52 protein-coding genes and 1 pseudogene (1 of these 53 running past the window's edge) are annotated in these 57671 nt (G+C 56.2%); 31 read left to right on the top strand and 22 right to left on the bottom strand.

The features are described from left to right. From lnt to M0Q23_06215, 3 genes are all read left to right on the top strand, one after another. Positions 1-238: the end of an apolipoprotein N-acyltransferase gene (gene lnt, locus M0Q23_06225; GenBank protein ID MCK9528232.1), read on the top strand. 1271 nt of this gene lie to the left of the window's left edge; the window shows 238 of its 1509 coding nt (coding positions 1272-1509); its start codon lies beyond the left edge, outside the window; the stop codon is at positions 236-238. Then, positions 235-1342 (top strand): peptide chain release factor 2 gene (prfB, locus tag M0Q23_06220; GenBank protein ID MCK9528231.1). Its coding sequence is split into 2 segments (ribosomal slippage): positions 235-303 and positions 305-1342, totalling 1107 coding nucleotides; the frame shifts between segments, so codons are not numbered across the junction. Before lnt ends, prfB begins: the two co-directional genes overlap by 4 nt. A gap of 115 nt (positions 1343-1457) precedes the next feature. Continuing rightward, the gene (locus M0Q23_06215; GenBank protein MCK9528230.1) at positions 1458-3440 is read left to right on the top strand and encodes a LysM peptidoglycan-binding domain-containing protein; all 1983 of its coding nucleotides are present in this window, start codon (positions 1458-1460) and stop codon (positions 3438-3440) included. A gap of 34 nt (positions 3441-3474) precedes the next feature. On the opposite strand, the gene ybeY is transcribed toward M0Q23_06215, so the two are convergent. The 8 genes from ybeY to M0Q23_06175 form a co-directional block, all read right to left on the bottom strand. Further along, entirely contained in the window at positions 3475-3942 is a 468-nt protein-coding gene (ybeY, locus tag M0Q23_06210) for an rRNA maturation RNase YbeY (protein ID MCK9528229.1), read from the bottom strand. Next, entirely contained in the window at positions 3839-6250 is a 2412-nt protein-coding gene (locus M0Q23_06205; protein MCK9528228.1) for an HDIG domain-containing protein, read from the bottom strand. The genes ybeY and M0Q23_06205 overlap by 104 nt, the downstream gene beginning before the upstream one ends. A 2-nt stretch (positions 6251-6252) precedes the next feature. After that, a complete protein-coding gene (locus M0Q23_06200; GenBank protein ID MCK9528227.1) occupies positions 6253-7227 on the bottom strand; it encodes a PhoH family protein in 975 nt (324 codons plus the stop codon). Between the two features lie 168 nt (positions 7228-7395). Beyond that, complete coding sequence (locus M0Q23_06195; protein MCK9528226.1) at positions 7396-8649, bottom strand: M20 family metallo-hydrolase; 1254 nt, start codon at positions 8647-8649, stop codon at positions 7396-7398. Beyond that, complete coding sequence (locus tag M0Q23_06190) at positions 8640-10136, bottom strand: insulinase family protein (GenBank protein ID MCK9528225.1); 1497 nt, start codon at positions 10134-10136, stop codon at positions 8640-8642. Before M0Q23_06190 ends, M0Q23_06195 begins: the two co-directional genes overlap by 10 nt. Then, a complete protein-coding gene (locus M0Q23_06185) occupies positions 10133-11671 on the bottom strand; it encodes an insulinase family protein (protein ID MCK9528224.1) in 1539 nt (512 codons plus the stop codon). The genes M0Q23_06190 and M0Q23_06185 overlap by 4 nt, the downstream gene beginning before the upstream one ends. Beyond that, entirely contained in the window at positions 11664-11921 is a 258-nt protein-coding gene (locus tag M0Q23_06180; protein ID MCK9528223.1) for a hypothetical protein, read from the bottom strand. Before M0Q23_06180 ends, M0Q23_06185 begins: the two co-directional genes overlap by 8 nt. 10 nt (positions 11922-11931) lie before the next feature. Then, the gene (locus M0Q23_06175; protein ID MCK9528222.1) at positions 11932-13380 is read right to left on the bottom strand and encodes a radical SAM protein; all 1449 of its coding nucleotides are present in this window, start codon (positions 13378-13380) and stop codon (positions 11932-11934) included. 193 nt (positions 13381-13573) lie between these two features. On the opposite strand from M0Q23_06175, the gene M0Q23_06170 reads away from it, so the two are divergent. From M0Q23_06170 to M0Q23_06160, 3 genes are all read left to right on the top strand, one after another. Then, positions 13574-15313 carry a GTPase domain-containing protein gene (locus tag M0Q23_06170; GenBank protein ID MCK9528221.1) on the top strand — a complete coding sequence of 580 codons (1740 nt, stop codon included), beginning with the start codon at positions 13574-13576 and terminating at the stop codon, positions 15311-15313. Further along, the gene (locus M0Q23_06165) at positions 15310-17058 is read left to right on the top strand and encodes a 50S ribosome-binding GTPase (protein ID MCK9528220.1); all 1749 of its coding nucleotides are present in this window, start codon (positions 15310-15312) and stop codon (positions 17056-17058) included. The genes M0Q23_06170 and M0Q23_06165 overlap by 4 nt, the downstream gene beginning before the upstream one ends. Positions 17059-17142: 84 nt before the next feature. After that, positions 17143-18483 carry a sigma-54 dependent transcriptional regulator gene (locus tag M0Q23_06160; protein MCK9528219.1) on the top strand — a complete coding sequence of 447 codons (1341 nt, stop codon included), beginning with the start codon at positions 17143-17145 and terminating at the stop codon, positions 18481-18483. Positions 18484-18640: 157 nt separating this feature from the next. On the opposite strand, the gene ald is transcribed toward M0Q23_06160, so the two are convergent. Continuing rightward, positions 18641-19756: an alanine dehydrogenase gene (ald, locus tag M0Q23_06155; protein ID MCK9528218.1), complete on the bottom strand. Its 1116-nt coding sequence runs from the start codon at positions 19754-19756 to the stop codon at positions 18641-18643. A 350-nt stretch (positions 19757-20106) separates the two neighbouring features. Between ald and rpsB the strand changes: the two genes are divergently transcribed. From rpsB to M0Q23_06080, 15 genes are all read left to right on the top strand, one after another. Continuing rightward, positions 20107-20946, top strand: coding sequence for a 30S ribosomal protein S2 (gene rpsB, locus M0Q23_06150; GenBank protein ID MCK9528217.1), 840 nt, complete (start codon positions 20107-20109; stop codon positions 20944-20946). Next, the gene (gene tsf / locus M0Q23_06145) at positions 20943-21545 is read left to right on the top strand and encodes a translation elongation factor Ts (protein ID MCK9528216.1); all 603 of its coding nucleotides are present in this window, start codon (positions 20943-20945) and stop codon (positions 21543-21545) included. The genes rpsB and tsf overlap by 4 nt, the downstream gene beginning before the upstream one ends. A gap of 77 nt (positions 21546-21622) precedes the next feature. Further along, positions 21623-22348 (top strand): UMP kinase, encoded by a 726-nt coding sequence (pyrH, locus tag M0Q23_06140; protein MCK9528215.1) that lies wholly within the window; start codon positions 21623-21625, stop codon positions 22346-22348. After that, entirely contained in the window at positions 22345-22902 is a 558-nt protein-coding gene (gene frr, locus M0Q23_06135; GenBank protein ID MCK9528214.1) for a ribosome recycling factor, read from the top strand. The genes pyrH and frr overlap by 4 nt, the downstream gene beginning before the upstream one ends. 146 nt (positions 22903-23048) lie before the next feature. After that, complete coding sequence (locus M0Q23_06130) at positions 23049-23786, top strand: isoprenyl transferase (GenBank protein MCK9528213.1); 738 nt, start codon at positions 23049-23051, stop codon at positions 23784-23786. Positions 23787-23793: 7 nt separating this feature from the next. Beyond that, positions 23794-24606 carry a phosphatidate cytidylyltransferase gene (locus M0Q23_06125; protein MCK9528212.1) on the top strand — a complete coding sequence of 271 codons (813 nt, stop codon included), beginning with the start codon at positions 23794-23796 and terminating at the stop codon, positions 24604-24606. Further along, positions 24603-25760, top strand: a complete 1158-nt coding sequence (locus M0Q23_06120; GenBank protein ID MCK9528211.1) for a 1-deoxy-D-xylulose-5-phosphate reductoisomerase — start codon at positions 24603-24605, stop codon at positions 25758-25760. Before M0Q23_06125 ends, M0Q23_06120 begins: the two co-directional genes overlap by 4 nt. Before the next feature lie 60 nt (positions 25761-25820). Continuing rightward, complete coding sequence (rseP, locus tag M0Q23_06115; protein ID MCK9528210.1) at positions 25821-26885, top strand: RIP metalloprotease RseP; 1065 nt, start codon at positions 25821-25823, stop codon at positions 26883-26885. A 2-nt stretch (positions 26886-26887) separates the two neighbouring features. Next, on the top strand, positions 26888-27571 hold the full coding sequence (tsaB, locus tag M0Q23_06110) for a tRNA (adenosine(37)-N6)-threonylcarbamoyltransferase complex dimerization subunit type 1 TsaB (protein MCK9528209.1): 684 nt from the start codon (positions 26888-26890) through the stop codon (positions 27569-27571). 24 nt (positions 27572-27595) lie between these two features. Beyond that, on the top strand, positions 27596-28246 hold the full coding sequence (locus tag M0Q23_06105) for a phosphatidylserine decarboxylase family protein (GenBank protein ID MCK9528208.1): 651 nt from the start codon (positions 27596-27598) through the stop codon (positions 28244-28246). Beyond that, positions 28243-29016, top strand: coding sequence for a CDP-diacylglycerol--serine O-phosphatidyltransferase (pssA, locus tag M0Q23_06100; GenBank protein ID MCK9528207.1), 774 nt, complete (start codon positions 28243-28245; stop codon positions 29014-29016). The genes M0Q23_06105 and pssA overlap by 4 nt, the downstream gene beginning before the upstream one ends. A gap of 96 nt (positions 29017-29112) precedes the next feature. Next, on the top strand, positions 29113-30141 hold the full coding sequence (locus tag M0Q23_06095) for an aspartate-semialdehyde dehydrogenase (protein ID MCK9528206.1): 1029 nt from the start codon (positions 29113-29115) through the stop codon (positions 30139-30141). Between the two features lie 38 nt (positions 30142-30179). Continuing rightward, entirely contained in the window at positions 30180-30704 is a 525-nt protein-coding gene (rsmD, locus tag M0Q23_06090; GenBank protein MCK9528205.1) for a 16S rRNA (guanine(966)-N(2))-methyltransferase RsmD, read from the top strand. Further along, on the top strand, positions 30697-31215 hold the full coding sequence (coaD, locus tag M0Q23_06085) for a pantetheine-phosphate adenylyltransferase (protein ID MCK9528204.1): 519 nt from the start codon (positions 30697-30699) through the stop codon (positions 31213-31215). The genes rsmD and coaD overlap by 8 nt, the downstream gene beginning before the upstream one ends. Beyond that, positions 31215-32414, top strand: coding sequence for a pyridoxal phosphate-dependent aminotransferase (locus tag M0Q23_06080; protein MCK9528203.1), 1200 nt, complete (start codon positions 31215-31217; stop codon positions 32412-32414). Before coaD ends, M0Q23_06080 begins: the two co-directional genes overlap by 1 nt. An 81-nt stretch (positions 32415-32495) precedes the next feature. On the opposite strand, the pseudogene der reads toward M0Q23_06080, so the two are convergent. From der to M0Q23_06040, 8 genes and pseudogenes are all read right to left on the bottom strand, one after another. After that, a pseudogene (gene der / locus M0Q23_06075) lies at positions 32496-33809 on the bottom strand (ribosome biogenesis GTPase Der). A gap of 19 nt (positions 33810-33828) precedes the next feature. Then, positions 33829-34692 (bottom strand): GTPase Era, encoded by an 864-nt coding sequence (gene era / locus M0Q23_06070; GenBank protein MCK9528202.1) that lies wholly within the window; start codon positions 34690-34692, stop codon positions 33829-33831. 96 nt (positions 34693-34788) lie between these two features. Beyond that, positions 34789-35880, bottom strand: a complete 1092-nt coding sequence (locus tag M0Q23_06065; GenBank protein MCK9528201.1) for a radical SAM protein — start codon at positions 35878-35880, stop codon at positions 34789-34791. Continuing rightward, entirely contained in the window at positions 35877-36605 is a 729-nt protein-coding gene (gene rnc, locus M0Q23_06060) for a ribonuclease III (GenBank protein MCK9528200.1), read from the bottom strand. Before rnc ends, M0Q23_06065 begins: the two co-directional genes overlap by 4 nt. Continuing rightward, entirely contained in the window at positions 36598-37920 is a 1323-nt protein-coding gene (gene mtaB / locus M0Q23_06055) for a tRNA (N(6)-L-threonylcarbamoyladenosine(37)-C(2))-methylthiotransferase MtaB (GenBank protein ID MCK9528199.1), read from the bottom strand. Before mtaB ends, rnc begins: the two co-directional genes overlap by 8 nt. A 338-nt stretch (positions 37921-38258) precedes the next feature. Next, a complete protein-coding gene (locus M0Q23_06050; GenBank protein ID MCK9528198.1) occupies positions 38259-38654 on the bottom strand; it encodes a YdbL family protein in 396 nt (131 codons plus the stop codon). A 38-nt stretch (positions 38655-38692) separates the two neighbouring features. After that, on the bottom strand, positions 38693-38920 hold the full coding sequence (locus M0Q23_06045; protein ID MCK9528197.1) for a hypothetical protein: 228 nt from the start codon (positions 38918-38920) through the stop codon (positions 38693-38695). A gap of 70 nt (positions 38921-38990) precedes the next feature. Next, on the bottom strand, positions 38991-41582 hold the full coding sequence (locus M0Q23_06040; GenBank protein MCK9528196.1) for a YdbH domain-containing protein: 2592 nt from the start codon (positions 41580-41582) through the stop codon (positions 38991-38993). Between the two features lie 319 nt (positions 41583-41901). Between M0Q23_06040 and M0Q23_06035 the strand changes: the two genes are divergently transcribed. After that, complete coding sequence (locus tag M0Q23_06035; GenBank protein MCK9528195.1) at positions 41902-42225, top strand: cupin domain-containing protein; 324 nt, start codon at positions 41902-41904, stop codon at positions 42223-42225. Between the two features lie 30 nt (positions 42226-42255). Here M0Q23_06035 and M0Q23_06030 read toward each other — a convergent pair whose 3' ends face one another. From M0Q23_06030 to M0Q23_06020, 3 genes are all read right to left on the bottom strand, one after another. Further along, complete coding sequence (locus tag M0Q23_06030) at positions 42256-43068, bottom strand: M48 family metallopeptidase (protein ID MCK9528194.1); 813 nt, start codon at positions 43066-43068, stop codon at positions 42256-42258. A gap of 92 nt (positions 43069-43160) precedes the next feature. Then, positions 43161-44327: a class II aldolase/adducin family protein gene (locus M0Q23_06025; GenBank protein ID MCK9528193.1), complete on the bottom strand. Its 1167-nt coding sequence runs from the start codon at positions 44325-44327 to the stop codon at positions 43161-43163. Further along, positions 44315-46066: an aldehyde ferredoxin oxidoreductase family protein gene (locus tag M0Q23_06020; GenBank protein MCK9528192.1), complete on the bottom strand. Its 1752-nt coding sequence runs from the start codon at positions 46064-46066 to the stop codon at positions 44315-44317. The genes M0Q23_06025 and M0Q23_06020 overlap by 13 nt, the downstream gene beginning before the upstream one ends. A 165-nt stretch (positions 46067-46231) precedes the next feature. Between M0Q23_06020 and M0Q23_06015 the strand changes: the two genes are divergently transcribed. Further along, positions 46232-46570 carry a hypothetical protein gene (locus M0Q23_06015; GenBank protein ID MCK9528191.1) on the top strand — a complete coding sequence of 113 codons (339 nt, stop codon included), beginning with the start codon at positions 46232-46234 and terminating at the stop codon, positions 46568-46570. 10 nt (positions 46571-46580) lie between these two features. Here M0Q23_06015 and M0Q23_06010 read toward each other — a convergent pair whose 3' ends face one another. Both M0Q23_06010 and M0Q23_06005 read right to left on the bottom strand, forming a co-directional pair. Continuing rightward, positions 46581-47030, bottom strand: a complete 450-nt coding sequence (locus M0Q23_06010; protein ID MCK9528190.1) for a 4Fe-4S binding protein — start codon at positions 47028-47030, stop codon at positions 46581-46583. A gap of 13 nt (positions 47031-47043) precedes the next feature. Continuing rightward, the gene (locus tag M0Q23_06005; GenBank protein MCK9528189.1) at positions 47044-47541 is read right to left on the bottom strand and encodes an alpha/beta hydrolase; all 498 of its coding nucleotides are present in this window, start codon (positions 47539-47541) and stop codon (positions 47044-47046) included. Between the two features lie 200 nt (positions 47542-47741). Here M0Q23_06005 and M0Q23_06000 point away from each other — a divergent pair, with 200 nt between their 5' ends. From M0Q23_06000 to M0Q23_05965, 8 genes are all read left to right on the top strand, one after another. Then, the gene (locus tag M0Q23_06000; protein ID MCK9528188.1) at positions 47742-48986 is read left to right on the top strand and encodes a DUF1015 family protein; all 1245 of its coding nucleotides are present in this window, start codon (positions 47742-47744) and stop codon (positions 48984-48986) included. A 46-nt stretch (positions 48987-49032) separates the two neighbouring features. Then, positions 49033-50004: a tRNA (adenosine(37)-N6)-dimethylallyltransferase MiaA gene (locus M0Q23_05995; protein ID MCK9528187.1), complete on the top strand. Its 972-nt coding sequence runs from the start codon at positions 49033-49035 to the stop codon at positions 50002-50004. Beyond that, entirely contained in the window at positions 49989-51386 is a 1398-nt protein-coding gene (locus M0Q23_05990; protein MCK9528186.1) for a glycosyltransferase family 2 protein, read from the top strand. The genes M0Q23_05995 and M0Q23_05990 overlap by 16 nt, the downstream gene beginning before the upstream one ends. Before the next feature lie 71 nt (positions 51387-51457). Next, on the top strand, positions 51458-52570 hold the full coding sequence (gene ispG / locus M0Q23_05985; protein MCK9528185.1) for a flavodoxin-dependent (E)-4-hydroxy-3-methylbut-2-enyl-diphosphate synthase: 1113 nt from the start codon (positions 51458-51460) through the stop codon (positions 52568-52570). Continuing rightward, a complete protein-coding gene (locus M0Q23_05980) occupies positions 52570-54306 on the top strand; it encodes a proline--tRNA ligase (protein MCK9528184.1) in 1737 nt (578 codons plus the stop codon). Before ispG ends, M0Q23_05980 begins: the two co-directional genes overlap by 1 nt. A gap of 8 nt (positions 54307-54314) precedes the next feature. Beyond that, positions 54315-56501: a bifunctional (p)ppGpp synthetase/guanosine-3',5'-bis(diphosphate) 3'-pyrophosphohydrolase gene (locus M0Q23_05975; GenBank protein MCK9528183.1), complete on the top strand. Its 2187-nt coding sequence runs from the start codon at positions 54315-54317 to the stop codon at positions 56499-56501. Positions 56502-56723: 222 nt separating this feature from the next. Then, entirely contained in the window at positions 56724-57431 is a 708-nt protein-coding gene (locus M0Q23_05970; GenBank protein ID MCK9528182.1) for an N-acetylmuramoyl-L-alanine amidase, read from the top strand. A 30-nt stretch (positions 57432-57461) separates the two neighbouring features. Further along, a partial coding sequence (locus tag M0Q23_05965) for a ribonuclease PH (GenBank protein ID MCK9528181.1) occupies positions 57462-57671 on the top strand: 210 nt, incomplete at its 3' end.

Here is a 57671-nt window from a genome sequence, read left to right as displayed (position 1 = left end):
GCGGGCCGTGGAGAACCGTCGTTCCATCGCGAGGGCCGCCAACACGGGAATCAGCGCCCTCGTTGATCCCCTTGGCCGGGTGACCGGAAAGACCGACCTGTTCGAGCCGGCCCTGCTGACGGGAACCCTGCAGGCACTATCCCTGCAAACGTTTTACACACGGCACGGAGACGTGTTTGCCCTGTGCTCAATTGTCATGTCCTGTGTAGTGTTGCTGTACAGAAGGAGACGATCATGATCGAGGACATCAAGGAATCTGTTGAAGACCTGAAAAAACGCGTAAATAATCTCAGGAGCTGCCTTTGACCTTGAAAAAATTACACTTCGAACAAAAGAACTTGAGTCACTTTTGATAAAGGAAGACTTTTGGAATGAGCAGGAACGGGCCAAGCGGGTTCTACAGGAAAAACGCAGGCTTGAGGACGTCATTTTCACCTGGAACAGCCTGAACACGTCTGTAGACGAACTGGCAGACTTGTTTGAAATGGCCCGCGAAGAGGACGATGAAATAACTCTCAGGGACATTCGAAACGACATTCGAGGTCTGGAAGAGCTGGTTCGTAAAGAGGAACTGACGCTCATGATGACCGGCGAGCATGACGGCGGGAATGCCATCATGACCATTCATGCCGGAGCGGGAGGGACAGAGGCCCAGGACTGGGCTGAAATGCTCCTGCGCATGTATCTTCGATGGGCGGAAGGCAGGGGCTACAGAACGCTCATCGTCGACTTTCAGCCCGGCGATGAAGCCGGCATCAAAAGTGCCACCCTGACTCTCGAAGGTCCCTATGCTTTCGGATATGCCCGGGCCGAGGCGGGAATTCACCGGCTCGTTCGCATATCCCCCTTCGACACCGGCAGGCGTCGACACACCTCTTTTGCTTCCGTATTCGTCTACCCCGAGCTCGAGGAAGACAATGACATCGAGATCGATGAGAACGATCTGCGGATTGACACCTACAGGTCAAGCGGCGCGGGAGGACAGCATGTCAACAAAACCGACTCGGCGGTGCGCATTACCCATCTTCCCACGGGGATCGTCGTCCAGTGCCAGAACGAGCGTTCTCAACACAAGAACAAGTCTACGGCCATGAAGATACTGGCGTCCCGGCTCTATGATCTGCAACGGCAGGAGCAGAACGAAAAAAATGAAGAGGTGAACAGGTCGAAAAAAGACATCTCCTGGGGAAGCCAGATACGATCCTATGTAGTGCACCCCTACCGCATGGTAAAAGACCATCGCACGAACATGGAAGTGGGTGACGTGGACAGTGTGCTCGATGGCTCCATCAATGAATTCATAGAAGCCTACCTTGCAAGCCAGGCGGTGGTTCAACCCTGATAACCGCGCTCCGTCTGTATCCGGGATGGAACAATGGCGCGGTTTTTCATTGCAATATAGGTAAAAAGACGTTACAGGAACAAAAATTTAACGTACAAGATGGGGATCTCACCGCATGCGGCATGCCTACAGGCTGGTCTGTCTGGCCGTTTTTGTACTCGTTGTCCTGACGTCCTGTGCCGGTTTACCCGGTGGTTATGAACGGCATTCCGGACAGGACCGGGACGGAGAGGAAACGACAAAAGCCGTCCGCCTCCAGAAGCCGTCGCCCCGGAGTCGGGCCGGCCTTTCTTCTTCGTACAGCACTGTTCGGGGGGATGCCGGCGATATCGGCGCTGATGAGTCTTCCGACCAGCGAAGATCTCCGGCTCAGGAGTGCATTGACGAGGCTCTGCTTCTTCTCAACCAGTCACAGGAATTCTGGGAACGGGGTGAGTTGGACTCGGCCCTGAACATCCTCGACCAGGCCTATTCCCTGACACTGGGTATCAACGATGACCCGGATATAACCTGGCAGAGAGATGATTTGCGGTTTCTCATCGCCAAACGGATCATCGAAATATACGCGTCACGGGGTACCGTGGCTGTCGGCCGGCAGAGCGAAATTCCCCTTTCGACAGCGGACGAGGTGGAACAGGAAATCCGGAGATTTCAGAACCAGGAGCGGAACTTTTTCCTTCAATCCTATCGGCGGTCCGGTGCCTATCGACCCATGATTGTTGAATATCTGAAAGAAGCGGGGCTTCCGGAAGAGCTTTCCTGGCTTCCCCTCGTGGAAAGCGGCTTCAGCGTAAAAGCCTTTTCTTCGGCCCGTGCCCTCGGACTCTGGCAGTTCATCCCCTCCACGGGCTATAAGTTCGGCTTGAAGCGGGATCAGTTCGTGGATGAACGGATGAATCCCGAGCGGTCAACCTGTGCGGCCATCGCCTACCTGGAGGAGCTTCACGGAATATTCGGCGACTGGCACACCGTTCTGGCGGCTTACAACTGCGGAGAGGGACGGGTTCTGCGGGTTATTTCAGGGCAGCAGATCAATTACCTCGACAATTTCTGGGATCTCTACCAGATGCTTCCTGGTGAGACCAAACGCTACGTGCCCCGTTTTCTCGCCACGCTCCGCATCATCAGCGATCCCGAGAGGTACGGCTTCGACCTCGAAAATGAATCGCTCGACGAACCCCGGCTGCATGAGACAGTGATCACCTCAAAAAACATGCTGTTGTCGGACATTGCAAAGCACATAAATGCCTCGGAAACCGAACTTGAGCTTCTCAATGCCGAACTGCGCCTCAAAATGACGCCCGCGGGGAGTTATGAATTCAGAGTTCCCCGAGGGCAGGGCGAGGTTCTTCGCGCAGGCCTTGAGGATATTCCCCGGGCTTCGGCCTCGGTGGCCCAGACAGCTTCCGTGATCAGGCACCAGGTTCGCCGTGGAGAATCACTGTCCTCTATTGCGGCTCGATACCGGAGTTCAGTCGCTGCCATCGCCCGCACCAACAGTATTTCCCAGGGGCATATCATACGTGTGGGTCAGTGGTTGCGGATTCCCGTGGCCGGAGGAGCACAGGCCGCGACGTCGTCCGTCTCCGCGGCGCCCGTCCGGCACAGGGTCAGTCGAGGCGAATCCCTGTCGACCATCGCCGCCCGCTACGGAAGTTCCGTGGACTCCATTGCCCGGGGAAACAACATCACCCGAACCCACCTCATCCGGGAGGGACAGTGGCTGACCATACCGGGCGCGGGGGCAAAAGAAGCCGCTCAGGGCGGTTCGGTCCCCGCCGGAACAACATCCTATACGGTCAAGAAGGGGGATTCTCTCTTCAACCTGGCCCGCAGGTTCGGTACGACTGTTACACACATCAGGGAAAGCAACAATCTTACAAGCAACCTGATTACCGTGGGCCAGGTCCTGAAGGTACCCGCGAAGGGACAACATGACGGTGCTTCCGGTATGAACTATATCGTACAGAGCGGGGACAGTCCTTACACCATAGCGAAAAAGTTCAACATCAGTCTGCATGAACTGCTGTCCTGCAATGACCTGCCGGCGGATGTAACCATCTACCCGGGGCAGATGCTGATTATCAGGCACGACTGATAGAGGACGGCTTTGTAAAAGTACCGGAAGACCGTTATCCCCGCTCCAGTTCATAGCCTTTCAGAGCGAAAAAAAGCTCGTTCTCCTTGTCCAGCATACGGGCCGCTTCCTCTGAAGGGCCTTCGTGGTCATATCCCAGCAGGTGCAGCAATCCGTGAATAATCAGGAAGAGAATCATGTCGTCCTGCGGCAGGTCTCCCGCCAGCGCGTCTCGTTGAGCTGTTTCAGCCGATACGATGATATCGCCCAGGAGATGGGGATGAATGTCACCGAAATCACCCTCACGCAGGGAAAAGGCAATCACGTTGGTTGGATGGTCCCGGCCGAGGTAGCGCCTGTTTATGGAGCGGATCTCTTCGTCGTCGACCAGTGTCAGAGACACCTGGTGGCCTTCGTGGTCAAGATGTTCCAGCAGGCGGCAGAGCGACTGTTTTATCGACTGAAGCTTTAGGGGGACTTTTTGCTGGTGATTTTCTACGAGGGCTTCCGTTTTTCTTGACATGGGGCACTTCCTTCCCATCGGATTCACTGTACTCTATCCTGTGGTGAAAAATGCCGATGAGAATCCTGGCGTAGCTTTCGGCTATTTTGTTCAGGTCGCTGAATGTCAGGCTTGATTCATCGAGTTGGTTGTCGTCGACGGTTTCCCGTATTCGCGCGTCAACAAGGGTCCGTATACGGGAAGGGGTCGGGTTCTTCAATATTCTCGACGAGGCTTCCACTATATCGGCCAGCAAGACAAGCGCGGCCTCCTTGGACTGCGGCTTCGGTCCGGGATAACGGAAATCGCTTTCCAGAATCGGGGGTTGTGAAGGGTCCCGTTCTTTTTTTGCCTTTTCGTAGAAAAAGGCGGCCAGGCGTGTCCCGTGATGCTGTCGTATGATATCGCGCAACTCTTCCCCCAGCTTTAAGGCGTTCGCCATGTCACAGCCGTCTTTCACGTGAGAGATGATGACGCGGGAACTCATGGACGGTTTCAGTTTGTCGTGTTTGTTTTCCCAGTTCTGCTGGTTTTCAACGTAGTAAAGCGGTTTTTTCATCTTTCCGATATCGTGATAGTAGGCACCCACCTTCGCCAGCAGTGAGTTCGCCCCGATTTCTTCAGCCGCCGCCTCCACCATAGATGCCACAATGATGGCGTGGTGATAGGTTCCCGGAGCCGTCATGATCATATCCTGAAAAATCGGCTGGTTCAGGTTTGCCAGCTCCAGCAGTCTGATGTCCGTGGTGTACCCGAAGAGATATTCGAAAAGCGGTACAGTCCCTGATACGACAATGCCGGCGATCAGGCCGCCCGACAGTGCCATGACAAGCGTCACCGCTGTTTTCGGAATAAGAAGGGTTCCGGAAAGCATGATAAGACCCAGGGCCACGAGAACATTGACTGCTCCCACGAGAAGTCCCGTTTTAAAAAAATCCGACCGTTTTTTGCAGTGCACGATAGCGTAGGAGGCCGCTACGGAACCGCTGAAGGAGTATATGAAAAAGGCCGCCTTGTCCTGAAAAAGGAACGTGGTCAGGAAAGAGAGAAATACGGCAAAGGTAAGGCCCGCTTCACGACTGCCGAGCAGAACGGAAACAAGCATGGCTCCTGCCGCGAAGGGGATGGCGAACACAAAAGGATTATTGAGACCGGGGAAGGAAAGGTCCACGGCTTCGCATACAAAGATGCCTGCTTTGAGGAGGGCCACCTGTAAAACCGCCACGAGGGCGAGAAAAAGGACATTCTTCGTCAACCCCGGGGTTCCCTGCAGGTGTTGAATCGAAAGCCTGAACAGGGCAAGGGCGAGAATGGCGATGAGCAGGACGGTTCCCATGAATATGGACAGCCTGCCCAGGGGATGCCCGTCTCGCATTGCCGAGAAAGCCCTGAGCTTATCCACATCACTGCCGGTTATCTTCTGACCTTCCCGGACGATCATTTCGTTTTTCTGAACCTTGTAGAAAGCAGGCTTGACGTCATCGACGATCTGTTTGCGCTTCTGTTCCGTGGCACTTCTCGAATAGACCAGGTTCGGGCGGATGATTTTTTCAGCCAGCGCGACAGAAGCATTCCGCAGAGCCGTGTCTTCCTCCTGGAGCATGTCGAACCCCGCTGTACTCATAAAATAACGGGCCTCTTCAAGGGTATTGATTTCTACCGGATCTATGGCAGTGAATTCCCCGTCCGAGGCGGCATCATATATAAGAACCGCCGTGTTGGGGGTGTCACCGTAGGAGGGTGTTTCTTCGCTGATGAGCCGGTTGTCGTAAAGGGACCGAACCAGCAGTGCCACGGCATCGGCGACGCGAAGATCAAACGCCTGTTCACTCAGTACGGCCAGATCCATGTCGCTCGGCGAGACACCAAGTCTCGATACAAAAAGATTTCTGAGTGCTTCCGGGCAGGGCGGGCCGGTGGTCGATTCTTCGTTCTCGTCGGCCGGTCCGGGACTCAGTTCAGCCGCGGCAATGAAGGTTTCCCTCAAGGCCGATGCTATCAGTCGGGGAAGTTCGCTGTCGTATTCATAAACGGCGGGAGTTTCCCGCGAGGCTTCCTGGCGTTTCTGTTCCGTGGCGGCCGTGTCCTGCACGAGGAGGTCACGGTCCGCCTTAATATCTTTTGCCGCTATTGAACCGACACTGTAGGACGGTATCCTCTGACTCGGATGGGGGGAAAGCGCCCAGCCGAAAAAAAGGCAGGCGGCAACGAGGATACCCGTCATGACCAGCTTGCCGTTGTCAGGAAAGAAAGGCATCGATGCTGCCGGCCAGAAGGGTGACGTCTTGGCGTTTGGGTTTTTTTGTTTTTTCCAGGGAACTGAAACCATGATCAATCGCCCCCACCGTTGTAGGCACGGATGATTTCCTGTACCAGGGGGTGTCGTACAACGTCGATATCCGAAAAATAGGCGAAACCGATGCCCGCGGTTTTTTTCAGCAATGATTCTGCGTGGACAAGTCCCGATATCTTGTCGGGGGGTAGATCGGTCTGAGTGACGTCTCCCGTAATGACCGCTCTGGAGTCGTAACCGAGCCTGGTGAGAAACATCTTCATCTGTTCCGGTGTCGTGTTCTGGGCCTCATCGAGGATTATGAAGGAATCGTTGAGGGTTCTTCCTCTCATGAAAGCCAGGGGGGCAACCTCGATGATGCCTTTCTCGATCATGGTCGTGGCCCGTTCAAAATCCATCATGTCGTAAAGGGCATCATAGACGGGCCGCAGGTAGGGATTCACCTTCTCGGCAAGATCCCCGGGAAGAAACCCCAGCTTTTCCCCTGCCTCGACGGCCGGTCGCGTGAGGACAATTCTGGCGACCCGCTTTTCAAAGAGCGCTGCCACGGCCATGGCCATGGCAAGGTAGGTTTTGCCCGTACCGGCCGGTCCGATGCCGAAAACAATATCATGGGTTCTCATGGTATCGATATAGTACTTCTGGGCGATGCTTTTCGGGGTGATGACCTTTTTCTTCGAGGAAATAAAAACGGTGTCGAGAAATATTTTTTCCAGGTTCACGCTCATATCGCCCGATAAGATCCGGTGGGCGTACTCGATATCCGGGGGATAGACAGCGTAACCCTTTTCAATGATCAGGTAGAGCTGATCGAGAAGGTTGCAGACAAAGTCAACTTCTTCACTTCCACCCGATACGGAAACCGCGTTTCCTCGGCTCCGGATCGTTACGTTTTCAAGTTTCTCGATATTGCCGGCGTTCCTGTCATGTTCGCCGAGTAGTGACTTGAGCGCCGCATTGTCAGGGAAAACGATTTTTCTGACAGAGACGTTCTGTGATGGTTCCGTATTCAATACAACTCACCCTTCGTGACGTCACCGTCCGGCACCAACCGATGCCGGAGCACACCGGTAAACCGGTACCGTGTCCGTAAGGTCCGTAATGTTTTTCTGTGGCGAGGTTGTATGCATGAAACAAAAATACTATCATTTCGGAAAATTGATTGCAAATCTTTTCCTTTTTCAGTCCTCCCGTTCCTGAAGAAACAGTCTGGCAAAGACTTTAGCGTTTCCCGTCATGGTTGCTATGTCGCAGTGCTCGTCAGGCTGGTGGGCTGTGCGGTTCACCTTTGACCAGGCGGCCACGGGGAGACCTTCTCTTCGGAGCAAGGCCGCCACCGTACCACCGCCGATACCGACAGGTACCGCGGATATTCCGTATACCTCGTCTACGGCTTCCTTCAGACGTCTTACAACGGGCGCGTCCACCGGCGTGGGCGCCGGGGCCTGCCCGCTCTGAATCACGGTGACCTCGACGGAGACCCCCCGCTCGTTCTCTATTTCTTCGGTGATCTCCCGGACTTTCTTCATAACATCCATGAGGTCGTAGCGGGGAAGAACGCGGCAGTCAAGGTAGAAGACATCTTCACCGGGTATGGTGTTGATATTGGGGACGGTGGCCTCTTTTTTCGTCGGCTCGAAGGTGCTGATGGGGTAATCATACAGGGGGTCGGCTTCCGCGAATACCGTCTTCAGGCGTTCGAGCCGTACCGTGAGGTGGGCCCCCGCTGCCATGGCATTGTTGCCCAGGGAGGGAACGCTGGCGTGGCACTGTTTCCCTGTGGTTCTGAAACGCAGCCAGAGCATGCTTTTTTCGGCGATCTCGATACCTGACCCATCGACATTGCCGAAATCAGGAACTACGATACAGTCACTGGCCTTGAAAAGCTGCCGGTGATGTTCCAGCAGGTAGCCCAGGCCTTTCGCGCTTGCAGTTTCCTCGTCGGCGACAAAGGCCAGGCCGATGTTCGACACAGGGGTAATGCCCGTATCGAGAAAGGCCCTGGCCGCCATGATCGAGGAAACCATGTCCTGCTGGTTGTCTTCAGTTCCACGGCCGAATATCTTGCCGTCTTTCACGACGGCCCGGTAGGGGTCCGCCGACCAGAGCGACAGCTCGCCCGGCGGGACTACGTCGAGATGGGTTATGATCCACACGGTGTGGTCACGGTCTCGTCCCTGAAGGGTGTACACGACGTTGGGTCTGACACCCGAAGATGTTCTTTCGTCGGGAGCGTCATAGGAGGTGAAGTCCCTGAAGCCCCAGCCCTGAAGGATACCCAGAAGTGCCCGGGCCTTTTCCTGTTCTCCGTTGCCGCCGTTTTCCGGCGCGATGGCGGGGATTGCGGTAAGCCTGGTCTGGAGTTGGATCATGTCGTCGGTGTAGGAATCAATCCGGTCACAGATCGATGCGTAGGCATTGGAGTTTATGGGCATGGCTTTTCATTCTTTCTTATCTGGTGAGGTTTTGTTTGTAAAACCCGCATTTCTTCCCCCGGATCCACGACAAGATCGCTATCCAGTTTCAGGGAGGTGCCGAAACGGGAAAGGGGCTGGTCAAAGCGGGAAGAGTCACCGAGAACCACTATGGTGCGGTAGCCGCCGTCAAGCCATGTGGCGGCTACCCGCTGCAGGTCATCGGCCGTAACGGCATTGATGCCTTCGGGATACCTTCGAAGGAAATCCGGGGGAAGTCCTTCAAATTCATCCATCATCTGTCCGAGGGCGATCTGGTGTGGCGAGAGGAACGAGAAGATATGACTGTTCGTCAGAGCATTCCGTGCCCAGCGGAGTGTTTCTTCATCCACCGGACGGACCTTCACCGTTTCGAGAATAGACAGAGTGGATTCGATCACGGAAGCTGTTGTGTCCGGGCCGGTCATGGCGTAGGCGGCAAGAACGCCGAAATCGCTTCGTGGATTGTACAAAGTGCCCGTGCTGTAGGCGAGCCCCTTCCGGGTCCTGATTTCGAGGAACATCAGTGATCGAAAGCCGCCGCCCACGATGAAATCGAGTACGGTCATGGCGTAGTAGTCGGCGCTTTTTTTTCCGGGGCCGATGTGGCCGATGACGATCACCGACTGGGGGACCTCTCTATGGATGTGCCGGAGAGGGCCTGACACGGAGGGGGAGGGGGCTTCGACGGGCGGCAGGGGAGCGGCCGCTCGCCATGATCCGAAGTGTTTCGAAAGTTTTGTCTTCGCCTCTTCCGCGGTCACAGCGCCGCTCACGGAGATCATGATCGTATCGGGAGAGAGGTGACGGCTCAGAAAATCCAGACAGTCGTCCCTGGTCAGGGCTTCCACTGAAGCTATCGACGGCGGCCTTCCCCAGGAGGAATCCCGGTAGAGAAGTTTCGTGAATTCTCGAAAAGCGAGAGCCTGGGGGTTGTCGGGAAGCCGCTTCAACTCCTCGATCTTGATGCGCCGGGCCAGTTCAAGGCGCTCCGGGTCGAAGAGCGGTGTCATCATCATGTTCCCCAGGAGCGCCAGGGCATCGTCAAAATAATCCTCCGCGACCGTAAGGGTTACCAGCAGCGTCTGCGCCGTTACCGACACATCGAGGTCGATTGCGCGATAATCCAGTTCGTCGTCGAACTCGTCGGGACTCATGGCCGGTGTTCCTCCGGTCCGCATGACTGACCCGGCAATCTCCGCCAGACCTTCACGGCCGGGGGGATCATAGACCGATCCGGCTCGTGCCGCCAGCGAAAGCCTGACGAGAGGAATTTCGCGATCTTCCAGGAAAAAGAGCGTCATCCCGTTGTCAAGCTCAAAACGCTCCGCCCGGGGCGGGTCAAAGCGGAGCGGAGGATAGAGAAGATTTTCAGGATCCTTCAAAAGAGGAGAAGAGGCCGGGGCGCAACCCACGAGCGGCAGGATCAACAGCAAAACCGTCACTAACCAGGGGAATTTTTTGTTCATGGAGTTTCGTCCTGTATAAGAACCGCAACGGTTCTGTTCGATGACGTTAGTCGGGACGACGCGGCATTCATTATGTCCTCGGCCGTGATGGATTCGACGGCTTCCAGATAGGTCGTCACCTCCCGGTAGTCTCCCGTGAGAGTTTCGACATATGACAGGAGCCTCGCGATGCCGTTGTTCGAATCGAAGCCGCGCAGAAAATCAGTTTTAATCCGGTTTTTGGCCTTTCGAAGTTCTCGTTCCGGGAGGGGCTCGTCTTTGAGACGATCCAGTTCACTGTACAGCGCGTCCTCGAGTTCCGCGAGACTCCTGCCCGTCATGGGTTCGGCGGCGATGATGAACAGGTTGTCATACCGCTCTCCGGGAAATCCGTTTGAAACCCGAACCGAAGCGGCGATACCCCGCTCAGTGACGAGGGACCGGTACAGGCGGGATGACCTTCCTCCCGCCAGAACGAGTTCAAGTACGTCGAAAACGGCGTCCTCATAGGCCGGGAAAGCCGGCTTGTGAAACCCCAGGAGAAGGCGGGGCGAGGCGCCGGATCGAAGGGTGGTACGCCGTTCACCTCTCTGTGGAGGCTCATCCGTTATGTTTCGAAGTGTCGATCCCGGCGGCACGCCGTTTCCCAGGGAACCGAAATACCGCCGTACCAGGCCGGCCGCCTCCTCGGTGCGGACATCACCCACGATGGTGATGACCGTGTTTTCAGGTCTGTAACGGGTCGCGAAGAAATGGAGGAGGTAGTCTCTGTCGATTCGGGGTATGTCAGCGGGCCATCCTATAACGGGGTGTCCGTAGGGGTGGGCGATGAAAGCCGCCGCCAGGAACAGTTCCATAAGTTGCCGTTCCGGCCGGGAGTCAACGACCTGCCGGCGCTCCTCGATGACGACATTTCGCTCCTGGACAAACTCTCTGAAAACAGGGTTCGACAGGCGGTCCGATTCGATACGGGCCCACAACTCGAGGCTGTTGGACGGCAGACTCACCATGTAGGATGTCATGTCATGCCCGGTGGCCGCGTTCAGGCCCACGCCTCCCCGCTCACGGTAGAGACGGTCGATTTCATTCGATCGTATGTAGCTTCTTTTCTCATCTTCCAGGCGTCTGATTTCCTCTTCCAGTGCCCGGGCGGCCTCTGAACCGGATCCCTCCGTCCTCACCGTGATTTCAAGACGCCTGACTCGTTCCTCTATCCGTTGTCTCAAGCGCGACTCCTCATCGTAGTCTGAGGTGCCGATGGTTCTGGTTCCCTTAAACATCATGTGTTCAAGCAAATGGGCGGCTCCGCTGTATCCGCTGTCTTCATCCACGGCGCCCGCGCGGTGCTGTATATAGATGGAAACCGTGGGGCTGACTGTACGCTCCATGACCAGGAGGGTGATACCGTTATTCATGACCGTTTTGTTCACCCGCTTTTCCAGGTCGATGGCGAAGGCCTGTGATGTTCCGAAGAACCAGAGAAAACAGAGAAAACACGAGACTCCGGCTCCCCCGAACAGGGAGGGGGCCGCAAAAATCCGGCGTCGTTTATTCATGGGAACTCTCCCCTGCATGTCCCTGTTCCTGTTTTTCTCCCCGGATCCTTCCATAGATCCTGAAGGCCGGATAGAGAAGGATGCTGGCGCTGACAAGGATGAGCAGGCATGACGAGAAAAAGTACATAATGAATTCAAAGGGGTTGTCAAGCTGGTAGGCACCCACAAGGACATGGATGCCCTTGATGAGGAACAGCACCGAAATAACAGCAACAGCGATCTGTTTTGTCCACCACAGAATACCATTCATAGGAATCACGTTATGCGTGCATACTAATGGTTTCCCCGCCTTGAATCAAGGTTTTTCGACAGGCCCGGGCCGCTGTCTTTACATCCTGCCGGGCAGTGGTGCTCATTGTAGCACCTCCGCAGGGAAGAATAGTGTTGTTGTGAAACAGGGGTTCCTTCTCAAGATCGAGGCTCGAGACGGCAACGGCATCGTGCCACAGAAAGGTCCCGGGGATCGGGGAGTATTCAGTTATAATGGGATATGCGCCAAGAGACGCCACAAAGGCTATGCCGGCCATGACGTTCGAAACCTCCTGCCCGGGCAGTCCGCAGAGGAGGTACATGCCGATGTCTTCTCCCCGGTATCCCGCCTCGATCAGGTAACGGACGGCCTGTTCAGCTTCTTCGTCAGATACCTTGACGTCGAATTCGATCTGCTCCCTGGCTCCGGCGGTCTCAAGGCCGAAACGAAGGGTTTTGAAGCCCGCCCGGTAAAGCAGCGATGCCGTTTGGCGATTGATTTCCCTGATATGGAGTCCGTTCGGGCAATGGAATGAACAGTCGAGCTTTCGCCGAATAATCTCTTCGAGCATGGGGACGGCCCGGTTTTTCGAATCGACGAGAAGCGCGTCGTCATAGAATGAGAAGTTCCTGATGCCCATCTGGCCATTCCAGAAGGCTATTTCATCGACAACGGCATGGGGATCACGGGTCTCGAAACTCTCATGCAAGTACGGCGAAGCACAGTAGGTGCAGGAATAAGGACAGCCCCTGGAGGTGACAAGCGCTACCACATCCGGGGCCGGAAGCAGGTCATAGGCAGGGTAGGGCAGAGCATCGAGACTGTCGTAACGGGAGTGCATATCCAAGGCACAACCGACAACTTCTTCAAGGATACCCTGAAGGTTCGACGGAGTCCGCATGCGCCCGCCGGCGGCGGATGAGAGGTGTACTCTCCCCGGAGCCGCGGGAAGAACATCACCGGTGACCACCAGGTCGGCGCCGGAGAACTTCAGGGCATGATCCGGGCAGAGGGTCGCGTAGATTCCTCCGAGAACCACCGGGACTCCCGGCAGGCATTTCTTTACGATGCCGATAGCTTCAAAAACGCCGGGGTACCAGTAGGTCATCATGGAAGTTATGAAAACGGCGTCGGGTTTTTCATGGCTCAGGAGATCCCTCCTGAAGTCAAGAGGATCCATGCCATACCGGCTGTATTTTCGTGGTATATGAGCGATGGACGCGGGTTTTGGAATCTCCGTTTTGCGAAAGTGTCCACTCCCGTTATCCAGCCTTTTCGGTCCGGGACGTGGTGAAGGGTGCCGCCAGTCAAGGCAGTCGATAATCCTGGCGGAAAAACCTTCAGCCCTCAGCACCGATGCAATATATAGCAGACCCAGGGGTTTCGACCAGGCATCGAAAGCCGCGAAGTCGTGAATCCAGGGGTTGACGAGCAGTATGGCGGGCGATACTTTCTTCATAATGTACAGTAGCTAGCCCGGGTTAGCGTCGAAAGTCAAGGGACGGTTTACAATGCGCGCTGAATCATTCGCGTTGATGTTTGGTGTGCTATCTGGTAGGCTTCATGAGCGTTTATGTGGAGTACCATGACCGGACGGCTTCGATCGTCCCGCCGAGTGCTTCCTAGTACGGTATCAAGGAATCGAATACTCTATGATCCCCACGGCCGATTTCGGCTCGACGAATGCGCTCGCCCTGCTCAGAGGGATTTCCTGGCACAGTATACAGTTTCCCGGCTTGACCCGATCGGCAGGAGAGCTCTTGGGGACGGCACGGGAACTCGAACAGGAGTATGCCGTCTATTTTTACCGGGCGCGTCTTCCATGCCTGTGGGTTTCCTGCATGGGTGGTACGGGAACGGGGAAATCGACGGTCTTCAACGGGCTCGCGGGTCGAGAGGTGAGCCCCGCCGGCGTCGAACGTCCCACCACCACATCACCAGTCGCCTCCGGCCACCGCGGGTTGTCGATAGAAGAGGGGTTTCCCTTTTCCTCCATGAGGCTGAAACGCGTACCCGTGGATACTGTTCCGTCCTTCAACGACGATCCTCGGGAACATTATTTTGTGTACGTCGAGCATGATGACGACAGCAGACGCCACCTTGTATTTGTCGATACCCCCGATGTGGACTCTGTTGAACGCCGCCACCGAAGCATCGCGGAGGCTCTGTACCTTCTTTCCCACGTGATCGTCTTTGTGACGAGCCAGGAGAAATATGCCGACCTGATCCCGTCGAGTCTTCTCCAGAGAATGCACCGCGAAGGCAAACCATTTTACCTGCTTTTCAATAAAGCGGACAAAAGTCAGGTGGAGGATGAGCTGCCGGCCGTTTTCAGAGACCGGGGCATTCCGATTCGAGACAGTCATTTTTTTACCATACCGTTCATCAACAATGCCGAAAAACCGGAAGACATTCTGAAGGCCGGTCTTCAGAGGTTCATAGACGCCGTTCTTGACGAGTATCCGCCCTCGGCCCTGCATGACGTCATCAAAGAAGAAGAAAGACGGTTCAGGCGGATACTGACGGAAAAGACGGGACGGCTGCTGATCTGTTCCCGGGAGGAGGAAGAGGCAGGGAGGGCGTGGCTGAAAGAGCTCGACGACCTCACAGCTCACGAGTCCGGGGCCTTGCTCGATACCATGGCTGCCCGGTACGGCGAACACAATCTGCAGACTCTTAAAAAAGAACTCCGCGCGATATTCAGTGCCTATGACCTGCTTGCGAGGCCCCGGCAATACATCATGTCCATCCTCCGGGCACCCTTCCTGTTTCTCATCCCCGGCGGTTCAGGATCTGCCGGGGGAAGAGGACAGGAGCTGCTGAAGGTCCGCGGACAAGTCGACACGATGCCTCTGGTAGAAGCAATGGAACGGTTGAACCGGCTCGTGCTTGAAAACCTTTCCCCCCCTGATCCGGATGCTCCTCTGTTCAAGGCGCTTCGGGATAATCGCCTGCCCCTCGGCACGGAGACGGTGGAAGCCCGGATTTCCCGGGAGCAGGAGAACCTGGCCGGGTGGCTCGAAACAACGATCCGTGATCTTGAAGCAGGCCTTCCGAAAAGCAAGCGGCTGGGAATCTACACGACGTCGGTACTCTGGGGGGCAGCCATACTATCCTTCCAGACGGTCATGGGCGGCGGACTCGCGCTGTTGGAGCTCGCCTTCGACGCTGTTCTTGCCCCCCTCATCACCAAAGGTTCCGTCGAACTGTTCATCTACCGGGAGCTTCGAATGATTTCCCGCGAAATGAACCGGCGATACCAGGATGGAATCCATTCCATTTTCATGGAGCAGAAAGAACGCTACGAGGCAGTGCTCAAGGCGCATCTGACGCCGGAGGCGGTGCGGGAGAATCTGCTCTCTCTGAAGGCGTGTCTGGAGCATGAACCATGACTGACGAGCGAATGGTGCTGAGCCGGAACGTGGAGGGCCTGGAGAAGATTCTTTCCGGTGATGTCCCCCTGATGTTCCTGGGGGGAGATAAGCGCGGGGAGTTGTTTCTGGCTGTCCGGGAAATCAGGAAGAAACTTGAAAGTCTTGGAGACAACATTCTGACTGTCGGCCTCATGGGTGGAACCGGCGTGGGAAAATCATCGGTGATGAACGCCCTTGCCCGCGAGTACATCGCGTCCACGAGCCATCGGAGGCCCCACACTGACGCGGTTCTGGTGTATCGGCACAGCGCTGTTCCACCTCCGGAGCTCACGGAGGACGCCTCACTTCCCCGGTGCGAGTATGTCCACGAAGCAGAGGAGGTCCGCCATGTGGTTTTGTGTGATCTTCCCGACTACGACAGCGTCAACGAGGCTCACCGGGGAACAGTGATGGCCCTTCTCGACGTTCTGGACATGCTTATTTGGGTCATTTCTCCCGAAAAATACGCCGATGGACAATTGTACGATTTTTTGCAGCTCCTGCCCAAGGATCGCGGCAACTGCTATTTTGTTCTGAACAAAACGGACCTTTTCTTCCGGGATGGCATTTCGGCATCGGCCCATGAACGGCTGGTGACAGTCCTGGGGAGTCTGACAAGTCACCTCGGAAACATCGGGATCAGCGAACCGGTCCTGTATCATGTTTCAGCGACGGAGGCTTTCGAGGGCATCGGTCTTTCCGCCTGGAACCAGTTTCCCCTGCTCCGGAGGGAACTGTTCCGTACCCGGGACATCAAGGAAATTCGACGTATCAAGGCGGCAAACATTCACGCGGAACTGGAGCCGGTCTTGAGAGCCCTGGAGATGGAGCGGCACAACCTTGACGACCTGGGCGGCATGATCCCGGCAGGATCCACCATGACCGGGGAGGAACGAAAAAGAGTGCTCGACGACATTTACATCGCGGCCGCTCCCTGGGTGGAGGTTTTCGCGAAACAGTACCTGGCGGACAATCTCGCCGCCGGCCGTGATCTGGTCGGTCCGGGGCGAATCATATCGGCCCTGGCCGGGCGCCTGAAAGGGGCCGCCATCGGTGATCATGAAAAAATCATCGCCGCTCGACGGCAGGCCGTTGAGCATATCTCGAATACTCTGGCCCGGCACCTTACAGCCCGGGGAGAGCGTCTCAGGTCGGATCTCTATCGGCGCTTCGAACGTTCCGAACTGCCGGATGAACTGGCCTGTTCACTTGATACCGCTCCGGTGAGGGCCGTCTTCGAAACCGGTCTTGCCCGCCTCTTTACGGGCCAGGGAAGGGAAACCGGGAAAATATTCGGACCTCTTTACACCTTCCGCCAGCATCTGGCCTATGCTCTGCTCCTCGTGATCTTTCTGCTGGTTCTGCCCGGAGAGCATGCCTGGAAATCATTTTTTGACCATCCCGGCTTCTTTTCGGCTCTCGGGACGTTGGCCCTGATGGCCCTTTCCCTTTTTTCGTCCCGCGGGCTGGCGGCCTTGGCGAGCCTCATCCTGATCTCCTTTTATATGGGGTGGCACTTTTATAAACGCTCCGACAGGATGATCGCTCTCGCCGCGCAGGGGTTGGCCGATATCATGAAAGAGGAATTGAACCGGCTGGTCCATGAGGCGATCAACGAACGGGGAGCCGAAATGGAGCGGTTGCAGGAGAACATCAGGTCGAGTCTGACTGCCCTGGACGAGGTACTGAAGGGACAACGGTATGCCGCTCCAGCGGAGCGGTGAGGCTCTCGTGCCTTGACTTTTGACCAGTGATGATGATGATAAAGAGACACACCGGATTGTCCTGTGGAAAGGCGGAAAGACCTCTTGAATAAAGTATTGGTTATGGATGCCAACGATGACGCGCGCTTCAGCCTGACGGCCCTTCTTAGAAAAGAAGGCTATGACGCCGTGGGTGTGGCTACCGAAGCTTCGGCAATGCAGTGTCTGGAAAATAGCGAGGCCGACGTTATCATTGCCGATGTGGGCCATCCTTCAACCAATGGATGTGAGAGTTTTCTGCAGTGGGCCAGAGAACGGGTACCCCGGGCCGAGGTTATTGTCACCACCACCTGCGGCTCCATTGATTCCGTGATCAGGACCATCAGAATGGGCGTCTATGACTACATGATCAAGCCTGTCGACGAAAGGGAACTCCTGGCGTCGGTGGAAGCCGCCATGGAGAGCCGCAGAAAGGTCAGCTATCTGAAAACAGCGGATGAAATATACACCTTCGAAAAAATAGTCGGCACTTCTTCCGCCATGCGGGAGGTCATAGATATGGCCCTGAAAATGTCCGAGATCGACACGAATGTTTTTATTTTCGGAGAAAGCGGCGTAGGCAAGGAGCTGGTGGCCAGGGCCATTCACAACAACGCGCCCGGCGGCCGGGACAAGCCCTTCATAGCGATCAACTGCGCTGCCCTTCCCGATGAAATCCTGGAAAGCGAACTCTTCGGCCATGCAAAGGGATCCTTCACCGGCGCCTTCAAGGACAAGGTCGGGCTCATCGAGGCGGCCGGGGGGGGGACCCTTTTCATGGACGAGATCGGTGAATCCAGCCGGCAGTTTCAATCAAAGCTTTTGAGGGTCATCGAGGACCGCGAGGTTCGCAGGGTGGGTGAACATCACGGCCGAACCATCGACGTGCGATTCATCTCGGCAACCAACAAGGACGCCCGGGACCTTGCCTCAGGGGGGAAATTCCGGAACGACCTCTTCTATCGTCTTGCCGTTGTTGATCTGTATATTCCTCCCCTGCGCGAACGCAAGGAAGATTTAAAACCACTGGTCGACTACTTTCTGCGGGACATTTCACAACGACTCGGCCGGCCGGAAAAAACACTCGCCCGGGAGGCCATGGAGGTCCTGATGGCCTATGACTGGCCCGGGAACGTCCGGGAACTCCGAAACGTCTGTGAGCGGGCCATCGCCCTGTCCGGGGATGAAACCCTCCGTGCTGAAGATTTTCCACTGGCCTATGAACAGTATCGAAATCGCTTTGCTTCCGATGATGATCACGAGATCATTTCTCTCAAGGAAATCGAAAAACGCTACATTATGGAAATATTCGAAAAACATAAAAATAACCAGCGTTACATGGCCAAAAAACTCGGCATCGGTCACACGACGTTGTGGCGAAAGATAAAAGAATACAAGCTCGAGTAATGTCCCGGAAAATACAGTGTGCCCTATCCCTGCCGGGATGGGAGATCAGTGCCTCACAACACATCATGCTTTGATAAACCGCCCCGGATCTTGCCGACAACGTTGGCGAACTCGTCAGGAAGGGTCCGCAATGGCTTTCAGCGAGGCATCGATGGTGTCAATTCCGCAACACCCTGTCCCAGGGAAGCCATTCGCGGCCGAAGGTCTTTGCCACGGCCTCGTGGGTTATTATTCCATCGACGCAGTTTATTCCTCTGGCGATGGCCTCGTTCTCAATGGCGGCCCCGTACAGGCCTTTTTCCGCAATAGCCCGTATGTAAGATATAGTGGCGTTTCCAAGAGCGAATGTGGATGTACTCGGCACGGAAGCGGGAATATTCGTCACTCCGCAATGCAGGACACCGTGAAGATGGTACACCGGGTTATCGTGCGTCGTGGGTCGGATCGTTTCCACGGTTCCTCCCTGGTCCACAGACACGTCGATTATAACGGACCCCTTCTTCATGCGGGATACCATGTCTTCCGTCACGAGTACCGGCGCCCGTGTTCCCGTGACGAGAACAGCCGCGATCAGCACGTCGGCATAACCCGTCGCCTGTTCAATCGTGTAGGGATTTGAATAAAGGGTGATGACCTTCCCGTGGAGAAGCTGGTCCACGTGCTTGAGACGTTCGTAGGATGTGTCGAGAACCGTTACATGAGCGCCCAACTCGCTGGCGATTCTGGCGGCGTTCAGCCCCACGGTCCCACAGCCGATGATGACTACTTCCCCGGGCGCGACCCCCGGTACTCCGCTGAGAAGAACTCCCCGACCGCCACTTCCCTTTTCCAGAAAGCGCATGGCCATCTGTATGGACATTCTTCCCGCCACCTCGCTCATGGGTGTCAGCAGCGGCAGGCGCCCGCCCGGTTCTTCAACGGTTTCATAGGCGATTCCCGTGACGCCGCTGGCGAGAACATCGTCTGTCAGGGTTTCCGATGAGGCGAGGTGGAGAAAGGTAAAAAGCATCTGTCCCCTGCGGTACCGAAAACGTTCCTCTTTCAGCGGCTCCTTGACCTTGACGATGAGTTCCGCATCGGTATATATGGAATCCGCATCGGTTATCTCGGCACCCTCCCGCGTGAATTCATCGTTGGAAATGCCGCTTCCTTCTCCCCCGTCCCGCTCAAGAAGAATTCTGTGGCCGTCAGATTTAAGTGCCCGCACCCCCGCGGGAGTCATGGCGAACCTGTGTTCCCCTTCTTTTGTTTCTCTGAGTACCCCGACGATCATGGCAATCCTCTCTTTCTCCGTTGTTAACCCGGCTGCCGTGGTCTCACTATAACTGAAAAAGTCGCCAATCTCCACACCGAATCAACCATCGGGACAGTGATATTGCCGTCGGTTCCCGCCGGCCTGTCTGTTGCCGGACCAGACCGGCAGGATAAGAAGATGATTCCCGACGGAGGGGCTTTGAAACTTCTCCCCGATGTTTTCTATTGATTTATCCAGTACCCTGTGGTAGTTCCATCGATCTTGAGAACCAAATACGCACACTTTCGGACCGGCCCGGCGTTGCTTTGTCAAAAAGTTCCGGGACGGGGTGACGGAAGTGGAGGGTACAAAACGAAAGGAGAACCAGTATGGCCTATGTTTCAATGAAAATGCTTCTTGAGTCCGGTGTTCACTTCGGGCATCAGACAAACCGGTGGAATCCGAAGATGAAACCCTACATTTTCGGAGCCCGGAACGGAATCTACATCGTTGATCTTCAACAGACGGTGCAACTCTTCGATATTGCCTATGACTTCGTCGTCGAAACCGTCGCTTCAGACAAAAATCTTCTCTTCGTGGGCACAAAGCGTCAGGCCCAGGAATCAATCAAGACCGAGGCCGAGCGCTGCGGAATGCCCTATGTGAATCAGCGATGGCTCGGCGGTATGCTGACAAACTTCACAACCATCAAAAAAAGTATTGATCGATTGAACAAACTCGATGAAATGTTTGAAAATGAGACCGTCAACGCTTTCCCGAAAAAGGAAATCATGAAGCTTCAGAAAGAGCGCGACAAGCTCCAGAAGGTACTCGGAGGCATCCGTTCCATGGGACGGCTTCCAGGAGCCCTGTTCGTCATTGATCCCAAACGTGAAATAATTGCCATCAGGGAAGGACGACGACTGGGAATTCCCATAATCGCCATTGCCGACACCAATTGCGACCCTGATGATATCGACTATATAATTCCCGGCAACGATGACGCTATTCGGGCAATAAAGCTCTTTTCCCTCAAGATGGCCGACGCCGTCGAAGAGGGGAAGCGTCGCCGCGAGGAACGGATTCAGGCGGAAAGCGACAAGGAGGACTCACCGGGAGAATCGGACGTGCCGGAAAGTGTTGAGACAAAAGGATTTGACGAGGAGGCCGGCTTCGAGGCCGAATCGGGGATCGATGATCACACCGCGGAGGAGGCAAGGGAACATTGAGTATATCGGCAGCGAAAGTCAAAGAACTCAGGGATAAAACGAACGCCGGCATGATGGACTGCAAGGAAGCGCTGACCGCGGCAGCCGGTGATTTTGATAAAGCAATAGAATACTTAAGAAAAAAGGGATTATCCGCGGCAACGAAGCGATCTTCGCGAGCGGCGAAAGAAGGGGCCGTTGCCTCCTATATTCACATGGAGGGGCGTATCGGCGTTCTTGTGGAAGTGAATTGTGAGACTGATTTCGTGGCGAAGACCGATAATTTTAAAGCCATGGCGAAGGATCTGGCCATGCAGATCGCGGCTACGAATCCGAAATATGTCAGTCCTGAGGAGATACCGGAGCAGGAACTGGAACGGGAGCGGGAAATCTACCGGAGCCAGGCCATCGCTGAAGGAAAACCTGAAAAAATATTCGACCGGATTATCGACGGGAAACTCAAGAAATATTACGAAGAGATATGTCTCATGGACCAGAGATTCATCAAAGATACGGATAAATCGGTCCGTGATCTAGTCAACGGGATCATAGCCAGTTCGGGAGAAAATATTGTAGTCAGACGTTTCGAAAGATTTCAACTCGGTGAAGAGAAGGAGTAGTCACAGGTTTCAGGTACCGAAAGCCGTCCTCTAGCAGACGTTTTCCCACTTTTTACGGGTTCATCAAAGCTGGTGAAATGACAACCACAGCACTATACAAGAGAATTCTTATCAAATTGAGCGGAGAGGCACTCCTCGGAGGGGCATCCTTCGGAATCGATCCCGACGTCGTGGAGTATGTAGCCGACGAGGTTGCGACACTGAAGGAACTGGGCATTGAAATCGGGATTGTCATAGGAGGCGGCAATATCTACCGCGGCGTGGATATCACATCCCGCGGGATCGACCGGGCCGCCGCCGACTACATGGGCATGCTCGCCACGGTCATGAACAGCATCGCCCTTCACAACACCTTTGAAAACAAGGGAATCGCCGCACGACTTCAATCGTCCATAGAGATGATAAAAGTGGCGGAGCCCTTTGTACGGGAACGGGCCCTCAAACATCTCGAACAGGGCAGGGTGGTCATCTTCGCCGGAGGGACGGGGAATCCTTACTTTACCACCGATACGGCGGCGGCCCTTCGGGCCCTGGAAATAAAAGCGGAGGTTCTTCTCAAAGCAACGAAAGTCGATGGGGTCTTTGACAGGGATCCCCTGCGGCATAGTGATGCCCGGATGTTCACCTCGATCACCCACACCGAAGCCCTGGCCCGGGACCTGAGGATAATGGATGGTACGGCCATATCACTGTGCCGTGAAAATAATCTCCCCATTATTGTTTTTAATCTTGAAAAAAGGGGAGCCCTGCGGGATGTTGTCTGCGGGAAGTCCATCGGAACACGAGTGGGGGGGAAATCATGACGGAAGACATTTTTCAGGATCTTCATGAAAACATGGATAATAACATCGTCTTTTTCGAGAAATCGCTGAGTCGGGTGAGAACGGGCAGGGCGTCACTGTCATTGGTTGACGGAATCAGGGTTGATTATTACGGGACTTCGACGCCGCTCAGCCAGATGGCGACACTTTCCATCCCGGACAGCCAGTCCGTTCTTATTTCGCCCTGGGACAAGTCCGCCCTCGGATCGGTGGAAAAGGCGATCCAGAAGTCCGAACTGGGCCTCATGCCGTCAAACGACGGTAAAGTCATCAGGATCACCATACCTCCCCTGACGGAGGAACGGCGGAAGGAACTGGTCAAGGTCGTCAGGAAAATGGCTGAAGAATGTCGTATCCAGGTTCGTAATTCCCGGCGCGATGCGAATAACGGACTGAAGAAACTGAAAAACGACAACGAGATATCGGAAGATGACTTTCATGTCAGGCAGGAAGACGTTCAGAAGATAACCGACGATTACATCAAGAAAGTGGATGAAATACTGAGCGTCAAGGAAGCGGAGATCATGGAGATATAACGGGGGTTCGAAGACAGCTTCGGCGGACAGAGGGAACGGTGGTTCCCTCTTTTTTTTAACTGCCGTGATCCTGCCGGACCTATTGTAATTTCCGACGGGCTGTGATAGGCATGATACGTTAATTATATTCAGGATATAGGTACTTTATGCAGGGAATAGACACCAAGCGCCTGCCCCGGCATGTCGCGGTCATCATGGACGGTAACGGCAGGTGGGCAAAAAAAAATGCCCTGAACCGGCTCACGGGACATAAGAAAGGTGCCGACGCCGTTCGGCATGTCGTAAGGACGGCCGGGGAACTCGGCATTCAATACCTTACTCTTTTTGCCTTTTCTGTTGAGAACTGGCTGCGGCCGGAAGAGGAAATCAACGCTCTGATGCGGCTCCTGGAGACCTACCTGAAATCTGAAATAGACGAATTGATTGAACGGGGCGTCAGACTGGAGGTAATCGGCAACAGGGCGGCTCTCCCCAAAGAGGTGCAAGGCCTGCTTCAGGAAAGCGTTCAGAAAACCTCCCGCAACAAGGGTATGGTACTAACGCTCGCTCTCAGCTACGGCGGGCGGGACGAGATCGTGGAGATGGTCGGCAGAATCGTGGCGGAATGTGCCTCGGGACGACTTCGGCCCGAGGACATTTCCAGGGAAACGGTGGCGAAATACATGTACACCTCCTCCATGCCCGATCCCGATCTTCTGATCAGGACAAGCGGTGAGTACAGGATCAGCAATTTCCTCCTGTGGCAACTGGCCTTTACGGAACTCTATTTTACGGATGTTCTCTGGCCTGATTTTTCACGCGAGTCATTTGTCGAGGCCCTTCGGGACTACCAGCGACGGGAACGGCGTTTCGGTCTCACCAGTGACCAGCTGACAAGGACATGACACCGCCATGAGTACTCACCTGAAACGCTGGCTCACGGCACTTCTGGCCGTTCCCGTACTTCTGCTTCTCATCATCTTCGGTTCGGAAGTCCTTTTCGCCCTCTTCATCGCCGCCATCATCGCGGCGGCCATGATGGAATACAACTTCATGGTCTTCGGAGCCGGCCGGCCCGCTGAAAAGAGCGTCACCATTATCATCGCTCTCCTGGTCGCGGCGGCTGCCTGGTCGGGCGGGACGTCACTGGTACTGGCCACGGTGGCTCTTTCACTGCTGGGTCTTTTCAGTCTCTCCCTCCTCAGGGACGAGGAAGAGCCGGGGACGCACCTGAAGCGGGTCATGGGAGGCATCTTCGGCATCCTGTACATAGCCGTCATGATGTCCTTTTTCATACTTATACGATGCGGCGGCGACGGACGGACCTGGGTCTTTTTTCTCATCGTCATGGCCTTTTCTACGGATGTGCCGGCTTTTTACGCGGGACGAACCTGGGGACGCAGGAAACTGCTACCTTCGGTGAGCGCCGGAAAGACTGTCGAAGGCTCCCTTGGCGGTACTGCCGGATGCGTTGCCGCCTGCACGATCTATTCGGTTCTCTTTCTGCCGGACCTGTGGCTCGGCCATGCCGTTGTCATGGGTTTCATGGGGAGTATTCTCGGACAGTTGGGCGACCTGTCCGAGTCGGCCCTGAAACGGGCATCAAATATCAAGGATTCCGGGTTTCTTTTTCCCGGACATGGAGGCATTCTCGACCGGCTGGACTCGTTTCTGTTTATGGCACCTTTCCTGTATTACTATAAAGAATATATTATAAGCCTATGAAATACATATCGATACTCGGTTCAACAGGATCTATCGGAAGAAGCGCCCTCGATGTCGTCGCACAGGAGCCGTCACGGTTCGGCGTTACCGGGCTGGCGGCGTACAGAAACATACGGCTTCTAAAAAAACAGATTGAACGGTTCCAACCGAAAGTGGCTGCCGTTATTGATGAAGAGGCTGCCGCGGAGCTCAGGACAAGTCTCGGAAGGAGAGCAAACACGGCGGTTCTGTTCGGACCGGATGGATACGACGAGCTGGCGTCGCTGCCTGAGTCAGACATGGTACTGTCGGCCATGTCGGGAGCGGCGGGGCTCGTGCCGACACTTGCCGCCATCGACGCGGGTAAGGATATCGCCCTGGCGAACAAGGAAACCATGGTCATGGCGGGAGACCTGGTTCTGGCCCGGGCGGAGAGGACCGGTGTCCGCATTTTACCCGTGGACAGCGAACACAGCGCGCTTTTTCAATGTATGGAAGGAAGGCCGAGAGATCAGATTACAAAGCTTGTTCTCACGGCATCGGGAGGACCTTTCCTGAACCGGAGCGCCGACGATCTTGCCTCGGTGACGCCGGAGGAGGCGCTGAAGCATCCCAATTGGGATATGGGCTACAAGATAACCATCGATTCCGCGACGATGATGAACAAGGGTCTCGAGATAATCGAGGCCATGGGCCTGTTCGCGGTGGACGTCGGGATGATCGACGTGGTCATCCATCCTCAAAGCATCATACACTCCATGATCACTCTCAAGGATGGGTCCCTCATCGCGCAGCTGGGCATCCCCGATATGAAGACACCCATCGCTTACGCCCTTTCCTGGCCTGAAAGAATCGAACTCTCCCTCCCGGATCTGGAACTGTGCGCCGCGGGACCGCTCACGTTCATGGTCCCGGACATGGAAAAATTCCGGTGCCTGGCTCTTTCGCTGGATGCGGCCCGAAGAGGCGGGACGGCTCCGGCGGTTCTCAACGCCGCGAATGAAATCGCCGTGGAAGCCTTTGTGGCCGGGCGCGTCCGCTTTACCGACATACCGCGTATTGTCGAGGCAACCCTGGCGGACCACGAGACGGAACGGGCGGATACGGTGGCCCGGGTTCTCGCCGCCGACGGCTGGGCTCGAATCCGGGCGAAAGAGGCAATAGACGCCTTGTAAAACAGGTTGCTTCATAGTATGCGGGAAGTACCACATTGAAAAAAAACAAAGGGCACATTGATGGGCACCTCAGTAATATCAGTCATCATAGTCTTGGGAATTCTCATCTTCGTCCATGAATTGGGACATTTCCTCGTCGCAAAGTGGTCAGGTGTCGGGGTTCTCAGGTTTTCCCTCGGCTTCGGTCCCAAACTGGTGAGCAGGAAATACGGCGAAACGGAATATGCCCTTTCCGCCATACCACTGGGAGGGTACGTCAGACTCCTGGGTGAGGCCGATGATGCCGGACTATCGGAGGAAGACCGGGAACGATCCTTTCAGAATCAGTCGGTGTACAAGAAAATCGCCATTGTGGCGGCCGGGCCTCTCTGCAACTTTCTTTTCGCCATTGTGGCTTTTTCGATCATTTTTGGTCTTGGAGTATCTGTTCCCACCTCCCGTATCGGTGCTGTCCAGGAAGAAAGCCCTGCGCAGGCGGCAGGCCTGCGAGAGGGGGACCTCATCCGTGAGATAGACGGGCACGCCATCGCCCACTGGGAAGAAATGGCGGACGTTATACGGTCGAGCGGTGGGAAGCCCCTGAAACTGCTCATTGAACGTGACGAAAAACGTATTGAGAAGACCGTTACACCGCGATCGATGGAAACGGAGACGCTATTCGGAGAGCCTGCCACGACCTATGTCATCGGGGTAACCATGTCATCAGAACTGATGACGGACCGTAAGGGGCCCGCAGGAAGTGTCATCGCCGGCGTCGGTCAGACCTGGCTGTGGACAAAGCTCACCTACACGGGCATTGCCAAGATCGTTCAGAGGGTCGTGTCTCCCAAGGAACTGGGGGGTCCCATATTGATAGCGAAAATGTCCGGTGACATGGCACGGCAGGGGCTCATTCCCTTTATCTTCTTCATGGCCGTGCTCAGCGTCAATCTCGGGGTACTGAATCTTCTGCCCATCCCTGTCCTCGATGGGGGGCACCTCATGTTTTTCGCCGTGGAGCTGGTGACGAAGCGCGAGGTAAGCCTGAAGATCCGTGAAAAAGCCCAGACGGCGGGGTTTTTTGTGTTGATCCTCCTGATATTCTGGGTGACCTACAATGACATCGTCAGAATCTGGGGTAACTAGGCATGGTCATCCTTGCCTTTGACACCTCATCATCGTCCTTGAGCGTGGCTCTCCTGGATGATGACCGGCTGCTGGCTGAATCCTTCCTTGACGCAGGGCGTCAGCATGGAGTGACGCTGCTGCCGGCCATAAACGACATTCTCTGCCGGAGTGGACGGTCCATCGGGGATGTCGGTCTCCTTGCCTGCACCACGGGCCCCGGCTCCTTTACCGGCCTGAGGGTCGGCGTGAGTACGGCGCGGGGACTCGCCCGGGCTCTCGGCACGCCCCTTGTGGGTGTATCGTCATTGGCCGCCCTCTCCATGAACGGTTCCGCAGCCGCGATGACTGTCTGTCCCATGTTGGACGCCGGGCGGGACGAAGTGTACACGGCCCTGTACAGGCCCGTCCCAGGTGATATGCCTCTGGTCGTGGAGCAGGAGAAAGTCATCAGGGCAGACCTTTTTTTAGATACCTTGGAAGCCGCTCATGATCCCGTGCTTTTTATCGGTAATGGAACCCTTGTCCATGCCGGGGGGATACGTGCCCGTCTCGGAGGCCGCGCATATTTCGCTGAACCGTCGGGGAATCGCATAAACGCACGGGCGGTGGGTCGTATTGCGTTGAAAAATATGCACACTGATGATAACGTGGTTTCGTTGAACGTATTACCTCGCTACCTGCGGCGTTCCTACGCGGGAATGTGACTACCCAAAGGAACCTGTGGCTCCATGAAAAGCCGATCACGCTATATCCTTCCCGAAGCCTTCGGATTCTTTACTCCCCTGGCGATTATAGCTTTCGTTACGGGATTTCTGTCGCTGTGGGTCGCCTGTGTCATCTCCTCGGCAGCCGCGCTTTTCGTTGTATGGTTCTTCAGAAACCCCGAGAGAAAGGCGCCTGAAGGATCGACAAGCCTGCTTTCACCCGCCGACGGTCGAATACTGAAAATAGAAGAAGGGGTAGCGCCGGCGAAGGGAGGCCTGGAGGGCTCCTTCACAAAAGTCAGTATATTTATGAATATCTTCAACGTCCACGTGAACCGCTCTCCCTGCCGGGGAGAGGTGAAAAAAATAACCTATTATCCGGGAAAGTTTCTGTCGGCAAACCTTGACAAAGCTTCTTCGGAGAATGAACGAAACGCGTTGCTCATTTCTATGGATGACGGACGAGAGATACTCGTAGTGCAGATCGCCGGACTTATCGCCCGGAGAATCGTGTGTTGGGTTAAGGAAGGGGAACGCCTGGACAGGGGAGAGCGATTCGGCCTTATCCGTTTCGGTTCACGCCTGGAGGTTTTCATGCCCGAAGGTACGAAGACCGCCGTATCTGTCGGCGACAAGGTTACCGCGGGAGAAACAACCATAGGATACCTGTCATGAAAAACGAGAATGTACGGGAACGGGATGGAATGAAGAAAGGCATTTATATTCTGCCGAACCTTTTTACGACGGCGAGCCTTTTTTTCGGCTTTTACGCGATTATCATTTCCATCGGTGGTAATTTTCCAAAGGCCGCTCTCCTGGTAATCGTTGCCTGCGCGATGGATGGGCTGGATGGAAAGATAGCCCGCTTCACCCATACTACAAGCCGCTTCGGTGTCGAATACGACTCACTCTCGGATTTGGTATCCTTCGGGGTTGCTCCGGCAGTGATCGCCTACCTCTGGGCCCTGGCCCCCTACGGACGCGCCGGGTGGATTATTGCTTTCCTTTTCGTGGTCTGCGGTGCCATGCGCCTTGCCAGGTTCAATGTTCAGTTGTCCATTGTTGACAGTAAGGTGTTCAACGGTCTCCCCATTCCGGCGGCGGCCCTGGTAATAGTAACGGCCGTTCTTTTCTGGGATTTCATGGGAGGAACGGGCACGTTTCACAATCTCGCCATTCCCGTGGGAACGGTGGCCCTGGCACTCCTGATGGTGAGCAGCGTCAAGTACTACAGCTTCAAGGATCTCAATTTTTTTGCCCGCAAACCTTTTGTGACCTTCGTGCTTATCGTACTGATGTTTGTTGTCATTGTCATGCAGCCACAGATCATGTTTTTCGCGATTGCCTTATCCTATGCGCTTTCAGGTCCTTCGAGGCTGGCGTACCGGGTGATCAGCAAAAAGAAGAAAGAACTGTCTGAAGAAAGAAATGAATTCGGCGGCTGAGAGATCGGAATCCGCACGGTCGATCGCTTCATGATACCCGACGACCTCATAATACGCTGAAACGTCATACCCACTCTCTGATGAAGGATGGAAAGAATGAAACACTGTAACGTTGCTGTCGTGGGCGCTACGGGCGCAGTAGGAAATGAAGTGCTCAAAATACTGGAAGAGAGGGATTTCCCGGTCGGAGAGATCAGACTTCTGGCTTCCGAACGTTCCAGGGGAAAAGAGCTGACCTTTCGAGGATCCACTATTCCCGTGGAGGTTCTTTCCGAAGATTCCTTCGAGGGTATTCATATCGGTCTGTTTTCGCCGGGCGGCGCCATCAGTGAGCGCTACGCGCCGGCGGCGGCTCGTGCGGGCTGTGTTGTCATCGACAACACAAGCGCCTTCCGAACGGTTCCCGAGATACCGCTGGTTGTTCCCGAGGTAAACAGTGAAGACATCTCCCTGTACAGAAACCGCAACATCATCGCCAACCCCAACTGCTCGACCATCCAGATGGTGGTGGCCCTCAAGCCCATTCATGATGCCGTTGGTATAAAGAGGATCGTTGTTTCCACCTATCAGGCCGTGTCCGGCACGGGCAAGGAGGCCATCGTCGAACTGGAGGAGCAGTCACGGGCCATTCTTGAGGGAAGAACACCGGAAAAGACCGTTTACCCCCACGTAATCGCCTTCAACTGCCTGCCCCACATTGACCTGTTCATGGACAACGGATACACGCGGGAGGAACTGAAGATGGTCAACGAAACCAGAAAAATACTGCATGATCCTTCTATGGCGATAACGGCGACCACCGTCAGGGTTCCCGTATTCTACGGCCATTCCGAGTCCATAAACATTGAAACCAACAAAAAAATAAGCGCCGATGAAGTCCGGGAGCTTCTCTCCACCGCGCCGGGCGTGAAGGTTGTCGACAATCCCTCCAACCTGGAATACCCCATGGCTGTTGACGCAACGGGAAGGAACGAAACCTTCGTGGGCCGCATTCGGGAAGACGAGTCCATCAAACGGGGTATCAATATGTGGGTGGTTTCCGACAATATACGCAAGGGAGCGGCATTAAACGCCGTCCAGATAGCGGAGATACTCCTGCGGGACCATATCTTGCCTGAACAATGAAAATCTGCGGAGGAACGGCAAGGGGCAAGAGCATTCTCGTGCCACGGGGAGGAACCCTGCGAACCACTACCGACCGGGTCAAGGAAGCCCTCTTCAATATCCTTGACCCGGTAAAAAATACGGCATTTCTGGACCTTTTTGCCGGAAGCGGCAACGTGGGAATCGAAGCTCTGAGCAGGGGCGCGGCACAGGTTACCTTTATCGAGAGCAATGCCCGTCATCTGGCTGTGATTCGAAAAAACCTGGAACGGTGCGGTTTCGTCAAGGGATTCTCCATCATGGGAGTATCCTTTGACAGGGGAATAGCCCTCCTCGAGAAACGACGCGAACGATTCAATACGGTATTCGCCGACCCGCCCTATGAAAAAGACCTGGTCATGCGAACTCTGGACGTTCTGGGTGAAACAAATATTTTCGCTCCCGGAGGCACAGTCGTCGTTGAGCACTCCATGAGAGAGCGTTGCGCGGACAGCGGAGCGCTTGTGCTTGAAGATGAACGGCGCTACGGTGACACGGTTCTTTCTTTTTTAAAATTTCGTGCCGGAGGAGATCACCATGAGTAAAATAGCGGTATATCCCGGTTCTTTCGATCCCGTAACCAATGGGCACATCGACATCATCAACAGAGGCTTGCGGATTTTTGACAAGATAATCATCGCAATCGGCAGCAACCCCTCAAAAACGTCTCTCTTTTCTGTGGAAGAGCGTATGGAGATGATCCGCAATCTCGTGGGTGATAACCAGCGTCTCGAAGTGGACAGCTATGAGGGGCTTCTGGTGGACTACCTCATCAATGTCAAGGCGAGTGTCATTCTGCGGGGGTTGCGGGCCCTGTCCGATTTCGAGTACGAATTTCAGCTCGCTCTCATGAACCGCAGACTGGACCGCCAGGTCGAGACGGTGTTTCTGATGACGGGATCGAAGTGGTTCTACTGTAACTCCAGGATTATAAAGGAAGCTGCCGCGCTCGGTGGTTCCGTGAGGGGCATGGTACCTGAAGAGGTGCTGCGCAGACTCAAAGAAAAATTTCCTCTTCTGCAGGATGCAAACGGTAGAAAGAGGAGATCATCCTGATGAAACTGGCGAAACGGGCAAGCAGAATCAAGCCGTCACCGACTCTGGCCATTTCGGCAAAGGCAAATGCCATGCGGGCCGAGGGCAGGGACGTTATCAGCTTCGGAGCCGGCGAGCCGGACTTCGATACGCCGGACCACATCAAGCAGGCGGCCCTCGCCGCCATGAAAGCGGGGTTTACCAAATACACTCCCGTTGGGGGTATCAATGAACTCAAGGATGCCATCACGGCGAAGCTCCTCAGGGACAACGGCCTGTCCTATACCCGGTCGAACATCTGCGTGTCCTGCGGCGCGAAGCACGCTATCTACAACCTGGCCCAGGTTCTGTTCGAACAGGGAGACGAGGTCATCATTCCCGCACCCTACTGGGTTTCCTATCCCGACATCGTGGCCCTTGCCGGCGCGACGCCCTGTATTCTTCCGACCAGCGAGAAACATCAATTCAAGATGACGCCGGAAGACCTCGAACGAGCCGTCAGCCCCAAGACCAGGGGGCTTATCCTGAACAGCCCATCCAACCCGACGGGTTCCGCTTACACCGCTGAAGAACTTCGGGCAATCGTCGCGATCGTGAAGAAACACCCCTCCATCGTTGTCATAAGCGACGATATTTACGAAAAAATTATATACGACGGGCTCTCATTCACGAATATCGCAAGCCTGGACGAAGGTCTGAAAGAGCAGACCATCGTGGTGAACGGGGTGTCCAAGTCCCATGCCATGACCGGGTGGAGAATCGGGTACGCCGCGGGCCCCGAGGCAGTCATCGCCGCAGCCACAAACGTTCAGAGCCAGAATACATCGAACCCCGCCTCGATCTCCCAGAAGGCCGCCGTGGCGGCTCTGCGGGGAGACCAGGGCCCGACGGAGCGGATGGTCGGCGAGTTTGCCGCAAGAAGGGACTACATCACCGCGGCGCTCAACGACATGCCCGGCGTCTCGTGCCTGAAACCTCAGGGGGCTTTTTATGTCTTTCCAAATGTCGCCAAGCTGTACGGCACATCCTGTGAGGGCCGCGACATAGACGGTTCGGCGGCTCTGACGGCTTTTCTTCTGGAAGTTGCCGAAATTGCCGTGGTCCCGGGCGTTGAGTTCGGAAGTGACGACCACGTCCGCCTGTCCTATGCCACTTCCATGGAGAACATAGAGCGTGGCATGGCCCGAATGAGGGAGGCGCTGGCCCGTCTGCTTCACTGAGGGTTGTCTCGTCACGGTCGTGTGGTGTGCCCGCGGTACTCCCGAACTACCCCGGACCGGGCGCCCCGGGTGCATCCCGGGCTATGAGACGGCCCCCCTGGATTTTCTGCGGAACTGAAGCTTCAGGGGAACCTTGTCAAAACCGAACTCCTCACGAAGGCGGTTTGCCAGGTATCGTTCGTAGGAAAAGTGTATGGCCGCCGGCTCCCGCGTGAAAATCACGAAGGTCGGAGGCTTGATGGATGTCTGGGCGGCATAGACAATCGAGTTTGCCTTTCCGCGATGCCTCGGCGGAGGCATCCGGCGCGTGATCCCGGCCAATGCCCTGTTCAGCAGGGCCGTGGGGACCCGCTTCGTGTACTGTTCGTACACGGTGTCAATCATGGGGAATATCCTCGGTACCCGCTGACCCGTCAGGGCCGACAGGGTGAGTATGGGGGCGAAACTTAAATACTTAAAGTTGTCCCTTATCATGGTTATGTAGGTGCCCAGTGTGGAATTGTCTTTCTCAACCAGATCCCACTTGTTGATGACGACCATGGAGGCAACCCCCCGCTCGTAGGCCAGTCCCGCAATCTTGACGTCCTGGTCCGTCACGCCTTCTGCGGCATCGACAAGAATCAGCGCCAGGTCACAACGGTTCAGTGTTTTTATCACTTCCTGTACCATGGCGGTTTCGAGCTTTCGGCTCACCCTGCTCTTTTTCCTGACACCCGCCGTGTCTATGAGGGTATATTTCCTGTCTCCCAGGTCAAAGTCAGTGTCGATGGTGTCCCGTGTCGTTCCCGGTGTGGCGTTCACGATGACGCGTTCATAGCCGAGAAGGGCGTTGACCAGGGATGACTTGCCCACGTTCGGCCGCCCGGTAACGGCGATGCGGATCCGGTGGTATTCGGGAGTCACAATCCGTTCGGACCGGGGCAGGGCTGCTGCGACGTCATCCATGAGATCACCCACGCCGAGGCCATGCTGGGCCGATATGGAGTAGATCGGTTCCACGCCGAGACGGTAGAAATCGAACGACCGCGCTTCGTGCTTCGGTCCATCAATTTTGTTGACCACGAAAAAAACAGGTTTTTCGGTCTTCCGGAGCAAGGCGGCTATCTCTTCGTCCGACGGTGTCATGCCGTCCATGCCGTCCATAAGAAATATAATCGCCTGTGCTTCGTCGACGGCCCGGGTCGTCTGCTCTCTCATCCGGGTCAACAGCCCGTTCCGTGCCAGGGGCTCGAAGCCTCCTGTATCGACGACACGGAAGGGCTTTCCGTTCCAGGAGGAATCACCGTAGTTGCGGTCTCTCGTGGCACCGGGCCGGTCAATGACAATAGCCCTTTTGGTCTCTGAAAGGCGGTTGAAGAGCGTGGACTTGCCCACGTTGGGTCTTCCGATAATTGCGACGACAGGTGTTGTCATATCAGTATCCCAGCTCCCGCAGCATGGAGGAGCTTTCATGCCAGTCTTTCTTGACCTTGACGAAAAGTTCCAGGAACACCCTGGACCCGAAGAACCGTTCCATGGCCAGGCGTGCTCCCGTTCCTATCTTTTTGAGCATACCGCCTTTTTTCCCGATGAGAATGCCCTTCTGGGACTGTTTCGCCACCAGAACGGTAGCCTGGATGCGTATCAGATTCTTTTCTTCATCGTCCTTGAAGGTGTCGATCACCACCGCCGTGGTATAGGGCAGCTCCTGGTGGGTGTTCAGCGTGATCTGTTCCCTGATCATCTCCGAGGCGAAAAACCGCTCGGACAGATCAGTCATCATATCTTCAGGGAAAAAGGGCGGCCCCTCGGGAAGATGCTTCCAGAGCTCCAAAAGCAGAGTGTCCACGTTGCATCCCGTCACTGCCGAAAGGGGTATGATGGTTTCAAAGGGATGGAGATTTTTCATACGGTCGATTAAGGGAAGGAGGTCTTCCCCGGCAATCCGGTCTATCTTGTTTATGATCAGAAAGACCGGTGTCGAAGTATCCGAAAGAGCCTCGAGGACAAGGCTGTCGTCCGGGGAGGTCCTCCGTGCCGTCTCGACCATAAAGAGAATGATGTCAACCCCTGTAAGAACCTTTAACGCCGTGGATACCAGGGATCGCCCCAAGGGCGTTTTTGCCCGGTGTATGCCCGGCGTGTCTATGAAGACGCACTGACCCTCGGGGGCGTTTTTTATTCCCGTGATCCGGTTTCTCGTTGTCTGGGGTTTGCGGGAGGTAATGGCGATTCTCTCTCCGATTATCGTGTTGAGCAACGTTGACTTTCCCACGTTCGGACGTCCCGCGATAGCCACAAATCCTGATTTAAACAAGGACAGCCTCCTGTACCCGCGGAGCGCTCATGGCGCCCCGTCGACTGATAGTCCTATCAGAATATGCCTGTTTTGACATCAGCAAATCGATTGTTGAATCATTTCGGCAAGCTCATCACCGCGGGAGGCGACGGAAAGGGTCTCGTTGAAGGTTCCGGCGACCAGCCTCAGACTGCCCGGGGCAAGGTGGTTGTCCTCGAGAATCGACAGACGGGACCTTCCCAGGTGATGATTGAGATAATCAACGGTGCTGTTGCGCGGTCCCCGAAACCGCGAAGTGTCCGACGGCGACAGGAAGAATCGAAGCTCGCCCGCCTTCGACGGAACCCGGTTGAGGAGCAGGAGGGCAAGATTCTTGAAGACAGTCGCGTCTACCAGCGAGCGCAGGGAGGGGTGAAAGGGACCGGCGAGGACAGCATTTTCCTGAAGCATTTCTTCAGTTACCTGGAGACCGATCCGGATGACGGGAATCCGGGCGGCGGTGAAGCGCGCCAGGGCGACAGCACAGAGATTGACGGCCTCATCGAGCGATAGCGGCCGATACCGACCCTCCCCGTAAAGACGGGCCAGGGCGGTATCCCGGAAGACGATGGTGGGGTGGATCCGGACCGTCCGGGGAGACAGGTCAATGGTTTGTTCAACGGTCCGGATGAAACCTTCCGCCGTGTCTCCGGGAAGACCTGCCATCAGATGGACACCTGTCTCAAATCCCTCCCGCGCGAGAAGTCCCACGGCCCGTCGGGCGTCCTCGCCGGTATGGCCGCGGTTCGATCGCGCAAGAACCTCGTCGTCGAAAGATTGCACGCCGACTTCAATGGTTCGTACCTGCCGGGAAAAAAGATACCGCAGGGTGCCGTTATCCAGGTGGTCGGGCCGCGTGGACAGGCGCAACGAATGAATCTTTCCTGTTTCAATGTAGGGGAGGGTGAAACCCAGCAGTTCTTCCTGCTCATCCCGGCCAAGACCGGTAAAATTGCCCCCGTAGAAGGCGATCTGTCTTTTCTGGTAGCGGTCTTTTGCCGTTGCAAGACAGGCCTCCACGGTCCGTGTAAAGGAGTCGACGGTGATGTCCGGCGTATAATTTCCGGCGGTGATGCTCTCATTGCAGAAAATACACCGGTTTGGACAGCCGCGATTCATGATGAAAATTGGAATGATGAGGCGTTTCATGGTGATTCACCATCGTTCCGCGCCAGGATAACGTCGAGAGCCCGACGGGCGGCCTGCTGTTCGGCCTCTTTCTTGCTCTTTCCGGAGCCGGCGGCCCTGACAGTCCTCTCGATGTCTACTTCCACCTCAAAGGTTTTGTCGTGGTCCGGTCCCCGGGTTCCGCGGATCCGGTAGGATGGTATGGATTGAAACAATTCGTGGGACAGTTCCTGAAGGCGGGACTTGTAGTCGTGGTAAAGCCTCTCGTTTTCCAGGTCGTCCAGCAGGGGTTCAAAGGTCTTCTTAATGAACTTTTGAGCGGCTTCGTAACCGCCGTCACCAAAGATCGCGGCCATAACAGCTTCCAGGGCGTTCGCCAGGAGGGATTCCTTTTCCCGTCCGCCGGAGGCCTCCTCTCCCCGGCCCAGCAGAAGAAAATCACCGATTCCGTAAGAGACAGCCAGCCGTGACAGTGCCTGATCGGTTACCAGGGATGCCCGAACCTTTGTCAGCATGCCTTCGCTGAAGTTTGGGAAACGGCTGTAGAGCAGTTCGCTGACTGCGAGCTGCAGCACGGCGTCGCCCAGGAATTCCTGACGCTCATTGTCATCAATACGTCCGGAGCCCTGGTTCTCATTGACATAGGAGCGGTGAGTCAGAGCGCTTTTCAGGAGAGAGATGTCCCTGAACCTGTAGCCGATGCACCGTTCCAGAACGGTCAGGGGCTCTTTAGGCACTTCAGGCATGACGGGCCACCCTTCCCGTGAGCATGGTTCCCCGTTGGGACTCCAGAGTTACCATGACGATAGTATTGATTATCGATGATGTACCATCCATCACAAGAACCGGTATATAGGTGTCGGAAAACCCTCGCAGCAGGCCTGTTCCGTCATGACGTCCACTCTCCACGAGAACGGAAACCTCCCTGCCCAGGAAACGCCGCCCGTACTCCTCTCTTTTTTTCAGTCCCAGTTCACGCAGAATACGAGCGCGTTCTTTCTTGACGGATTCCTTCAGGTGGCTCCCCATTCCGGCCGCTTTCGTCCCCGGCCGCGACGACCAGGGGAATACGTGAAAATAGGCGGCAGGCAGGGATGCGACAAACTCGAGGGTGGCCTCAAACTCCTTCTCTCCTTCGCCGGGGAATCCTGTCATTATATCAATGCCCACGGCCGCTTCGGGAGAAGCGTCGAAAATCTTCGAAAGGAGATCCCTGTAGTCTGCCGTAGTGTAGTTCCGGCTCATCAGTGACAGGATGCGGTCGTGACCGCTCTGGAGGGGAATGTGAAGGTGCCGGCAGAGGCGGCTGGAACGGCGAAAAAGCGCCAGAAGATCGTTTGTTACATCCTTCGGTTCTATTGAACTGAGACGGATTCTTTCAATCGATGTTTCATTTTCGATGCGGCGCACCAGTCTCGCCAGGGTCGTCGCTTCCGCCAGGTCATGACCGTAATGACCGAGGTGTATGCCCGTGAGAACGATCTCCCGGTAGCCCGAGTCGACAAAACGCCTGATTTCTTCGATAACGCCGGTTTCCTTCCTGCTCCTGCTGGGGCCACGCGCCCTGGGAATGATACAGTAGCTGCAGTCGGCATTGCAACCGTCCTGAATCTTGACGTAGCCCCTGGTCTGGCCTGGAATCCGCGACAGCGGAAGACATGAGAAAGGCTGGTGGTCCTTCATGTCCGTTACAACGATCGTTCCCGCCGGCAATCGTTCGGACGTGAGCAGCGACGGAAGGGCGTCTTTCATGGCCGTTCCCGCCACGAGGGTCACGCCGTCAAGCCCCCTGAAGGTTTCCGGGGCGACCTGGGCATAACAGCCCGTCACCACGATAGAGGCCGACGGATTGAGACGGTGGGCCCGTCGAACGAGTTGCCGCGACTGGTAATCCGTTTTCTGTGTCACCGAACAGGTATTGACGATGTAGATGTCCGCCTGACCCGTAAAGGGAACGATTTCGTGGCCTGATCCTGACAGTTTTTCGGCTATTCCCGCCGATTCATAGTGATTGACCTTGCAGCCCAGGGTTGCCAGGGCGATTCTCATTACGCGTCCCATCTCTCTGTCGGTTTTTCATACCGTGTCATAGCGTGGATTCCTAACCCTTGTCCCGGATGTTTGTCAATTAAAATGCCGAAAATGGATATTTCAACCGGGCCGACGGCGGAGTACAAGGTGACCGGACAGGGGGTGAACAAGCAGGAGTCGGGAAGATGCCGCGTCTCTATCGGGAGAACGGGGTTCCCGCCTTCGGGAATCCGAAGAGAGCCTTCCGGTCTCCGGGGGAAGAGGAGAAAAATGCTTTTCGCAGGGAAAGTCCTTCCGGAGGCGTCCCCGGACAAGCTCAGGCCGCAAGCCTTTTCGGGCCGGTGATTTGAGAGGCTAAACGGCCGGGCCTATTTGAGGTCTTTCTTTTGCACCCACTGGCGGTTCTGATCCTGCAGAAAGTGGTTGTCTTCGGCCAGGCGGTACATCCGTATGCGATTCTGCAGGGCTACTTCCTCGAGCGGAGTCGATGTCTCCGCGGCAATGATGCGGAAGAGAGCTACGCGGTCACTGTTTTCTCCCTCGGCGGCGGCCTTTGCGCCGGCCGGGGCAGCGGGGTTGACCACGCCGACGAGACCGTTCCAGGCCTCACCGATAAAACCATTGTTTTTGGCCTCCAGCAACGCGGGGTATCTACCTTTCATGGAATTGACGATGCTGTCCCTGTTTTGGGCCTGCGGGGCCGGCACCAGGGATACCATGAGGGCCAAGACAAACAACAGGGTGAGAAGCACAATTCTTTTCATTCGGGACATACCTTTCGTGTCTTAACGTTAAACAATTGTCATTGTTTCAGCATTTCAAGTTCTTCCCGGGTAAAAATATCATCCAGTCCGCCCTGAAAACTGAGGGCTTCATCAAGGGCCCGCTGCACCTTGAGATTAATGTCCACGGTGACAAAAATAGGGGCGATTTCAACGCGGTGGGTGGTGTCAGCCGTTACGTGATGCCTCGTGCAGGCCAATGGCGCCAAGGCCATTGCCGCTATCAGCAGTGCCGGGATTATCCTCATTGCCTCTCCTGTAGTGAAGGTGGTTGATGTTGGTCTGCCCAACCTGGTCAGGCTTCATTATTTCGCCCTTTTATCGAAAGTCAAGCAATTCTTCCAGTGTCCGGTCGACTGATTCCCGGCTGCTCAGGGTAAAACCGAGGACCCTGTTGATAATCTCGTCAAGATCATTTACGTTCAGAACGAGACTGCCGATTTCCTGGGGCGGATCGCCCGTCATTCCTTTACCCCGCACCTCAATGCGCGCGGCCGTTTCCTGCCCCTTCTTTTTGAGGTCCATCGTAAGATAGGTGTACTCAAAGTCCTTCAGCGCCTCTTCCATGCGCCGGGCAACCAGGGAAAGATGGGGGTGACCGGCCATGGCCTCATTGATGTGGAACATGATTGTCCGCAGCCACTGCTCATCGTGGATACCCACCCGCCCCGTGCCGGGTACGGAATAAACATACCCCCGCTCGAATGTGAGCCGTCCCCTTTCATAGGTCAGGGGAAGCCTTCCGTAGATCAGGCCGCTTCCGGCAACCTTTCCCTCCGTCAGTCGGGAGAGCAGGGCTATGATGTCGATGTCTTCAAGCAGAACCTCCAGATTTAACCGCTTGCTTTCAAGATCGACCCGTGCCGCCCGCAGGGCGATGGAGCCGCCCTGCGGGATGTTCCAGGCAGATCGCTCAAGAAAAAGACGGTCACGGTTCTCGACCCTGAAGGCAAGGGAACCCTGTTCCAGATCAAAGGCCCCGAGGCGCAGCCTGTCGACGGTACATACCTGGTTTCCTGGTGTGTTCAAGGGGTCCAGACTTGTGAATGTCACGGTTCCGGCCAGGCCTTCCACAGTAAGATCCTTTGAACGGCTGCGAATATTCAGGTTCCTCAGCGATAATTTCAGACGGGGCTTCACGTGCGGGTCCGGGAGGTCCAGGAGGAATTCCCCACGGACCTGACCCGTGATGTCCACATCGCCCAGTCCCGGTACCAGATGGGACAGGTCTTTTTGATCGGGCAGGTCGCACCAGTCCATGCTGCCCGTAAAGCTTCCCGCGAGCGTTCCTCCCTCCACGGCAAGGTCGGTGCTGAAAATAAGGGGGGAAGGAGAAAGAAGGAGCCAGGAACCATCCAGGCGCAGTTTCCCGTCGTACAGAGCGATCTGCCCCGCCGGGCCCGGCCGGTCGATCCCGGCGAAGCTGACCTGACCGAGTGTAAAGTGTCCGGGCTGGGGAGGTTCCTCTCCCATCGCGAGGGGAACACGCAGCGAAATACCTCCTATTCGGACAGGAATCGACGGAATGTCCAACGTTCCCCCCTCAAGGCCGATAAGGGCTGAGAAACCCTCAAGACCGTCCCCTCCCAGGGTCGCCCGGCCCTCCAGGGAGGCCTGGCCGAAATGAATGCTTTTGTCACCCATGCGCAACCGGAGGGGGTTTTTCGATACCGCCGTGGTGGTGATGTCAACCTCGACCCGGGGCCACGGAGCCGGTTTCGAATGGATATCGCCCCGGGCATGAAAGGAAATGTCGCCGTCTGTGGAAACCATGCCGTTTGAATGGAAAAGAACCAGTTCTTCGGGTATCGTCCCCTCGAGGACCCAATCAACGTGCCCTCCCATGGGAGCCTTTTTATTCAGGAGGCTCGCCGGCGGTGAATGGTTGCTTTCGGCGGTGATCACCGCCCGGAGAGGTTTTTCAAGGCGCGCCGAAAGATGTGTGCGGGTTCCGCCGCCATCCTGGGTCAGGGTGAGGAAGGGCAATTCCCATTCCATGAAGCGCAGTCCCTCGAGGCTCACTCCGCCTTCAAGATTTGTGAGCGCCAGGTTTTCATCGATGTCAGACCCGGCCGCGATGAATCCCTCGTCCAGGCGTACCCGCAGAGCGGACGTATCGAGTGTCAGCCCTTTCACCAGGGCGGTGGCCGAGACGGTACCCAGTCCGGACGACCCGGCTTCCCGGTGCCAGTCAGCCCTGATGTCCAGCAAGCCCGACAGGGAAGGGCCGCTTTGACCCGCCGGCGGTACGGTCACTGCTTTCCCGGTCCGGTTGGAGACCCTGATTCCAAAACGCGCCTCCCCCGTTTCAAGATTGCCCCGGCCGTGGATGGTGAAAGGAATTCCCAGGGGTTCGCACAGGGCGGTCATCATCATTCCGTCCCGGGAGCGCGATTCAAGACGGCCTGAAAAGGGTACATTCAGGGACCATCCCCCGAAGTCGATGACGACCGCTGATGAAGTGATTTCGAGAAAGCCGAACGGAAGGGCCACAGGCCCTGCCGCCGACGGAAGACCTTTGCCGGAGGGTGGAAAAGCCGCATCGGCACCGTCGTCGCGTACCGTTATCCGCCAGGTGAGGCCGCTTGCCAGAATCCGGTCAACGGTGCCTTTCATGAGGCCTGAGGGAGAAAAACGGATCGCCAGAAAATCGAGGCTGATGCGTCCGTTCTGCGCTTTCAGCCCGCTCATGACGATACCCCGCGGCGAAATGGACTCCACCCGCACTTCGGGGTTTTCTATCCCCGCTCGCTCCATGTAGCGGATCAGCACTGATTCGGCAAGAATCGGCGCTCCCCAGGTGAGCGCCAGGAGAACGATGGACAGGACGGCAACAAGACAGAAGAGGATGCCTGTGAATCGACGGGGAAACGCAAAGGATGGAGCCCTGTCGCGGTTGTCTTCGTTCACTGTCCGCTCCACATCATCCGTCATTACAAGCCGAATGCCCGCAGGCCGGCACACGGCGGCAGGCTCCGGTATGAGGTGCCTGTGATCCCGTCGTGACCGGAGACTTCCCCCTGACGGGGCAACCGAATATCATGAAGAGCCATGGATGCTGCGCTCCTCCACACCGGGGCCGGGGCGGGACATTTTACGTTGCGCCCCCCACTGGGCATGGTGTATGGGAATGATGCCCACGGGGTAATCCGGTCCGGAATTATGTGGGCATCATAGCTGAATGCATCGGATATATCAAACAACCGGAGAAACGCCAGTGAGGTGTATTATGTTTACCAGAGGCAGCCGGAAGGGGTACCGGGAGATGCTTCCGGGAATCGAACTGAAACCGATGACTCACGGCAACGCGATGCTGCTGGGTGAGTTCAGGTTGAAAAAGGGTTCCCGCATCCCGTCCCATCGCCACGTGTACGAACAGATCGGGTACCTGGTTTCAGGAGGAATGCGGTTTATACTCGAGGATGGGATTTTCGACGCCGAACCGGGGGATAGCTGGTGCATCACGGCAGACTGTGAACATGCCGCTGAAGTCATGGAAGACTCCGTTGTGGTCGAAGTCTTTTCCCCGGTCCGGGAAGACTATCTGTTCTAAGAGGCGCGGGGGAGGGCGGCCCTGCACCGGTCAGCGGCGTTCTTCGTAGTAACGGCGGGCCTCGGGCAGAAGTGATCTGATGGTTCGTACGCGCTGTTCGTCTGTCGGATGGGTGCTCAAGAAAACCGGCGGAGCCGTCCCCTTTTTTTCGGCGGATAGCCGTTCCCAGAACGTGAGAGCCTGGGCCGGATCATAGCCTGCCATGGCCATGAAAATGAGTCCCAGGCGATCGGCTTCCCGTTCCTGCAGTCGGCTGTAGGGAAGAATAAAGCCGATCTGGGCGCCGAGGCCGAAGGCCATCATCCAGAGTTCCTGTGTCGCCCGAGGGTGGTCGGCAAGGGCTGCGGACAGGGCCATGCCGCCCATCTGGACCATCAGGAGGTGGCTCATCCGCTCCCCCCCGTGACCTGCTACGGCATGACCGATTTCATGGCCGATGACAACGGCAAGTCCGTTTTCATCTCCAGCAACGGGAAGCATGCCCGTGTACACGGCTATCTTGCCGCCGGGCATTGCCCAGGCGTTGATGTCATCGCTTTCTATGAGGTTGAATTCCCAATCATAATTGCTCAATTCCCGCGACATTCCCCGTTGCGTGTGATAGCGCTCAACCGCCCGTTGTATGTTCCCTCCCACCTCCCGTACCACGGCGGTCTTTTCTGCATCGGTACTCACCGTGCTTTCCTGCAGAAAGGCGCCGTACTGCTGCCTGCTCATGGAGAGCATCGTCGTGGCGGGAACCAGGCTGAGCTGCTTGCGCCCCGTGACGGGCACGGTGGCACAGGCGCACGCCACCAGGAGAACAGCCGCGAACACGAGAAGCCGAAAAAGATTTTTTTTCATTGTATCCGTTGTTTCCTTCATGGTGTCCGCCCTGTCGCAGTTCATACACCAAGAGGATCATTACCGCAAGAGCGGGAGGGACCGCGCCCGGCTCAGCGGTCAAGACGCCGGAAATATTCAGCGCGGCACTCCTCTTCCAGACTGAGCATGCGCTGGAAAGCCTCGTTAAAATCGTCCATGCCCGTCGTGAAGGTTCCATGTCCGTAGACAAGGGTGGCTCCATGGCGTATCAGGGCCGCCGGCACAGTCTTGTCGATGCCGAAGGGCCCCCGTCCCACCTCACCGGGAAGGATGGGAATATCGCCGAAGAAACGCTCCCGGGGGCATCTCCGGTGACAGTCTCCGCGGAAGTCGCAGTCATCGACGGCGCAATCCATTGAAATAATGACCGAGAAGCGGGGATGACCGTGGAGGATTGCCTTCATCTTCGTAGATCGGACGATCTCCAGGTGGAGCGACAGTTCGCTCGATGCGGTCAACCCGGCACAGGATGACCCGTCCAGGGGACAGGGATCGATGCAGCCCTGCAACTCATCGAGGGAACTCCCTGTCTGGCTTATGTAGAGCACATCACCCAGGCGGTAGGACAGGTTGCCGAAACAGGAATCGACGAGGTCATGGGAAACAACGGTTCGACCGGCTTCTTCCAGCGCCCTGCAGGCGTCCTGTGGGGTGGCGAAAGGTCCCGTGGCCAGCTTCTCGGTACCGTCGTCGACCGGGCCGGGGTCGCCGGCCATACCCGCGACTGAGTTCAGTGCCCTCAGGGCTTTCTTCGTCAGCCTTCCGCGACGCCGCATGGAGAGCATTTCAGAAAAGAATGTAACGAAGCAGGCGAAACAGACGGAACTGAACGTCACGAAGGCCTGTTCCGGGCTGACGGTACCCGTGGTGACGATGCCCCAGCCGGGGACGATGGCACAGTTTCTCCCTTTCAAAAGGGGAACCAGGTCGGCATCACTGAAGCTGCCGGCCAGGGGAATATCATGGAGAAACGTCCGTGTTTCGGAGTCTTCCGGGTAGATGGCGTTGCCGGAGGTTTCGCAGAGATAGTCGATGATTGTCCTCCAGGGTTCCCGGGGCATCGAAAAAAGCAGGGCGGTGATGCCGAGTTCCCGGAACAGCTTCTCCAGGACGGTGCTCGTGCCGTCCTCCCTGTTCCAGACAAGTTCGGCGTCCATGGCGCCCAGGATCGGTTCTCCTTCATGAGAGAGCCCCCGGGTAACGAGCTTGCGCTCGTATTTTCGAATCATTGCTTCCATGAGAGTCCCAACTCCCCCGCTTTTTTGGCTGTGGGCAATCCCGACTCGTCAAGGCCGCGGATGATATAGTAGTTCGAGCGGGCCTGAAGAAAGGCCTGACGGTCCAGGGGAGGGATGGTTATGTCCCTGACGGGGGATCCCTGCTCGCGGAAAAATCTTTCCGGAAGATCGTCATCCTCGACGGTAAAGCCGTTGCGGGCGTTCATGATACGTTCCCGGTAGCATATCCGTTCTCCCGCAGTCAGCAGGTCCTGCGCGGTCAGATCCAGGCCTGTCACCGCCCTGAATGCCCGGGAATATTCCACAAGTGTGGCGCTGAAGAACACAAAACGACAGGCCGTGAGGGAATCGACGGCGGCGTTTTGGTCTTCCGACAGTTTTATGACGCGGGCCTTGCCGCTGAAGCTGAAACGGTCCGTTGCCACCGGTTTACGAAGAATCTCATGAGCCACAGGGTAGGCCCGCAGGTGGCAGCCTCCCCGGGTCGATACCGCATAGGCGAGGGCCATACCGACGGCCCCCCGGGGGTCATAGGCGGGCAGTTCCTGCATCTTCACGGACATGGAGGATTCGGGTCTGCCCTTTCGAGAGGCATAGCGTTTCGAACCGCTGCTCAGTTCTGCGCCGATTCCGCGGCCGGTACCGATATCACGAACAAGGCCCAGAATATCCTCAGGGGCGAGTTTCCGGTCTTCAATCTCGGCGTAACAGGCCAGGGTAGCCGCCGTGGATATGGTGTCCATGCCCAGTTCGTTGCAGAGACGGTTTGCCTCAACGACCGAAGCCAGGTCGCTGTTGCCCAGAAGAGCGCTGAAATGCGAAAGTGTTTCGAACTCCGGCAGGGCCTCGCCGCGGGAGGACACCTTTTTACATCCGATATGGCATCCCCGGCAGGCCGCTGTGCGGGGAGAATAGGCGTTCCTGACGGCAAAGGCGTTCAGCTCCGGGGCCGGAGGGAAGAATGTCTCGGTAAAATTGTTCGTGGGCATTATGGCCCGGGCGTGCATGAGATCGTAGAGCGCGGGCGTCCCGAAAGAGCCTATTCCCAACTCGCCCATAAGGGCCGGCGAGGCGGCAACAAGGCGATGGATGTCCTCACAGGCGCGTTTCAACTCGGCCCGGTCATGGATGTCCGTGCGGCTTTCTCCTCTAACGGTGATGTATTTGATGTTCTTGGCGGCAAAGCACAGGCCGATGCCGTTCCGACCAGCCGCGTAATGGCCATCGATGATTGCACTGGCGAAACGAACGCCTTTTTCAGCGGCGGGTCCCAAGGCAAGAACCGAACCCCTGTGACGCAGCCGGGCGGTGATATCTCCCGTGGCGAGGCCCGCCAGGTGTCCCGCGTCGGTGAAGGTCACCTCACCGTTATCGATCTCAATTCCTGTGAGGTCGTTACCCTTACCGGTAATAATGATGCCGTCCCAGCCGGCCCTCTTGATCATGGTTCCCAGGGAGCCTCCCACCGAAGCGTCAGCCATGGTCCCCGTGAGGGGAGACCGCGACATGATCGTCATCCGTCCTGATGTGGGGGATGGCGTATCGACCAGGGGACCGGTGAATAGAAGAATCGGCATGGCGGGATCATCCCAGGGAAGGGTACACCGGTCTTCCAGGAAAAATCCCGCGAGGCCGCGACCGCCGATGCAGTGCTGCAACAGCTCGGCATCGGGAACTTCCCGAGAAACTGCCCTCGATGACAGGTCGATGTTCAGAATGGCGCCGCGCCAGCCCGGCATATCGTGTCCGTTCCTGTTTCCTGAAGAATACACTTCAGCTTGTAATGCACGGGCGCTTTTTTTTCAAGGCGGCACCGTTTCTATCAGATATGCTTGTAATCGCGGTTCCTTTGATATACATTCTCCCGTATCCGAGTACTGTCGGCCTGGAGAAGGAGTCCGCCCGTGGAAGCCCTGACGCGATATCTCGCAGACAACCCCGTCATCGCGGGACTCATCGTTCTCTCGGCGATCGTCGTCCTCTATTTTCTGATGAAGAAGATCCTGAAATACGCCCTTATCTCCCTTGCCGTGTTTGTCATCCTCATGGGGTATTCCTATTACAGGGCCCCGGAGGAATTTCCAGACCGTGTAAAAACCAATATTTCGGAGATTCGTGAACGAAGCGGCGATGTGTTCGATAAAGGACGTGAAGCGCTTGACAGGGGGAAGGGCGTCACCGGGATGGTGGAACGGATGATCGAGAAGGGAAAAGAGTTGCTGTCCGGTTCCCATGGCGAGTAACAACAGATGTTCAGATAAGATTGATGACCATGGCCCGGGCAGGGCAGGCCTTGACGCAGACGGAACAGCCACTGCATTTGGCCGGATCAAAAAGAGTTTTCATGGAAACCGGATCCTGGTGAAGGGCACCGGTGGAACAGAACGCCCGGCAGGCCCCACAGTGGACACAGCGCTCCTCATTGTGGGTTACACTCTTTGAAAGCAGTTCAACCTTGAGTCCTGATTCTTTCAGGAAGGCAATGCCCCGGTAAAAGTCATCCTTCTTGCCGGAGAGATCCAGGGCCAGGACGCCCTCCCGTTTGGGCAGGACCCGGGCATGGAGAATGTTAAAATCGAGATCGAAATCTCTGGCAAGACGGCACACCAGCGGCTTGTCGACAATGTCGGCCGTGTAGCGGATGACGATCTTCTGAGAATAGTGTTCTTCCACGGAATGCTGTTCCTCTCCCGACCTAACCATTTGACCTTCCTGGTTAATCTTCATAGCACAAGAGACGGTCCCAATCCAGTAGTTTGAACCGGCTTCTTAAGGAATGGTCATCGTCGATCACATTGTATTCGAGATTCCTGAACCGGTCCGCGGCGATCTTCCGAACAGGCTCGATGAGGACCACGTCGTCATTGCTTCCGTGATACACCACCACGGGGAAGTCCAGAGGCCCGCGGCACTGTTCCCTGAACTCATCCAGGGCGAGTGCCGGCGCAAGCAGAATCAGCTTGTGGATCGCCTGGGGGTTTGCGCAAGCATACAGGGCAGCCATGAGACCGCCATAGCTGGAACCCACCAGTACCAGACCCTTTTTCCCCGCAAGGAGAGACCGAAGCGCGCCCATTCTCTCCTCGAGACTTCCCCTGTAATCCCGGATAATCATGCCGGGGTATCGTTCCTTGAAGAATACCCCTTTCGTTCCGCCGCCTGAACTTTCAAGTCCGTGAATAAACACCCGTGTCAGGCCGTCTTCGTTCATCATTTTCTTCGTCCTTGTGGCTTTTGTCCCGCTGATCATCAGGGGGAGGGGACGCTCCCCGGAGAACCTTTTACTATTGCCGATGGCATATTGCAAGAAATCACTGTGTCAGCCATCGGCGCCGGACGGCAATGAGATTGATCTTTCAGTGACACATGTGCTAGATGAATGCCCTATCGTTATTCACTGAGACGGAGAATCCCATGACCACGTTGTGGCCTTTCAGAGCGTTGAGACCGGTACCGGACCGTGCCTCCGGAGTGGCTTCCGATGCCTATGATGTTATGAGCCGTGAAGAGGCCCGGCTCATCGCGGGGGCGAACCCCCTCAGCTTTCTCAAGATTGAGAGGTCTGAGATCAATCTTCCCGATGCCATAGACCCGCCCGACCCCCGGGTGTACCAGTCCGCCTGTGATGCGCTGCAGGCGATGGTGCGGGAGGGCGTCATGATACAGGATGAGACTCCCTGTTTCTACCTGTACCGCCAGCAGGCGGACAGCCATGTCCAGACCGGCATCGTGGCCTGCTTTGAATCCGAAGACTACCGTTCCGGAAGAATCAAGCGCCATGAGCTTACCAGGTCGGATAAGGAAACAGACCGGACCCGGCACATCGACCGGCTGAACGCGCAGACGGGACCGGTATTTCTTGCATACCGCGACAACGGCTCTGTTGACTCCATCATTGACGGGATCACGTCCCGGCAACAGCCCGAGTATGCCTTCCGGGCCGATGACCGGACCTTCCACTCCGCGTGGATTGTGCGGGACGCACGAACCATGGACCGTATCGCCGATGCCTTCGAGAAAATCGATTCTTTGTACATAGCCGACGGCCACCATCGGGCGGCAGCGGCAAACCGCGTGGCCGAAATCCGGAGGCAGGCGAATCCGGCCCACACAGGAGCGGAAGAATACAACCGCATCATGGCGGTCTTGTTTTCCCACAGACAGTTGCGCATTCTTCCCTACAACCGCGTCGTCCGCGATCTCGCGGGCATGGGGAAAGAGGCATTTCTCGACCGTCTGTCCGACCGGTTTCTGCTGGAACCGCTGGAGAGAAACGCCCCCGCTCCGGAGCGGGGTGTCTTCGGCATGTATCTGGGAGGACAGTGGTTCCGCCTGTCCCCGACAGGTGAAGGGTGCGGGAATAATGACATTGTGTCCTCTCTCGACGTGTCCGTTCTGCAGGACCGGTTGATTGCCCCCATACTGGGCGTAACCGATATGAGGGGTGACGAACGGATCGATTTTGTCGGCGGCATCAGAGGAACCGGAGAACTGGAGCGCCTTGTCGACGCGGACCTCTACGCAGTCGCTTTTTCACTCTACCCGACGGATATGGACTCGCTCATGGCTGTGTCCGACAAGGGACAGATCATGCCGCCGAAGTCAACCTGGTTCGAGCCGAAGCTGAAAAGCGGCCTCTTTGTTCACCTGCTGGATTAGGCTCTGAAGAGTACGGGTCCCCTCACAGCGATGGACTCTGCCTGTCATGTATGACGAACCTCCCTTCAACCTCATGGTTCTTCTGGGACCGACGGCGTCGGGCAAAACAGCTCTGGCCGTCAGGCTCGCCCGGCACATCGAGGCCCTGCACGGAACGACCGTTGAAATCATCTCGGCCGATTCCCGGCAGGTTTACTGCGGCATGGATCTCGGGACAGGAAAGGACCTGGAGCAGTTCACCGGGGGAGGCACACCGGTTCACTGTCATATGATCGACATCGTTGATCCTCACCATGAATTCAACCTTTTCGAATTTCAGCAGGCATTCTACCGGGTTTTCTCGGACATCAAAAACCGCGGGGCCTTCCCCCTTATGGTGGGAGGAACGGGCCTGTATATCGAGGCTGTGACGAAAGGCTACGATCTTCCCGCCGCCTTTGATTCAGAGGGGCTGAAGCGTCTCGATGAGCTTCCGGACCGGGATCTCCGGAGCCTGAGACGACGGTATCTTGAGCTCAGAGGAACGCCCCACAATACAACCGATGTCCTAGATGCGACCAGGCTCGCCCGGGCCATCATTATCGAGGAAAAACGCAGGGAGTCAGCCGAGGCCGACCGAGCCCCGAAGCCCTGCGTCATTCCGTGCGTGATCGGCATACGAGTGGAACGAAGCCGGTTACGGGACCTGATCCGGAGACGTCTGCTGGAGCGCATAGAGAAGGGGATGATAGACGAAGTCAGGGACCTGCACGCCGCGGGGCTGAGCTGGCAGCGTCTTGACTCTTTCGGTCTTGAATATCGATACATCGCCCGACACCTTCGGGGGGAACTCTCGCGGGAAAAAATGATCGAAATTCTCGCCATCCGCATCGGTCAGTTTGCCAAACGGCAGGAGACCTGGTTCCGGCGGATGGAACGGAGGGGTACCGTAATTCACTGGATAGACCGGGGTGACTTCGATAGCCTGAGAAGCCTGGTCGATGCCCAGGGGGGCCACAGCCTATGGCGGAGGGAATAAACACGTACTTGAGCAGGTACGGCTGTGACTGCCGATGGAGCCTTTCAGGGGCACAGCCCACGACAGTCCGCGCGGCCGTCGTGATTCCCGTCCTTGCCGAGTCGGCCCATCTTTTCAGAACTCTGGAGAGCATTGCGCAAAATGACGCGCGGAGCCTGGCTGAAACCATGGTGATCTGCGTCGTCAATAACGGTCTTCCCGGTATCGCCAGGCCCCGTGACCGGAAAGACAACGAAAAAACCCTTGCCGTCCTGCGGCGCCTGGTGATGGAAAAGACGCATCCCGGGGCCGCCGGCGGCCTATCAATCGGCTATGTCGATGCCTCGTCGCCGGGCAGGGAACTTCCTGTGGGAGGTGGCGGTGTCGGCCTGGCCCGGAAAATCGGCATGGACCGGGCCCTTGAACTGTTCGATCACCGGAGTGTCTCGCCGAGCATACTTCTCTGCCTTGACGCTGACACCATCGTCGAGAACAACTGGATTTCAGCGGTGCGGAAAAACTTTGAAACACGAAATCTCACGGCGGCGGCCGTGGAATTTCTTCACCAGCCTGGGGAGAATGACGAGGATGATGATGCGATTTGTCTGTATGAAACATTCATACGATACTACCGGCTTGGACTGGAATATGCCTGTTCGCCCTACGCCTGGCATGCCATCGGCTCAACCATTGCCGTCACCGCCGGCGGATACGCGGCCGTGCGGGGCATGAGCAGGCGTGAGGCGGGGGAAGATTTTCACTTCCTCAACAAGGTCACGAAGATCGGTGCCATCGGTCTGGTAACCAACACCCGGGTCTATCCTTCGGCCAGGAGATCTCAGCGTGTTCCATTCGGCACGGGACGGACGATTTCCCGATACGCGTCTCACGGAGGACGTCTCGGGACCGCCTGGGACCCTGAAGTGTTCCGGATTTTGAAGGACTGGATAGCCTGTCTCGGAGAGCAGGCGGCTTCCGATACCGGGACAATTCTGGAACGGGCGCGCCACATTCACGTCCTGCTTCCGGATTTTCTGCGCAGGGAAGGATTTCACAGGGTGTGGCCCCGGCTGCTCGAAAATGCCGGGAGGAAAGGCGTAACGGAAAAACAGTACTCGGGATGGTTTGACGCTCTCAAGACCTATAAGATGATCAGGTACATGAGCGTTCAGGCCTTCAAGCCTCTACCGCTCTACGAGGCGCTGAGAAGAATCATCGCCGTGAGCGGGAGAAACGTTTCGACGTTGAGCGGGTTCCTTCCACCGATGCCGGACAGAACCTCCCGCCGGCTCATTCTCGAAGAGCTGACATGCCCGTCTCTTTGCACCGCAACCGCGTCCGGCCGCTCTTCCCGGCCGCCTGTCCCGGGGCCGCTCGACGGCACCCCGTCCGCGGGGAATTAACCATTGCCGACCCTTTCTCATTCGTGCTATAGCATATTGGATACGGTAAGTGTAATGATGCGAAGTGCCTGATGACAGTAAAGAGACGTACAACAAAGCCTGTTTTCATCGGTGCGGTGCAGGTGGGCGGAGATGCCCCCGTCGTTGTCCAGTCCATGACATCCACGAACACGAGCAACATCCTCGAAACAGTGGATCAAATCGCCAGACTCGAGGAGGCGGGATGCGAAATCGTACGCCTTGCCGTCCCCGACGGCAAAGCTGCGGATGCCTTGCCGGACATCAGAAAGCAGTCACCGGTTCCCCTCATCGCTGATATACATTTCGATCACCGTCTCGCCCTCCGCGCCATCGAGGGTGGCGCAGACGCCATAAGGATCAATCCCGGCACGATGGGAAGGGAACACCTTGCTTCCGTTATTGAAGCGGCTCGCCGGAAAAATGTGGTGATTCGCATCGGCATCAATGCGGGCTCCCTGCAAAAAGACATCCTCGAGAAACACGGCGGCCCCACGGCGGATGCTCTCGTTGAAAGCGCCCTGCGGACCATTGCCTTTTTTGAAGACAGGGGTTTCGGGGCCCTCAAGCTGTCTCTCAAATCCTCCGACGTCGGCACCATGATCGCCGCCTGTCGGGGGATAGCGGGGAAAACAGACTACCCTCTCCACCTGGGTGTGACGGAGGCGGGGGGGCTGGTGAGTTCGGCCGTAAAATCATCCATCGGGCTGGGTGTGTTGCTCAGCGAAGGTATCGGTGACACGATCCGTGTTTCCATAACGGGTGATCCACTGCAGGAGATGCCCGTTGCCTGGGGCATTCTGAGGGCTCTGGATATCAGAAAGCGGGGGCCTGACATCATTTCGTGTCCTACCTGCGGGCGGTGCGAGATAGACCTTCCCGCCCTTGTGGCGGAGGTGGAGGCCAGGCTCTCGGGAATGAAGGAATATCTCAAAATCGCCCTCATGGGATGTGTGGTGAACGGTCCCGGGGAGGCGGCGGAAGCCGATATCGGCATAGCCGGAGGCCGGCGTTCCGGCGTTCTTTTCAAGAAGGGCACCATGGTGAAGAAGGTGGCGGAAGAGCATTTCGTCGATGCTCTCATGGAAGAGATTCGACGGATGGTCACGGAAGAGCCCCGTCCTCCCGCAGGCCCCGCAGGAAACCATAGGACACAGGAGAGATAATGCGCTACTCTGAAATGCTGTTACCGACAATCAAGGAAATTCCCTCGGACGCGGAGGTGATGAGCCACCAGCTCATGCTGCGGGCGGGGATGATACGGAAGCTGGCCGGCGGAATTTATTCCTTCCTTCCCCTGGGTTACCGGACCATCAAAAAAATCGAGGCCATCATCCGCGAAGAGATGGACTCCGCCGGAGCCCAGGAACTGTTCATGCCCGCCGTTCAGCCGGCGGAACTCTGGCTCGAATCGGGACGATGGCAGCACTATGGGAAGGAACTCCTGAGGCTTCGGGATCGGCACAACCGGGACTACTGCATCGGGCCCACCCATGAAGAGGTGGTCACCGATATCGTTCGCAGCGAAATACAGACCTACCGCCAGCTTCCGTTGAATCTTTACCAGATACAGACAAAATTCAGGGACGAAATCAGACCCCGTTTCGGTGTCATGAGAAGCCGTGAGTTCAGCATGAAAGATGCATACAGCTTCGATGTCGATGAACAGGGGGCCGCCCTGTCCTACAAAAAAATGTACAATGCCTATGAACGCATATTCAAACGCTGTGGTCTCACCTTCAGGGCTGTCGAAGCCGACAGCGGCGCTATAGGCGGAAGCTATTCTCACGAATTCCTGGTCAGCGCGCCCTCCGGCGAGGATGGAATGGTCTACTGCGCTTCCTGCACCTATGCGGCAAACATCGAAAAAGCGGAGACAGTGAAGCCCCCGGAACCAGTTCCGGTGAAATCGGAGTTTCTGTCCCTGGAAGAAGTGTACACGCCGGACATCAGGACCATCGAAGAGGTGTCGGAGTTTATCGGCGTGGAACCGCGGGATATCGTCAAGACGCTCATATACGTTGCCGACGGCAGGACCGTAGCCGTTCTCGTGCGCGGCGACAGGGAAGTGAATGAAACCAAGGTTCGCAACGTTCTTGGCGCGGAAATCCTGGAGATGGCACCGGACGACGAAATACAGGCGGTCACGGGGTCTCCCCGGGGATTTGCCGGACCTCTCGGCATCAAGTGTCCCATCTACGCCGATTATTCACTGGCACCCATGAAAAACTTTGTTGTCGGCGCGAACCGCGAAAACTATCACCTGAAGCACTGTAATTTCGGCAGGGACATCACCGTTGCCTCCTTCGCCGATCTGCGCATGATTACCGAAGGAGACGCCTGCCCCAGGTGCGGCGGCGAGATTCGTTTCGCCCGGGGAATAGAAGTGGGCCATGTCTTTAAACTGGGAACCAAATACAGCACGGCCATGAATGCCACCTTTCTTGACAGGGACGGCAAGGAAAAATTCATTATTATGGGATGCTACGGAATCGGCGTCGCCCGGACAGCGGCGGCGGTCATCGAACAGAGCCATGACGCTGACGGCATCATCTGGCCCATGGCCATCGCTCCTTTCCAGGTTATCATCACGCCCGTCAACATGGCCGATGATATCCTCTCCCGGGCTGCGGAAGAGATCTACGGAAAGCTCCGGGAGCGGGGCCTGGATGTTCTCTATGATGACCGGGACGAGCGGGCTGGTGTCAAGTTCAAGGATGCCGATCTTCTGGGCATTCCCCTGCGGATTACCATCGGCGCGAAACGCATGGCGGAGGGATTGGTGGAAGTGAGGAGGCGGGCCACGGGCGATGTAAGCCTCGTTGCCTGTGCCGATGCGACGGACGTTGTAGGCGGCATGGTCGCCGGGGAACTCGGGGCCTCGCTGAAACATGAAGCCTGATTCATCGTATGGTTCGAATCACCGACATACTGGAAGAAGCCCAGAAATACATGTCTCAGGGCGAAGTGGAGATGATAGAGAAGGCATACATCTTCTCCGCGACGGTCCATCAGGGACAGGTGCGCCTGTCAGGTGAGCCCTACCTGACCCATCCCCTCGAAGTGACCTGGATACTGGTTTCCATGAAGCTCGACGTGGCGACCATCATCACCGGCCTGCTCCACGATACCGTGGAGGACACCCTGACAACCCTCGACCAGATAGAGGCTTCCTTCGGCAAAGAGGTGGCCTTTCTGGTGGACGGCCTCACGAAGATCAGCAAGATTGTCTTTGCCAGCCGCCTTGAACAGCAGGCGGAGTATTTTCGAAAGATGATCCTGGCCATGTCTTCGGATATCAGGATTCTCCTGGTCCGTCTGGCCGATCGTCTCCACAATATGCGGACCCTCGACTTTCACCAGCCCGCCCGAAAGATCTTCATTTCCAGGGAGACGGTGGAGGTCTATGCGCCCCTTGCCGGTCGCCTGGGCATTAACTGGATAAAAACAGAACTCGAGGACCTGGCATTCAAGTATCTCCACCCGGAGGGCTACCACGAACTTATCGACCGGGTGGCGATGAAGAAGGATGAGCGGGAAAAGTACACGGAGGAGATCAGGAGCATCATTCAGGAGAAAATTCAGGAATTCGGCCTGAGAGGAATCGTCAAAGGCAGGGCGAAGCATTTCTACAGTATTTATATGAAAATGCACGAACAGCACCTGAATTTTGATGAAGTCTACGATCTCACGGCATTCAGAATCATACTGGATTCAAACAGGGAAAGAGAGTGTTACGAGGCCCTCAGCGTTGTCCATTCCCTCTGGAAGCCCGTTCCCGGACGGTTCAAGGACTATGTCGCCATGCCGAAAGCCAATAACTACCGTTCCCTGCACACTACCGTAATCGGACCCTATGGAGAACGCCTGGAGATACAGATACGAACCGGCGAGATGGACGATTGGGCGGAAAATGGGATCGCCGCTCACTGGCGCTACAAGGAAGGCGGGGGAGCCTCACTTGAGGATGACCGGCAGATACAGCAGTTACGGGAGCTGCTGGAGAGCCAGAAGGACTTCAAGGATGCCCGGGAGTTCATGCGCAACCTCAAGCTGGCCCTCTACCCCGATGAAGTTTACATATTCACTCCCCGGGGAGATGTGAAGTCCTTTCCCAAGGGGGCGACTCCCATCGACTTTGCCTACAGCATCCACACCGATGTGGGAAACACCTGTGTGGGAGCGAAGGTCAACAGGAACATCGTCCCCCTGAAGTACCAGCTCAAGAACGGCGATACTGTCGAAATCATGACCCATCCGGGGCAGAAACCCAGCAAAGACTGGCTCAAGTACACCGTCACATCCCGGGCCGTTTCACGGATCAAGCAGTGGATCAAGACCGAGGAACGAGAGCGCAGTATAACGTTGGGAAGGGATATCCTCGACCGGGAGCTGAAGAAGCGCTCAATTTCCATGAACCGCCTGGTAAAGGAGAAGTCTTTCAAGAAACACCTGGAAGAGCAGTCGCTGGTCTCTCTCGATGACCTGCTGGCCCTCATAGGATACGGTAAAATATCGGCCCATTATGTCCTCAACCAGGTCTACGGGACGGAGCCAAGAGATCGTGACGAAGAAACTGAAGAAGCCGGGATTCCGGGCAAACTGAAAAAACAATCGAAGAAAATGTCAACCGCAGGCATATCGGTGCGGGGCATCGACGATATCATGGTTCGTTTCGCCCACTGCTGCAATCCTCTGCCCGGCGACGACATCGTGGGGTACATAACCCGCGGGAGAGGGGTCAGCGTTCACCTGGCCAATTGCCCGAAGGTCGAGGAGATGGATTCCGAGCGGATAATCGAAGTGAACTGGGAAGTCCAGAAAGGCCGGACCTATCCCGTCAACATCCGCGTGTTCTGTACCGACAAGAAGGGACTTCTCGCGGAACTCAGCGGCGTCATATCATCCCTGGGGATCAACATCAGTTATGCCGACCTCACAACCTACCCCGACCAGCGGGCCGATTTCGATTTCCAGCTGAACGTGAACGACCTCGCGCAGTTCAAAAAACTGGAGTCGGAGCTGAACAGGCTTCCCAGCGTTCTTTCGGTGGAACGGCAGCGTGAACCCTTTGTGAAGCAGCAGCGGGGAAGATAACCTGAGGAAAAGGTTCCATGGTCTGTTGACAAGGAGCTTTTTTTTCTATACAAGCATGCACCATCAGGAATCCGCCTTCAGGGACAAGGATCGGCGAACTCGTAAAAGGCCGCAAAACGCCCTGTGGGGGACGGCTTTGTAAAAAACCTCCAAGCATCCGGCTATAATGCCGGAGGTCATGCCTCCGGTACCATTTTACGACGCCCTCAAGGGTTACAAGCCATGAAAACCATTAAGAGATATGTGCTACTGACAATTTTGGTGCTGATGACGGCATGCCTTCCGGCGCTTGTTCCCTCTTCCGCTGAAGCGGCGAAGTTCACCGTCGTCATCGACGCCGGCCATGGAGGCGACGACAGAGGAGTTCAACTTTCCAGAAGTGCCGTCGAAAAAGACGTTACCCTGGCAATCGCGAAATCGGTGAAAGCCATAATGTCGCCCAACGATGCCATTGCCGTGATGCTGACCAGGCCGGACGACAGGAATCTTTCTCTTAACGCCAGAAAGGACGCCATTCGATCGGCCGACGCCGATCTGCTGATCAGCCTCCATGTGAACGCCGGATTCAGTACACGGGCATCGGGATACGAGATCTACGTACCCGCTTCGAAGAGCTATCCCCGGAAGGAACCCGATCCGGGGAAGGTCATCGACGAAATGCTCGAAATCACGTTCCTCAACAACAGCATCCGTTTTTCCAATATTCTGGACCGCGAACTGGGACGGGTTTTCCCACGGGAGGGCAGGGGCGTGCGACCCGCACCGGTGGCCATATTGAACAATATTTCCATGGCCGGAGTTCTCATTGAGCTCGGTTTTTCAACGAATTTTAAGAATAGGGACGGGCTGCTCGAAAATCATATCCAGGAAGATGCGGCAAAAATGATAGCCGAAAGCATACGGCTCTATTTTGGAGTGCCGCCCTCATGAAGATGTTTTTCGACTTCTTGCGAGTTTTTCATGATTGAACGTCGCGATACACGGCAGGCCGACCAGCTGCGATCTTTGAAGATAACGCCGGGTTTCCTTTCAAACAATCCCGGATCGGCGCTCATCGAGATGGGCGGTACGCGGGTTATCTGCGCGGCCTCACTGGAAGATCGTGTGCCTGATTTTCTAAGAAATTCCGGCGGCGGGTGGCTGACGGCGGAGTATTCGATGCTTCCATCG

The sequence above is a fragment of the Syntrophales bacterium genome (assembly GCA_023228425.1).
Taxonomy (GTDB): domain Bacteria; phylum Desulfobacterota; class Syntrophia; order Syntrophales; family UBA2210; genus MLS-D.
This window is presented reverse-complemented; position numbering and strand designations above follow the sequence as displayed.

Excerpts from the sequence above, each read along its gene's own strand:
- M0Q23_06130 (MCK9528213.1), top strand. The coding sequence starts at position 23,049 with ATGCAGGGAATAGACACCAAGCGCCTGCCCCGGCATGTCGCGGTCATC.
- M0Q23_05990 (MCK9528186.1), top strand. The coding sequence starts at position 49,989 with ATGGCGGAGGGAATAAACACGTACTTGAGCAGGTACGGCTGTGACTGC.
- rnc (MCK9528200.1), bottom strand. The coding sequence starts at position 36,605 with ATGCCTGAAGTGCCTAAAGAGCCCCTGACCGTTCTGGAACGGTGCATC.
- pyrH (MCK9528215.1), top strand. The coding sequence starts at position 21,623 with ATGACAACCACAGCACTATACAAGAGAATTCTTATCAAATTGAGCGGA.
- M0Q23_06120 (MCK9528211.1), top strand. The coding sequence starts at position 24,603 with ATGAAATACATATCGATACTCGGTTCAACAGGATCTATCGGAAGAAGC.
- M0Q23_05980 (MCK9528184.1), top strand. The coding sequence starts at position 52,570 with ATGCGCTACTCTGAAATGCTGTTACCGACAATCAAGGAAATTCCCTCG.
- M0Q23_06010 (MCK9528190.1), bottom strand. The coding sequence starts at position 47,030 with ATGGTTAGGTCGGGAGAGGAACAGCATTCCGTGGAAGAACACTATTCT.
- M0Q23_06005 (MCK9528189.1), bottom strand. The coding sequence starts at position 47,541 with ATGATGAACGAAGACGGCCTGACACGGGTGTTTATTCACGGACTTGAA.
- ald (MCK9528218.1), bottom strand. The coding sequence starts at position 19,756 with ATGATCGTCGGGGTACTCAGAGAAACAAAAGAAGGGGAACACAGGTTC.
- M0Q23_06030 (MCK9528194.1), bottom strand. The coding sequence starts at position 43,068 with ATGAAAAAAAATCTTTTTCGGCTTCTCGTGTTCGCGGCTGTTCTCCTG.
- M0Q23_06045 (MCK9528197.1), bottom strand. The coding sequence starts at position 38,920 with ATGAGGATAATCCCGGCACTGCTGATAGCGGCAATGGCCTTGGCGCCA.
- mtaB (MCK9528199.1), bottom strand. The coding sequence starts at position 37,920 with ATGGGACGCGTAATGAGAATCGCCCTGGCAACCCTGGGCTGCAAGGTC.
- M0Q23_05975 (MCK9528183.1), top strand. The coding sequence starts at position 54,315 with ATGGTTCGAATCACCGACATACTGGAAGAAGCCCAGAAATACATGTCT.
- ispG (MCK9528185.1), top strand. The coding sequence starts at position 51,458 with ATGACAGTAAAGAGACGTACAACAAAGCCTGTTTTCATCGGTGCGGTG.
- tsaB (MCK9528209.1), top strand. The coding sequence starts at position 26,888 with ATGGTCATCCTTGCCTTTGACACCTCATCATCGTCCTTGAGCGTGGCT.
- M0Q23_06175 (MCK9528222.1), bottom strand. The coding sequence starts at position 13,380 with ATGAAGAAAGTATCGCCCGCCATACTGCTCGTCAACCCCTGGATTCAC.
- M0Q23_06180 (MCK9528223.1), bottom strand. The coding sequence starts at position 11,921 with ATGAATGGTATTCTGTGGTGGACAAAACAGATCGCTGTTGCTGTTATT.
- M0Q23_06025 (MCK9528193.1), bottom strand. The coding sequence starts at position 44,327 with ATGGAAGCAATGATTCGAAAATACGAGCGCAAGCTCGTTACCCGGGGG.
- M0Q23_06095 (MCK9528206.1), top strand. The coding sequence starts at position 29,113 with ATGAAACACTGTAACGTTGCTGTCGTGGGCGCTACGGGCGCAGTAGGA.
- M0Q23_06000 (MCK9528188.1), top strand. The coding sequence starts at position 47,742 with ATGACCACGTTGTGGCCTTTCAGAGCGTTGAGACCGGTACCGGACCGT.
- M0Q23_06065 (MCK9528201.1), bottom strand. The coding sequence starts at position 35,880 with ATGAAACGCCTCATCATTCCAATTTTCATCATGAATCGCGGCTGTCCA.
- M0Q23_06170 (MCK9528221.1), top strand. The coding sequence starts at position 13,574 with ATGATCCCCACGGCCGATTTCGGCTCGACGAATGCGCTCGCCCTGCTC.
- M0Q23_06185 (MCK9528224.1), bottom strand. The coding sequence starts at position 11,671 with ATGAATAAACGACGCCGGATTTTTGCGGCCCCCTCCCTGTTCGGGGGA.
- M0Q23_06215 (MCK9528230.1), top strand. The coding sequence starts at position 1,458 with ATGCGGCATGCCTACAGGCTGGTCTGTCTGGCCGTTTTTGTACTCGTT.
- M0Q23_06195 (MCK9528226.1), bottom strand. The coding sequence starts at position 8,649 with ATGCCCATAAACTCCAATGCCTACGCATCGATCTGTGACCGGATTGAT.
- M0Q23_06205 (MCK9528228.1), bottom strand. The coding sequence starts at position 6,250 with ATGGTTTCAGTTCCCTGGAAAAAACAAAAAAACCCAAACGCCAAGACG.
- rpsB (MCK9528217.1), top strand. The coding sequence starts at position 20,107 with ATGGCCTATGTTTCAATGAAAATGCTTCTTGAGTCCGGTGTTCACTTC.
- M0Q23_05995 (MCK9528187.1), top strand. The coding sequence starts at position 49,033 with ATGTATGACGAACCTCCCTTCAACCTCATGGTTCTTCTGGGACCGACG.
- M0Q23_06080 (MCK9528203.1), top strand. The coding sequence starts at position 31,215 with ATGAAACTGGCGAAACGGGCAAGCAGAATCAAGCCGTCACCGACTCTG.
- coaD (MCK9528204.1), top strand. The coding sequence starts at position 30,697 with ATGAGTAAAATAGCGGTATATCCCGGTTCTTTCGATCCCGTAACCAAT.
- M0Q23_06050 (MCK9528198.1), bottom strand. The coding sequence starts at position 38,654 with ATGAAAAGAATTGTGCTTCTCACCCTGTTGTTTGTCTTGGCCCTCATG.
- frr (MCK9528214.1), top strand. The coding sequence starts at position 22,345 with ATGACGGAAGACATTTTTCAGGATCTTCATGAAAACATGGATAATAAC.
- M0Q23_06035 (MCK9528195.1), top strand. The coding sequence starts at position 41,902 with ATGTTTACCAGAGGCAGCCGGAAGGGGTACCGGGAGATGCTTCCGGGA.
- pssA (MCK9528207.1), top strand. The coding sequence starts at position 28,243 with ATGAAAAACGAGAATGTACGGGAACGGGATGGAATGAAGAAAGGCATT.
- M0Q23_06190 (MCK9528225.1), bottom strand. The coding sequence starts at position 10,136 with ATGAACAAAAAATTCCCCTGGTTAGTGACGGTTTTGCTGTTGATCCTG.
- M0Q23_06105 (MCK9528208.1), top strand. The coding sequence starts at position 27,596 with ATGAAAAGCCGATCACGCTATATCCTTCCCGAAGCCTTCGGATTCTTT.
- M0Q23_05970 (MCK9528182.1), top strand. The coding sequence starts at position 56,724 with ATGAAAACCATTAAGAGATATGTGCTACTGACAATTTTGGTGCTGATG.
- ybeY (MCK9528229.1), bottom strand. The coding sequence starts at position 3,942 with ATGTCAAGAAAAACGGAAGCCCTCGTAGAAAATCACCAGCAAAAAGTC.
- rseP (MCK9528210.1), top strand. The coding sequence starts at position 25,821 with ATGGGCACCTCAGTAATATCAGTCATCATAGTCTTGGGAATTCTCATC.
- M0Q23_06125 (MCK9528212.1), top strand. The coding sequence starts at position 23,794 with ATGAGTACTCACCTGAAACGCTGGCTCACGGCACTTCTGGCCGTTCCC.
- M0Q23_06020 (MCK9528192.1), bottom strand. The coding sequence starts at position 46,066 with ATGCCGGGCTGGCGCGGCGCCATTCTGAACATCGACCTGTCATCGAGG.
- M0Q23_06165 (MCK9528220.1), top strand. The coding sequence starts at position 15,310 with ATGACTGACGAGCGAATGGTGCTGAGCCGGAACGTGGAGGGCCTGGAG.